The following is a 57,671-nucleotide window of genomic DNA, read 5'->3' as shown; positions in this document are numbered from 1 at the left end:
AAAGCTTGATCTGCTTTTGACAGAATTTCCTCCAGAAAAAACTTCTGCTCGTGATTTTTGGGGCGCTCAATACGACCTTGGGTTGGCTTGGGTTCATTTCCCAATAGGCCTAGGGGGTCTCGGGGTATCTCCAGCCTTAGGAGAGGTGGTCGCATCTACCCTAAGAGCTCGTGGCATCCCTAATAATTTCGCTCGGAATCCCATCGGAATCGGAATGGGAGCTCCGACACTAGCAACTCACGCATCGGTGGAGTTGGCGTCAAAGCTTCTCCGCCCCATGTTTACGTGTGAGCATATTTGGTGTCAACTCTTTTCGGAGCCTAACGCCGGAAGCGACGTAGCATCACTCTCGACAAAAGCTGAGCGAGATGGTGACGAGTGGATTATCTCAGGCCAAAAAGTTTGGACGACTTTGGCTCACGTCGCTCGTTGGGGCATGATTGTGGCCCGCACGGATCCAAGCGTTCCAAAGCATGCAGGAATGACCTATTTTGTGGTAGATATGGAGTCTGACGGGGTTGAAGTCCGACCACTTCGCCAGATGACTGGAGAGGCGGAGTTCAACGAGGTCTACTTTAATAACGTTCGAATCCCGGATTCTCAGCGCCTAGGCGATGTGGGTAGAGGTTGGAATGTCGCTATCACAACCTTGATGAATGAGCGAGTTTCAATTGGCGGAAACGTTATGCCAAGGGGATCAGGTGCAATATCTGAGGCCCTGAAGGTGTGGGGTGATTCAAGCAATAAAACCAGCGGCCATCGAGATGAATTGATAAGGCTTTGGGTGGAGGCTGAGGTCAATCGGCTCACCAATATAAGAGCTGCTCAACTTCGAAGAGCGGGAAATCCAGGGCCAGAGGGTTCGGTGGCTAAGTTGGCTTATGCGGAGCTTAATCAAAGGATCTATTCGTTTACCATGAATCTTTTGGGTGCAGGTGGCCTTGAATATTCGAGTTACGAGATGATTCGTCCAGACTTTTCTGGTGTAAATATGAGAAGCGAAAGGGATCTTCCAAAGATATTTCTGCGTTCGCGCGCCAATTCAATCGAAGGTGGTACTTCTGAGATTATGCGCAATATCTTGGCCGAGAGGGTTCTGGGCCTTCCGGGTGACCCTCGGGTTGACAAGGATATCCCCTGGAGCGAAGTGCCTAAAAACTAACTTATTCCATAGATCTGGCACCTATTTAGAGACGTTAGTCCGAAATTTAACTGCTCCAATCGATACGCTTGAACGGAGCAGCGAGTAGCAACTGATATAAATTAAATAGAAAAAGGCCACGAAATCTTAGATTTCGTGGCCTTTTTCTATTTAGAAATCAATTAATCGTTTTTTGACTTCTTCGAGAAGCCGTCAAAAAACAAGTTCTGATGCTATAGTTAGTTTCTGCTCTTGTTGGAACGTAATCTAGATCGTTCTTGCATTGAAAGAGCAACCTTTCGCAATCGAACCGACTTAGGAGTCACCTCAATGCATTCGTCTTCAATTATGAATTCAAGTGCGGCTTCTAGGGTCACTGGCCGTGCAGGAGTTAGGCGAACTAGTTCTTCCGCAGTGGAGGATCGAACGTTTGTCAACTTCTTTTCCTTGGTGGGGTTGACGTCCATGTCGTCTTGGCGTGAGTTTTCGCCGACGATCATACCTTCGTAGACGTCCTCGGTCGGAGAGACAAAGAGCGATCCGCGCTCTTGTAGATTCAACAGCGCATAGGAAGTGGCGACTCCAGTTCTATCGGCGATCATTGAGCCGCTTAGGCGGCTTCTGATTTCGCCAAACCATGGTTCGTAGCGATCGAATGCATGGTGGATCTGTGCCGTGCCCTTGGTCTGGGTTAGAATCTCCGTTCGAATGCCAATCAATCCACGAGATGGTACTGAATAGATCATCCTTATCCAACCGGTTCCGTGGTTTATCATCTCTGCCAAAGTTGCCTTGCGGGTTGCGAGGATCTGTGTCAGAGGCCCAAGGAAATCTTCAGGTGAATCAATTTCAAGCTGTTCGACCGGCTCGTGAACTTTTCCATCGACGATCTTTGTGATTACTTGTGGCTTTCCAACTGTCAGCTCGAAACCTTCGCGGCGCATTATCTCGATCAAGATGGCGAGAGCCAATTCGCCACGACCTTGGACCTCCCAAGTGTCGGGTCGTTCAGTGTTGAGAACTCGAAGCGAGACGTTTCCGATTAATTCCTGATCTAGTCGGTTCTTTATGAGACGAGCAGTTACCTTGGTGCCTTCGCGTCCAGCAAGTGGCGCCGTATTAACACCTATTGTCATGGATATAGATGGTTCATCCACTAGAAGGAGAGGTAATGCGACTGGGTTTTCAAGATTGGCTAGAGTCTCGCCTATCGTAATATCTGGAATTCCAGCGATTGCTACAATTTCACCAGGTCCGGCTGTTTCAGCGGAGCTACGTTCTAGCGCGTTCGTGATGAAGAGCTCTGAGATCTTTACCCTTTGATTGGTGCCATCGCGGCGACACCAGATCACATTTTCGCCCCTTGACATTCTACCGTTTATGATTCGACAAATTGCAAGGCGACCTAGATATGGACTTGCGTCAATGTTGGTAACTAGAGCTTGGAGGACTTCGTCTGAGTCATACGTTGGAGGAGCAACGCGTGCAACGATAGTCTCAAAGAGGGGTATGAGGTTTTCCCCTAGAGTGTCTGGCTCTGGAGTTGCCCATCCGTTTTTACCGGAGGCATATAAAATTGGAAAGTCGATCTGTTCTTCGGTGGCATCTAGGTCTAAAAAGAGCTCATAGACCTCGTCTAGAACTTCCTTCACGCGTGCATCTGGTCGGTCTACTTTGTTGAGGACCAATATCATCGGCAGATGCTTTGCGAGTGCTTTTCTAAGCACAAATCGAGTCTGAGGAAGGGGCCCTTCGGCGGCATCGACTAAGAGTAAGGCGCCGTCGACCATTGCGAGTGCTCTTTCAACTTCGCCGCCAAAATCGGCGTGACCTGGCGTGTCGACGATGTTTATCTTGGTCTCACGAAAGGTGATGGCTGTTTGCTTTGCGAGAATGGTAATTCCCTTTTCGCGCTCTAAATCCATCGAGTCCATGACGCGGTCGGTCAGCTCAGCGCGCTCGCTAAATGCGCCGCTTTGTCGCAACATTGCATCGACAAGTGTTGTTTTGCCGTGGTCGACGTGGGCAATTATGGCAATGTTACGTAAATCGTTTCTTATAGGCACAAAGAACTCCGGGAAGCTATATTAGGAGAGAATGGGGGAGTCGGTAGACCTTTTGGGTCAATTAACCTAGGTTAGCATAATAGGAAATCTCGCCTTTCCTGTAGATTCCGTGGTCACAGCGGTGGGGCTGCGAGAGGTTTTGGTAGTGACCTTCTATTGATCTATAGGTGCAGTGCGCTGAAATTCTCGTTCTACGTCGTCCCAAGTGAAACTGGGGCCGGAGGATCCAGACTCCTCATCTTTTGCAGCTCTTGCCAGAATTATTGCAGCTATTGACCAGAAAACTATGATCGAAATTATTTTTACTGTTCCCCCTGCTAACTGCTGGTCGGCAAGTGGGCTAATTCCTATCTTTTTGGCTTCATGCGAATATGGATTGTACATCGAATGCCTTGCGAAGATCAAGACAATGGCGGGGAAGGTAGGTAGCAGTGATTGAACGAACAAGAAGGCAACTCTTGCGATCGACCCAAGACCTCTCAGGCCAGGAAGAAGATTGAGAGCCGTAAACCACATCATCGCCGCACCAACACATTCAGCCATGTGGAAGAGATTCCAATATAAAGCCGAAGAGGTCTCCCAGGAGACTACCGATGGGACCATTGAGGCAATTACAACGCTGGAAAATGCGATGGTCGAGATTATGGGGTTGGTGGCAATTGAAGCAAGGCGATCAAGTTGGCGAGATCGCGTAATTTCGGCATAAAACCACTTTGGCAGACCCAATAAGACTAAAGGTAGGGCGGCCAGCAGAAGAATTGAATTTGAGACAAGGTAGACAAAGAGGGAGTAGTGACGCGCTAAATCTCCAATTGGCCAGCTCAGGGCTATAAAGCCAAGTGCGATGCCCGAATAGAAACTAAGTACCTTTCGACGCGATGTATGCGTTAGTGCAATAAGGGTGAGGTTGGAACCTCGTGGGATTTTATTAGTGGAGGCGCGCTTTTGTCGCTTCCAAGTAGCTACTGTAAGCGACACTGGATAGAAGATAGCTAAAAACAGTGTTAGGGCAAATACAAAGAGATGGAATGTGAATGTCAAAGGGTTGTGCTTTATCATCTCGATCCAAGTTCACTCGCTAAGTACGATAGAAGCAGGGCTTGTTCCCATCTATGAACATTAAATAATTACCTTGGAATAAGATGATACATCATATGGTCCGCTAGTAACCCGTAGTTGATTTGGTCTTTAAATCCAGGGGACAAATTAAGGTTTTGTCAACGCCTATCGAAATGACATGGTTAACTCCGGTGGAATTCTCCAGGGCGTGAGCTAGAAGATTATAATCCCGAAAATTCGAATGTTAGACATGGCGCCCTGTTGGCTTTTCCTAAATTGCTAAGTTATGAATTGATGGTTAGCGAATTTCATGAGAAGTTGGAAGTTTAGACTCTGAGAGTTCGGAGATCCTGCAATCGGTAGGTGTGCTTTTGATCTCCCAAGGGGTCAAGTGAGTTGGCATTTTTTTGCCTGTCGATAGTACAGCAAGTTTAGACGTCGTAAAATGAGGCTTTTAGGTTTCATAAAAAGAGCGGTTTATGGGGATTTATTTAAAGGGTAATTGTGGCATCTGTACCCATTTGGAAAATATGTTAATTACTTGATTGCAACTCATCCTGGACCTGGGCCAAAAGGAGTTGTCCTAAGAGCTACCAATCCCTTCTCAAATGGTGTAAAAGTATCGTACCAAGCTTTGAATTGTTTGGTAGCATCAATTGATAATGAGCACTTCAGACCCTTTGAGCAGACTTTTAAATCTATATCTTTTGTTATCCAATGCAAGTCGGCCGCTCTCTCTGGCTGAGATCACCGATCACATAGGTGGCTTTCCCGACTCACCCGAAGCACGACGGCAGGCTTTTGAACGCGCTAAGCGAGACTTAAAAGCGCTAGGACTTCCAATCACTACGGTCGCTCATCCACAAACTAGTGGCGATGCCTACTTGGTAACTAAAAAGGAAGAGGCTCGAATTGCACCGATGCTTAATTTAGATGAGGCTTTCGCGTTGGCCGGTGCCATGGCCTCGGTGCAGTTTGGCAACGAGAGTGGGCTCGATTCAGCGAGAAAACTGGGCTGCGTTTGGGAGGGTGAGCGGATTGAGTTGGCCTATGTCCCTAGAGTTCCTCTCGTTTCACAGTTTTTTGAGGCAATCCAACGTTATCGAGTGGTGAGGGCGAGATATCACAACATCGAGCGGCGTCTTCTTCCATTTGGAGTCTTGTTTCGTTGGGGCACTTGGTACTTGATCGCCAGAGAAGAAGGCCAATTGCTCGTTAAGAGTTTTCGAATTGAGAACTTTGATCCTGATATAGAGATTACCTCCGAGGAATTCGACCCCGGAGATCGCGTAGATGTCTCTACTGTGCTTCCCGAAAGTCCGACGTCGGTTCGATGGGAAGATGAAGAGATCGTCGAGCTGGAGTTTCCTCAAGAGATTTTGAGCATTGTAATCGACAGGTTGCCTCAATTGGTTGTAAATACAATCGACAATAAAACGGTGCACGCCTCGGCTGCGATCTCTGGATTTGGTGCATTTGTCTCGATTTTGATCGAATTTGGTGATCAGGTTGAGTTGGTAGCTCCACCACGTGCTAGAGGGAGAGCCTTCGATCTGCTAAGCCGTTCGCTGGAGTTTCAAACAGTAGTTTTAGAAGAAGAGACTGAATACATAGAGGAATATCAAAGTCTCATCGCCGCCGAATTGTCACCGTCCACCAAGAAGGCTGGACGTGAATCTGGAACTTCAAAGTTCAAAAGGATAATGTCGCTTTTGCCCTGGTTGTATCGAAACCCAAATACTACAACTCAAGAGATCTCCTTATTGTTTGGAATTCCCGAGTCGGCAGTTGGTGGACTTCTAGAGACAGTGGCCTGTTGTGGTCTGCCACCTTTTACGCCAGATCAACTGATAGAGATTATCGTTGATGGCGATGAGATCACTGCCCGCATCTCTGAAGACTTTGCTAGCGGTCTAAGGTTGGGTGCTACCGACCTTTTTGTTGCAGCTTTGAGCGCCAAGTTGGCCTTAGCCCATGGGGATTTTGTTGGTCAAAAGGAACTTACCAGTGCAATAGGCAAGATATTTGATGTCTTTGGGCTCGATAGCGATCTCAGCGACTCCTTGGTCTTAGACGTAGAGGGTACCAGAAATCTCACAGAGATCCGTAGGGCTCAAGGCGATAAGAAGTCGCTTAGATTTGGATACTTTTCTTTGACCAATCAAGCTTTTTCAGAGCGACATGTCGATCCATTGCGCCTCTTTGTGCGTGATGGCCATTGGTATTTACTTGGATGGTGTCACAGCTCTGAGGCTTTGAAGACTTTCCGATTGGATCGTGTGGCGGAGGTGGTCGTTCTTGACGAGGCGATTTCCGTTTTTCCAACCGACGAGGAGTTGAATGCAACAGACTTTAATTTCGGGTCGGATCAAGACGTCGATAGCGTTCTTTTAGTCATAGATTCCAATAGTTCATGGAGGATCGCAAGGATTCCTCATCGAACAATTCAAAGTACGCGTAATCCAAGTTATCTAGTTGCCGAAGTTAACATAGTCTCGAAGATCTGGTTGAGGAATTTCGTAGCTTCTTCCGTGGGTGACGTAAAGGTTATCTTTCCCAATGAGGTTGTCGCTGGTTTACGAGACGCTCTGTTCAAACTGCGCGGTCGCTTTGGTTGATAGCGTGTGGCTTGGTCTTTTATACCAGCGATTCATCCCGTGCATGGGTATTTTTTTGAAACCACGGTCAATTCATGGTAAATGAACTGATTGTATTGATATTAGGATACCTCTAAGGTTCCGAGACGCCTCGGCTACGAGGTCCAAAGTGAAGCATTTGAGTAATTTCGCATTTGTGGAGATCTTGAGGTTGGTGGTATGGATCATCAGTTTTGGATCGGCCTTGAAGTTAACCCGATGGAGATTTTTTAGGAGTTTGAGTTGAGAGATAGAAGCATTTATTGTGAAACCGTCAATTTCCCCGGATTCAATGGTGACATTATTGAAGGATATTTGGCTAAATCCGTAGGTGAAACTTCGACAGGTTCAGTAGTTGTGATTCATCACATGCCTGGTTATGATCGAGAGACGAAGGCGATAGCGCGGCGAATAGCTGATATGGGTTTTAACGCCCTTTGCCCAAATCTACACTACAGAGATGCTCCGAAGGCGCAAAGTGATGACGCAGCAGCAGCCAGTCGTGCCAACGGCGGAGTTCCCGACGATCGCTTGATTGGCGACGTCGCAGGGGCAAGCGAGTATTTGCGATCGCTCGATAATTCCAGTGGCACCATGGGTGTAATAGGTTATTGCTCGGGTGGTCGTCAAGCATTTCTCGCGGCTTGCAACCTTGACTTTGATGCAGTTGTAGATTGTTATGGCGCATTCGTTGTAAATTCGCCTGCTCCAGAGTTTCCAATTCGCGTTCTTCCCGTGGCGGACCAAGCTGCAAATCTTAGCGGTGCGTTGTTGGGTTTATTTGGGATCGAAGACACCTTCCCCTCTCCCGATGAAGTAAAGGAACTTGAGAGAATCTTGACATCTCTTGATAAGGTCCATGAGTTTCACACCTTTGAAAATGCCGGTCATGGATTTTTCGCTGCCGACCGTCCCAGCTATCGTATAGAAGCGGCAAATAAAGGATGGGTTTTGGTTGAAGAGTTCTTCAATCGAATGCTTTAGGAGGTTCGCAGATGTGTACCTATATAGTTGAGACTATACCTGCAAAGGGTAGCGCTAAGAGTACAAAGGGGTGGATCGACGTCGATCGAGCGACGGTCTCGTTTGACCACCCGGTACATGCCATGACGCCGCATACGTTGAATATTGATGTTACGAATTCTAAGATGGATGCATCCTATCGAGTCGCCCTCGAGCTGGATGCAAATAGTGCTCGAAATTTAGCCAATACAATCTTGGCAGTACTTGAGGAAGCCCCGCTCGCGCTACAACAGTAACTTAGATCGATCTGTGTTCGTGGTAGGCACCTCAATTCAAATGAGCCGGAGGCTAACCAACCGCTAGGGCATCTCGCGGTTGGGGCCTTTTGTCTTCTGGTAGGAGTTGTAAGCGAATCGGCTCTGAGTGGGCTTTTGTGGATAATCTCTATTTTAAATTACATATCTCGGGCTTGGCTTAGGGTACGCTTGTGGTTTAGCTTTTCGTGTGCGACGTTGTCAGATTGTGCGTTGGCTCTATTGAAGATCCCATTTGGTTTATTTGTATAGATGTTAAGACTTTGGCTCCTTTGGATTTTCGAGTCGGCTTGTGTTGTATTATCGAGATGGCGGCTTTGATTTAACGGCCATTGAGACTAAAACGCTCCTGGAAAAACCACTAGATATTCATACGCCCTATGGCCTATTGAAGTCCTTATTTGTTAGATAATTGGCAATTGCCCAAGGTAACGATCGTTATTCGTGCGGGGTGGTTTTGATGCCAATTATCGTTTCGGGTCGGGCTGCTTGTGACTTTGGATATTTTGAGAGGGAAAGCCGTGCCCTCTCTACAACAGGCGCTGGATCTATTTGTTTGGAACCTACGGCTATGGTGGGTCACGGTCTATCGAAAGTGCCCAACTCAATTTTTGAAAGTGAAGGCAATTTTTCAATCGGATGGCATGATCCGAAGCTAGATCGAAGAAAATATAAGGCCTTCGAGGTGATAGTTCCGGCCCCAAAGTGGACTTCTGTGGCGCTGGGGATCTCGGATCTTACCACGCAGGGTGCACTCATAAGTGCGCATAGGAGCGCGGTTGCCACTGTCTTCCAGGAGATCACCGCTAACTATCTCTATATAAAGCGGACCGTTCAAGGAGTACAATCCTACGAACAGGTCAAGGGGTGTGGCATTGACTTTGTGCATTTGATCTCAAGGTCGTGCGATCCACACCTGCATTCGCACCTTTTGATTGCAAACTCCGCTCTAGATTCAAGTGGTACCCCTAGAGCTTTGATGGCAGATGGCATTCAATATGCATCCGACTCTCTGGAGGTGCTTTATTTGAGTACCTTTGAGAGTGCTCTGAGCCGAGATCCTAGCCTTGATTTGCAACGAGTGGATTTTGATAGATTGGTTGTCGATTCCAAGCTATTGGCTACGTCGGGGATCTTTTCGGGACGCTCAAATCAAATAGATACTTATTCGACGCAGCGTGGATTTCGTTCGAGATCGGCTCGAAAGGTTGCGGCATTTGCCACAAAGAACGAGAAGCCCCCCGAGATCTCGTTCGATCTGATGGTGGATAACTGGAAGAATGCTGCCACGGCTCAGCTCGGCATAATTCGACAAAAGAACTTTTTCTCCATGGAGATGCCAAAGATTTCTCCACCGAGGGGTTATTTCCAAAGTGATATTGACGATGTCATCTCCCGGATAGACGGTCGAATTACCCGGGACGGTTTGGACATGACGTCGTTGATGGGAAAGTTCTTCTACAGAAAGGGCGAATTGGAGATCCAAAAAGCTTCTGAGCTTAGCTATATCTTCGACTTCCATATCCCAAGGTATTCAGATCAAACCTTTATTGCACGCTCTCGAGATACCTTTTCTTCTTTTACCTTAGATAAGAAGATGGAGATCGGAGATTCCATTTTGGAAGTTGGCCAAAATCATGGTGGCCTACCGGTGAGCGCTCGTATATATGACGCAAAGGCGCTAAATGGTGCCATTTCATCTGGCTTAGATCCTTCTAATGAAGTGCGGAAATGGTCTTTTATTCCACTTCAAGGTGATGCAGCCGGTGTGATAACCCTAGATAACGCGTTACGAGAAGCCAAAGCGTCGTCGATGACAATTTATTCATTTGAGGATGACTTTGGAGTAGGTCCAAAGATCCTCGGTGAGCAAGTCGTCTCCTGTATAAGAAGGATCGGGGTTGATGATCTTGAGGTGATAAAGAGGGGGACTTTATTGCTCTCGACAAGAATTGAGCCGGGACACTTGGAGGCGATCTTCGATGCGATCGATAAGGGATCACAACTAACGATCCTGCAAGTGGACCAGCGTCGCTCGAGTGAGCTCTCGGGACTTAGCATAGGTAGGGGATCGAATTGGCGACGTTTTTTGAGCCAGATGGATGCCAATTCGATGGATGACAACACTTTGGAGCTATCAAAGTCGCACCATCGAATGCTAAATTCGAAAGCGGTCGCTCTCAACTTTGAAATAGGTGGTTCATCGGTCGTCTATTATCCTAGTCTTGGCGCCCTCGTCGAAGAGACTTCGACAAGGGTTGCTGGCTATGTCTACGACAACACTATCGTTGCCTCGGAGAGAGGTAGATCTGCGCCGTTACCAAAGGTCATTGAAGTAGGAAATAGATACAACTTGGATACCTTATCCAAGTTGACCTGGCAAAAGATTCAAGAGATGGGAGACCACGACCACTTGGAGAGCGCATCGCTGGTGCGTCAGATCAAAAATCACTCTGCGAATGAGCCTCTTCTGTCCTACCAAGAGGTCTGCTCGGTTCATTCTTATAGCCAAGAAGCTAAAACAAAAGAATGTGCTATGCCTCCGGGATATGCCACATTGGGGTACTTTACGCACTCAGACTTACAACGGATGTACTCCAGGAACAGTGATCTTAGTCAGACTATCGATAGTCAAGCGGGGCTGGAGCATTCTGATTCTAATTATGAATTGCGAGAAGCCACCGGCGATGGCCAGCGCTATTATCTCACCGATCCCATCTCCAAGTCGATCCCTAGTCGAGATAGTGAGCTGATGTCAAGAAGGATACTTAGTGGCGTTGGAGTCTTTTCTAAAAGCGGCTATCTTCCGCGTGCGAAAGGCTTTAATGAAGGAATTACAACTGTCAATTTGTTGCCAAATGATAGTCAAAATCTTGTGGCCTGGTCGTCAAAGCCGAATCATAAGGAGTTGAGCATCGGAGACCTATTCGAAATTAACCATGCCAGGATCGCTCTGTCTGGTGATACGGATGGCAGCAATGGGTTTATTATTAGAGATGAAATGCTCATCGAAATGAATCATCGTCTTCACGATGTGATCTTATCTAAAGCAGCTATACCACTTATTGACGACGATTTTGATGGCAATAAGATGCTTGATGACCAGAGTCGTACCGGCGTTCGTCTTGATAAGATCCTTAGCTTGGTTGAACATTCGCTCAACGATGAGGGAAAACAAACTCACCAATATTCGCATAGCACACAGAGAATGCTAAAAAATTCACGTCGCTTATTGACGATGCAAATTAGATATAATGAAGAAAAAATGGAGGAGGATTTAGCCGATGATTACATGCATAATAGTTCAAGATTTAAGGTGCGAAATCAGCGTCTTAGCTCCATTGGACGAAGGTCGAATTCAACACTAGGGATTTAGCTCTTATGCCGTCGAAAATATGAAAATGCTTTCCTGTAATGTGTAGCGTCGCCGCGGCCTTGATAAAAAGGATAAAGTTCGATATATTTTAGTTGCTCGATGCTCAGATTAACTTGTGTGATGATCGAGCCTCTAGCGTGTAAATTTGTGCGACCCCGGATGGGTCGCTCGGTTGAGGGGGACCAAAAGTTGCTTATTCAAATGAATGTCTTAGATTATCTCGAGCGTGCCGCTCAGGTCTATCCTGATCGCATAGCGATAGTGGACGAGCCCAATGTTGCAAGTTCGATGGGAAACGTAACTTACGGAAGCCTCTATAAAAGAGCTAGAAATATGGCAAAAGTCCTAGAGGATATGGGCATAACCCAGGGGGAAAGGGTAGCTATATTTTCTCCCAATGCTGGCAAGATGATCACAGCACTTTATGGAGTTAGCGGGTACGGTAGAATTTTAGTACCTATCAACTTTAGGTTGACCGTTGAAGAGGTTTCCTACATAGTGGAACATTCAGGTTCTTCTATTTTGTTGATTGACCCCGAGTATGAGGAGCTTCTAGCGGGAGTTCAGGTGAAGTCTAAGATCATCTTGGACGGAGTTCAAGATGAGCAACTCTTTAGAGAGCTCCCAGATGACGCTGTGGGTCCGACCCCATGGAAAGCAGACGAGTCATTTACATGCTCGATAAACTACACCTCAGGTACAACTGCCCGACCGAAGGGAGTTCAAGTAACCCATAGGAATATGTGGATGAACTCGGCAATCTTTGGTTGGCATGCCATGGTTGATGACAACGATGTATACCTTCACACGTTGCCTCTTTTCCATGTGAATGGTTGGGGGATGCCTTATGCGATCACCGGTATGGGTGGAAAACATATAGTCCTTCGAAAGGTTGACGGCGAGGATATTCTTTCTCGCATTGAAGAATACGGCGTCACTCTAATGTGCGGAGCACCTGCTGTGTGGGCTGCAGTTTTGACGGCTGCCGAGAAGAGGCGCGCAAATGGGGTTGACATTCCTGGACGTGGACTTGTCCGTATTGTTACTGCTGGTGCGCCACCTCCATCTAGGACGATTGAACGAATCGAGGTCGAGCTTGGATGGAAGTTTATGCAAATCTATGGCTTGACAGAGACATCGCCGGTTCTCACTTTCAATAGTCACCGTTTTGAATGGAATGATAAGCCAATCAGTGAGCGGGCAAAGTTGCTCTCTAGAGCAGGTGCGCCTGTCATTGGCACCAGTCTCCATATCGATCAGAACGGCGAGGTTCTTGTAAAGGGTAATCAGGTCTTTGAAGGATATTGGGAAAATCCCCAGGCCACCGGAGATGCCCTGGAAGGTGGTTGGTTCCACACCGGAGACGGCGGCTATATAGAGGATGGCTATCTAACGATCTCTGATCGCAAGAAGGACGTGATTATAACAGGTGGGGAAAACGTGTCGTCAATCGAGGTTGAGGATGCAGTCTTTCAGCATCCCGAGGTTCTAGAGGTTGCGGTCATTGGCGTTCCGGATGAGAAGTGGGGGGAGACCATCAAGGCTCTCGTCGTCTTGAGGCCGGATTCTCAAGTTACCGAGAACGAAATAATTGAGTTTTGTCGAACCAAGATGGCACACTTCAAATGCCCAACGACAGTTGAATTTCGAGGCGAACTTGCTCGGACTGCCACTGGTAAGCTTCAAAAGTTCAAGCTTCGAGCCCCTTATTGGGAAGGCAAGTCTCGTCTTGTGAATTAATACCGAATGAGATCATAAGGTATAGTTTTGTAAGTGGTATGGCCACAAGCAACTAGGCAATTGATTTTAGAGATTCGATAACTATGAATTGATTGGAATGGGCTGATTTGGCTCATTCCAATCAATTTTGATTTTCATTTAGAATTCTGTCACAGTGGTATCGCGATAGCGATCAAGTCTTGATAGAGTCTTGTAAAGCTGCTTTGTAGAATGGGCGGAGTTCTTTTTGGTTGCGGTACACCTCCGCGGTAGCTGTTATCTTCTAAGTCGCGTTTTTGCATCTGCATCATAGGCACGGAATGACTCTACCAACTTTTAATCTCGAATTAGGTGAGGTTGCCTAACGGAATATCGTAATCTTGAAAGGCGCAATGTGCCAATGCCCTCTTCGAACATGAAATCCTCGTTATTTCAAAGCGCTAATTAGCTAATAATCAAGCCTATCGAAACTATGTCATGGCCATAGAGGCTAGGTTTTGATTGAACCGTAAAACTTTTAAACGTCAGATATTGCAGGGGCAAATACCAAAAGATCAAGAGCGAAGTTGCGGCGCACTTTATGCTATTGAACTTTTGGATGTGCTGTTTCCTTAGAGCAGTCGTTGATAGTCATGGATTCGGACTACAGCTTGACCTTTAGATATCGTTGATAATATGGAATTCTTCGCCTAGTGAAACCCCTGCTTTGTCTCCCACTTTTTCGGCCATTGCAAAGACAAGTTTCTCAAATCGAGTAACTTCATCTGTGGATTCGCCAGCTATTTCCATCGATGTTTCGTGTTGGGATTCGTGACACATTAAGGCATCTATCTTTGCTTGAACATACTCGGGAGTGAGTGGCTCGATATAATTGGGTTCGTCTGCCTCAAAGAGCAGTAGATGCGAAGGCCGATGATGGCTTCCTAACTCCTTTAGAAAGTGGGGATCACGAGCTGCCACTACCGCATCGGTAACGATAAAGCCGGTGTTTCTATGGTCAGGGTGAAGACGATAGCGCTTCCATGGATCGTGGGAGATTATGGTCTCTGGTTTATATTTGCGAATTAGGCTCGTCACCTGTGCGATCCGCCGTGCGGTGGGCGTTAGTTCGCCGTCGATGGCATCGAGAAACTCTACTATTCCATTTGATGTGAGTTTATCGATTGCGCGGTGCTGTTCTTTTTGACGACGGACCGCAAGCAAGTGCTGGTTTATCTCTGGGTCCCAGGTTCCTTTTGCTCCATCAGTCATGATTACAAAGATGATTTGGGCACCTTGAGCTGACCACTTGGCCAAGGTGGCACCCGCGCCGAACTCGATGTCGTCAGGGTGTGCGCCAATGGCCATAGTTATAGCTGGTCTTTTTATCACAGTTTCGATCTCAGGCCTATTTCGAAGATACGTTGACGTCAAGGTTTTCTCGCTTTCTGAGTTTTAGAATTAGAACTTAATCATCATTTATGGCCAAGAACTGACAGTATCGTTTGAATGCGCTCGTGCAAATCAGATGGTAGTTTTGGATCGTCGCGTATAAGTTTTCCAAGGGAGACGATATCGTCTTGGGTGTCTATGTCATAACAGGGGTAAATGCGTTGTAAAACTTCGCATTTTGCGCCACTTTCTTCAATAAGTGCCCTGTGGGAAGCCAGTGAAGATCGACCGTATGAGAGCTGAATCGATAGCGGTAGGTCAAAGGCCATTACATTGGTTCCCTCATGATTGCGATCCGTAATGATCGCAAAGTCTCCATGGCCAAGAACGTCTAGAACGTCTTGGTGTCGGAGTAATGGTATATCTCCGAGCACAATTGCACATCGACGATAGCCCTGTTTATATAGCAGATTAGTTGCCCCTCGAAGAGTGGTATTGAGATCTCCATTGTCTTTGAGGGTCGAAACACCCAAAGAAGTCGCCCAAGCTTCAACTCCAAGATCGCTAGAGATCACGAACCTTTCAATGGGAGATGCGGCATCGAGAATGTATTTGGCGATTATACGTATTATTTCGGCTTTAGATTGATAAGGAATAGGGCCAAGTCGAGTTTTGCCGTTCGCGAATGATCTAATAGGGATTATTACTGCGAGGCCACTGAGTTGATTTTCTTCATTTGGATTTGCTAGGGCCATATTTTCTTCACAATCTTCGAGCATATGCTGCTCGAATGCCACCGCGAACCCCGCAATGCCATACCATTAATGTTATCGAAGAGGAGTGCGCCTTGGGCTTGGACGAACTGCCAGTAAGACTCGTGGAGATGTTGCGGGAACGCGGGGTCCGTGACAGCGACATTCTCAATGCCTTAGAAGACGGCTCGATTCACTTTCTTGCTGTAGATCAGTTGTTAGGGCCGCCATCTAGCAGAATCTCTGCGAATCAAATTGCAAAAACAACGGGCGTCGAGGTCTTGGTTTTGCGGAGATTATGGCGGGCACTGGGTTTTAGGGATTTTACAAACGACGAGATGGTCTTTACTGAACTCGATTTGCAGGCTGCTCACTCACTAAAAATTCTTTTAGGTGAAGGTGAGCTGCCTCGTGAAATAGCTCTTCAGCTTGCTCGTGTAATGGGATCTTCGATGGCGCGCTTTGCTGAAGCCGAAATCGTCTCATCCTCTGCCTTTGGAGCGCTGGGGGATGAATTTGGTGAAGTGGACCCGATATCCTTAGCGGATCGCTTTACTCGCTATAGCGCCAATGTAGTGCCAGCTGTGCCTCAATTGCTTGTCTATACCTGGCTGCGCCACCTGCATGCGGCGTCGCGTCGGGCGATGCTTGCCTTTGATAACGGAGCACAGAATGTGGCTGTCGTCGAGCTGGCTATTGGCTTTGTAGATTTGGTGGGTTTTACGGTTATCTCTCAGCAACTTAGCAATGAAGAACTTGCGAAAGTGGTGGGTCGATTTGAGCAGGTTAGTTTTGACAGCGTAACAAATGCCGGTGGTAGAGTAGTCAAGATGATAGGCGACGAGGTTATGTTTGTCGCAGAGGACCCAATGGCGGCATGTGAAATTGGGCTTAGACTTGCGGCTGAATATCGCAGAGATTCGCTGCTCTCTGAGGTGCGTGCTGGAATAGCCTTCGGAGAGATGCTCTCTCAGGACGGAGATTACTATGGCCCTATAGTAAATACCGCTAGTCGGATCGTAAATATAGCGGCGCCAGGTACGGTTTTGATAACCCGAGAGGTTGCTGATCATGTTCGAGATGAAGGCGATTTTGTCTTGCGGGCACTGCAACCTCGATATCTCAAGGATATTGGATCTGTTGAGCTTTACGTCATTAGGGATAGTGGGCCGACTTCCAAGGTTGCCTTGTCGAGTTTGTGAATCAGGTTGACTTCATAGACTCCATCTGATCGGTATTTGGAGGTCGAAAGGGTCGTGTGTGATAGATCTCACTACTGGTAGATATTTGGATGGATTGAATGACTCGGATCTTGTAATTGGGGTCGACGAAGTGGGTCGTGGTTCTTGGGCTGGGCCGCTGAGCGTTGGCGTTGTCGGCATCTCAGCTGGGGAGTTACGGGCTCTTTTGCAGGGTGACCCGCTAATTGGGTTGATTGATGATTCAAAAGTGTTGTCGCCATCGAAACGCGAGATAGCTAATGAGGCGATTTTGGAGGTCTTTTTCGGATCAGTTGGGTCGTGTAGCGCTAATGAATGTGACCTATACGGGATCTCGAGAGCACTATCCCTTGCAACATCGCGTGCATTGGAGTCGTTGGGGAAGAGGCCAAAGCTCATTCTTTTGGATGGCAGGGTGGACTTCGTGGTCTCGCCGGGATGTCGAGTAGTTCCTCTTGTAAAAGGTGATTCCCGATCTCTTTTGATCGGCGCTGCAAGCATTGTGGCCAAAGTCAATCGAGACCGGTACATGGTAGTTATCGACGATCAGTACCCATTTTGGTCTTTTTGGAGAAACAAGGGCTATCCTTCGATACAACATCGTAGGTCATTGAGGGTCTATGGACTGTCGGCGATACATAGAGTTAGCTGGAGTTATGTGGCAACTATGAAACTTCAATGTGATTGGTCGCCGCTTGGTACCTCTCGGGAAGATCACCTACTTGAAGGCTAAGGACCCAAACGATTAATTTTACCTAGGGCATACTTTTCATCTATATGGCTTCAGTGGTGGGCCCTAGATGGACGTCGGTAACGATATTATCTTCTGTCGGATCGCGGATTTGAATTTTAAATTACCAACGTGGCACTGCTGTTGCGCGTTCCAGCCCTAAGGAGATTTTGGGTGATTTTATCTTCGGAAGTCTCAGATGAGAATCGATAAGGGTAATTGCAATTAACGAGTCATTATTTGGTCTGCGACCTTCTTGGATGTGAAATTGACAATAGATTGATATGAGATTGGATCTGTGTCGGTTTGCCAATTGTGGTGTTTTGGGCATAGAGTTGTGAGGTCGGAAGAGTTTTGCTCTTTTGACTTATTTTTGTGGTTTGGGACCACTTACTTAGGAGGTGATTGCGACGTCTAAAAATTTTGACGTCGTCGTGATAGGGGGTGGCCCAGGAGGCTACGCAGCAGCGCTATACGGTGCGAGCGCCGGTTTGAGCGTATGCGTAGTCGAAAAGGAAAAAGTTGGTGGGACATGCCTTCATCGAGGTTGCATACCAGCCAAAGAGTTCCTAGAGAGTGCCGCCGTTTTTCGCGCCGTAGAGTCAGCTAAGGAGTTCGGGGTTCTTACGACACCGCCTTCGATCGACTTCTCAATAACACAGAATCGCAAACAGAGAGTCGTAGATCAGCTCTGGAAAGGTCTTTCCGGCCTTATGAAAGGTCGGAAAATCGAAATCATCGAGGGCTTTGGTGCTTACATTGGTGACGGTAAGGTAGAGATCGACGGTGGCGAGATTGTCACTGGGGATTCTATTATCTTGGCGGCGGGTTCCGTTCCTCGTACGATACCTGGCTTTGAAATAGACGGAGAAGTCATTATTACCTCGGACGAAGTTCTGGCAATGTCTGAGCTGCCCGAGAGCGTGGCGATTATAGGTGGCGGAGCCATCGGTTGCGAATTTGCGTCAATGATGTCAGATCTCGGCGTTAAGGTAACTATTTTGGAGGCCATGCCCACTCTGCTTGCGGGATGTGATAAAGATGTTGCAGATGTCGTTGTTAGATCCTTCAGGAAGCGTGGGATCGCAATGCACACCGGAGTGGCCGTCACTGGACATGCTCCCGGGGAGAAGGGGACCAACCTCTTCTTCGGAGACGGAAGTAGCGTCCATGTCGACAAGGTTATCGTCTCAGTGGGTCGACGTCCATTTAGCGAGAAGCTTCTTGGAGGCAACTCATCTGTAAATCTTGATCAAAGAGGATTTGTCCAAACGGATGAATATATGAGGACCTCTGAGGAAGGTGTTTTTGCAATTGGCGACTTAGTGGCTACTGCACAACTTGCTCACGTGGGCTTTGCTGAGGCCATAGTAGCAATCAAGACCATTCTTGGAGAGCGCACGATACCTGTAGACTACGTCAATGTACCATGGTGTATCTATACACACCCAGAAGTAGCCTTCGCGGGATTGACAGAGGAAGCGGCTAGAAATGCCGGTTACGATGTCATCGTCAAGAAGGACCCATTCGGAGGCAACTCACGTGCTCGGATTATAGGTGAAACCGAGGGCGTTGTGAAAGTTGTTGCGGAAAAGCGCGCCGATGGAAGCGCAGGACGTATCCTTGGGGTTCACATGGCTGGCCCATGGGTAACAGAGCAACTGGGGATGGGTTATTTGGCTGTCAACTGGGAAGCAACAGCTGAAGAAATTGCACACTTTATTCAACCGCACCCAACATTGTCCGAGACATTCGGCGAAACGGTAATAGCTTTAACAGGAAGGGGTCTACACGTTGGCTGAGATCTTAATGCCACAGCTTGGCGAAACAGTTACAGAAGGCACAATTACAAAGTGGCTAAAAAAAGTTGGTGATAAAATTGCCATCGACGAGGTGCTCTTTGAGGTTTCGACAGATAAAGTCGATTCGGAAGTACCATCTACGGCCAGCGGTTATCTAACTTCGATCTTGGCTGAAGAGGGAGACACCGTAGCGGTAGGAACTATTTTGGCAATCGTTGGAGAATCCAGCGAGGCTCCTGCTCCAGCTCCGGCTCCTGCTCCAGCTCCGGCTCCGGCTCCTGCTCCAGCTCCGGCTCCAGCCCCAGCCCAGCCCCAGCCCCAGCTCCTGTGGCCGTGCTAGGAAATGTCGAGGGATTGGTTCTCTCTCCAGTTGTGCGACGCTTGATTGATGAAAATTCATTGGACGTTTCGCTTATCAAGGGATCTGGTGCAGGAGGTCGAATTACTAGATCTGACGTTCTGGACTATTTGGATCAAGTCGCTCGGTCGCAATCAGCTCCGGCTGCACCGGCTGCACCGGCTGCACCGGCTGCACCGGCTGCACCGGCTGCACCGGCTTGGGTAGCTGCACCAGCTCCAGCGCCGCGTCTTCCGGAGACTATTTCTCAGGTACCTCAGATCGTAAATCGCCAGCCAATTCATGCTGACGTTTTCCCGCCTGCTACCGCTGGAGCTCGAGATGAGATTATTCCGTTTAATAATATTCGACGACGCACAGCAGAGCATATGGTTCGATCTAAGGCCACATCTGCTCACACGTTAGTTGCTATCGAGGTTGACTTCGAAGCGGTAGATCGAGTTCGTGCATCGCTCAAGGAGGCCTTCAAGCGAGAAGAGGGATTCTCTCTAACCTATCTTCCTTTTGTCGCAAGGGCGACAGTGGAGGCATTGCGCACCTTTCCTCGGTTGAATGCATCTGTGGGCGATGATGAACTGATCGTCCATCATGATCGGAATCTTTCAATAGCGGTAGATCTTGATCTTGAGGGTCTGATAGCGCCAGTTATTCATGGAGCTGATCAAAAGAGACTTACAGGGCTAGCTAGAGATATCAAAGATTTGGCGACTCGAGCTCGAACTAAGAGATTGAGTGCTGATGATTTGGCTGGTGGTACTTTTACAATCACCAACCCTGGTCCCTATGGTACCTTTATGACGGCTCCGATCATCAATCAGCCACAAGTAGCAATTCTCTCAACCGATGGTGTCAAGCGTAAACCCGTAGTGATTACCCTTCCAGATGGATCTGAGAGCATAGCGATTCACTCGGTTGGCATTCTTGCGCTTACCTTTGACCATAGGGTAATTGATGGAGCCTACGCGGCTGCATATCTAGCGCGAATGAAAGAGATCATTGAGACTTGGAATTGGGCTCAAGAGTTCTAATTTTTTAGAACGCTCCCTATTGGGTATAGAAGGGCAAGTTTCAGTCTGTTGATTCGGGGGTGTGGATCACTGACCTTAGGTCAGTGATCCACACCCTTGCTAAATTTTAAAAGTAAATCTAATTTTGAAGATGGAGTTGTAGATGTTAGAGGTTCGTTGGTTGTCGAAGGTGGCTTATCGGGATGCTTATACCCTTCAACACGGCTTATTTGACTCTGGGAAAGCTCAGCATCTACTACTGTTGGAGCATAATCACGTCTATACCCTGGGCGTTAGGGCTGATATCTCCAATATTCTTGTAGACCCCAAACAAGTTGGGGCTGAAATGGTTAGGGTTGACAGGGGCGGAGACGTCACCTACCATGGCCCGGGTCAGCTCGTTGGCTATACAATTTTAGATGTAGCTACGGAGCAAAATTCAACCCCTAATTTTGTCGCGAAGATTGAAGATTTGATAATCGCAACTCTAGATAAATTTTCAATTGTAGGACAGCGAAACCCTGGCTTTCCGGGTGTATGGACGATCTCTAAGGATGGTAGTCTCAGAAAGATTGCGGCTATCGGGGTTCGAATCTCTAGGGGACGTTCGATGCATGGCTTCGCGTTGAACGTAACTACAGATTTGGAGATGTTTTCTAACATTGTTCCGTGTGGTATCAGCGAATACGGGGTTACCTCGATGCAAGCCGAGGGTAGTGTCTGTCAAGTGGAAGACGTTGTTGGCGTGGTGGCATCTTTGGCGCCTAAAATCTTTGGTTTTTCTGAGGCATCTTTCTACGGAGCTTCTTCGTCTGATGGCTATTCAATGCAAGATCCAAACTTGGTGGATTCAATCATTAAGGTGGCACCCAAGGTTGATGCCATGGCGGAGTCTCGCTCTCTAGATAGAAGACTGGCGAGCGCTGGCGTTGGGACCGCAGAGGGAATTTCGATTTCAAAGACCAAACCTGAATGGATTAAACTTCGGACCAAGATGGGTTCGGAGTATCAGGAACTCAAGGAAACCATGAGGGGCCTAAATCTGGTAACTGTCTGCGAGGAGGCCGGTTGTCCCAATATTTATGAATGTTGGAGTCAAGGGACCGCGACGTTCATGATCAATGGCGAAGACTGTACTCGAGCATGTGGATTTTGCCTCGTCAAGACCGATCGGCCGCTACCGCTCGATCTTGACGAACCCCGAAGGGTTGCTTTGGCCGTTGAAAAGATGGGCCTTGATTTTGCCGTCGTTACTGCCGTGGCTAGGGATGATCTTAGTGACGGGGGAGCAATTGGTTTTGTTGAGACGATAAACCAGATTCGACGACTTGGTCGAGATATCGGGGTCGAGGTTTTGATCTCTGACTGCAAGGGCGACGAAGACGCTCTAAGTGCCATCTATAAGGCAGCTCCCGATGTATTGAATCACAATATTGAGACCGTTCTTCGTCTCCAGCGGGCTGTGCGACCCCAAGCGAGCTACGCGCGCAGTTTGTCGGTTCTCTCAGGTGCCGTAAAGGCTGGTTTGGTTACTAAATCAGGGATTATCGTAGGGATGGGCGAGACGATGGATGAGCTCAAGGCGACCCTTAGGGATTTGGCTAGCGTTGGAGTCTCGATTGTAACTATTGGGCAATATTTGAGACCGACCAGAAAGCACCTTCCAGTTTCGAAGTGGTATACGCCCAAAGAATTCGCCGAGTTGAAATCATATGGGGAAGCATTGGGGATCCGACACGTCGAATCTTCGCCAAATACTAGGTCGTCTTATCACGCCAAGGAGGCGGGACTTGGTATCAAGGTCTAGCTGGATGATGGGACCTACATCTGTTTTTTGCTGACTCTCGTCTATGTAAGACGGGGTCAACACTCTCTTTTTGGCTAGATTTTGCGGATATGTCACATGGGTAGATCTCAAAGATGGACGATCTCACTCGGAATTGCATAGGATTTGAATTTGTGATCTTGACTCTTTGAATCCTTGGGACTTTGAGCGATGTGATTGCATTGGTGAAACAATTTGGTCGATCTTGAACTTCATTTCTGTTCCGTCTCAAAATTTGGAGATTTGTGTCCGTGGAGATCATCTTATGTAGGAGACTTAGTCCCGACGAAACACGGGGGGCTTGGAATCTTCCGTGGATCAAGATCGAAAATTCAAAACAGCGACCTGACGCCTATTTGGTCAGTTTCATTGCTAAGGCGCTGAAGTCATTTCGCTCTAGATCTTTTAGGGCCGAGTTGGCGAAGCTGTTTCAAGGTGGTTTACCAATGGCTATTTGATGTGGCTATTTGATGAATCAGTGGGAAACTATCCTTTTTACGACGCCCATTACCTCAGCGGTCTGTTCGTTAGGGTCGGTCGGTCCTCCACCGTGGCCAATCAAGCAGTGTCTCAGATGCCCTTCTAGTAACCCGAGTTCGACTTTTTTGAGAGCCCCTTGAATTGCCGATATTTGGGTAAGTACGTCAACGCAGTATCGATCCGCTTCGACCATTTTAGCTACGCCCCTGATCTGTCCCTCTATCTTTGCGATCCGCTCAAGTAGATCGCCCTTGGATGAGGTGTAGCCCCTCGAGACTCCGACTAGCTCATTGGGAGAGTTTTCTAAATCTTCTGAGTCCATTCCGATCCTTTGTAGCTTAGCAGTTTGATAAATACTTAATCTAAGTATACACTAGGGGGGGTAGGGTATATATCTTAGGAGGAAAAATGGAGACGAAATCTTACAAGGTTGAGGGAATGACTTGTGGCCATTGTGTGGCAGCGGTCAAAGGTGAAATCGATAAGGTTGCGGGCGTTTCGCAGGTTGACGTCGATCTTGAGACGAAATTGGTTGTAGTTTCGGGCGAGAAGCTCGATGACGCTGAGATCTTTAATGCAGTAGATGAAGCGGGCTACGAAGCTCAGCTGGTTTGATCTTCTAACCCTCAAGAGACGAAGTCTCGATAGGACTTCACTATCGAAAGGCAGACAACTGTGGCGGTTGGCGAAAATTCAACAATAGATGATAAGTCTATGGGCGAGAGTGTGGAGCTATGCTTAACTGGGATGACCTGCTCTTCTTGCGCGGCTCGAATTGAGAAGCGCTTGAATCGCTTAGATGGTGCGAGCGCAAATGTGAACTTCGCCACAGAGAAGGCCTCAGTTTCTTTTGACTCTTCCCTTTTGACGACGCAGGATCTTCTAGATGCAATATCTGGCATTGGCTATGGAGCGTCGTTGATTGAGGGGAATGATAGGAGTAGTGGTGAAATTGATGATGAGTCGAGATATCTAGATCACCTGAATCCACTTAGGAATCGCCTGATCATCTCGGCTATTTTGTCGCTTCCTGTCTTAGCTTTGTCTATGGTTCCATCGTTGGAATTTCAATACTGGCAGTGGGTAGCACTTGCGCTAGCAACTCCAGTATTTATCTATGGCGGACTTCCATTCCATAAAGCCGCCATCGCCAATGCGAGACACTTGACCTCGTCCATGGACACCCTCGTCTCACTTGGTTCATTAGCTGCCTATCTTTGGTCTTTGTACGCGCTGATCTTTACCGATGCGGGAGGCCCGTCTTTTCGGATGATGTTTTCGTTGACGGCCTCGATAAATTCGCATCATCCAGACATCTACTTAGAAACCGCCTCGGTCGTTATCACGGTAATTCTCTTTGGTCGCTACTTAGAAGCCAAGGGAAAGAGACGATCCACCAGTGTGCTTCGCTCTCTTTTATTAGGTAATGGCCAGGTCGTACATAAGATATTGAACAACGACATTGAGGTTGAAATCGATGTTGTAGACCTTCGTCCTGGCGATCGGTTTTCCGTACGTTCAGGGGAGAAGGTTCCAACAGACGGTGAGATCGAATCGGGTGAAGCCCTCTTGGATTTGGCTTTGCTGACCGGGGAATATGAGCCCAAGCGATTCAAGTCAGGGATGGAGGTCGTCGGTGGGTCGCTGAACGTTGATGGCTTTTTAGTCGTTAGGGCTACCAAGGTGGGCTCGGATACGGCGCTCGCAGGTATTGTGTCGATGGTTGAAGAGGCCCAAGCAAAAAAGGCCAAGGTTCAAGCCATCGCCGATAAGGTATCGGGAATCTTTGTGCCGAGCGTTATTGCAATCGCAATAGCTACCTTCTTGTTTCGAGTTATTATCGGTGATTCAATCGCACTCTCATTTTCAAGTGCGATCGCGGTTTTGGTAATCGCATGTCCCTGTGCCCTTGGACTTGCTACCCCTATGGCTATTCTGGTTGGAACGTCGCGTGCCGCGCAGATGGGTATTCTTATCCGTGGTCCAGAGGCTCTAGAGGCTGCAGGAAAGATTGATACGGTCGTTGTTGATAAGACCGGAACTCTCACAACTGGAACGATGACACTTCAGGAGATACTCCTAGAAGTTGGTTTTGATTATGACTTTGTACTTTCGATGGCCGCTAGTGCTGAAGCGGCAACCACCCATCCCATTGGACGTTTTATCGTCTCTCTCTCCGAGGAAAGGGAGCTGGAGGTACAAAAGGCGGATCTCTTCAAGTCATATGTGGGGTCTGGGGTCATGGCCCAAGTCGCCGGCCATTCTGTCGCAATCGGAAAGTTGGATTTCTGTCTAAGTTCAGGCTTCGAAATCTCCACTTCCTTTCAAAGCAAGGTTGACGCCTATATCTCTAACGTCTCCATTACAACTGGGTTGAGCCGTAGCTATATTGGCCTTGATGGTATCGTCGTGGCATTTATGGCCATAGGCGATGAGATAAGGGATGACGCCTTTGAGACCCTTAAAAAGATGCGCCAGTCAAATTTAGATGTTGTTCTTTTGAGCGGTGACAATCAAGAAAGTGCTCGTATTACCGCGTCACAATTAGGGATTGAACGGGTAGTAGCTGGTGCAACACCGAGTGAAAAGGCAGACTACATTCGAGAGTTACAGTCCCAGGGGGCAAGGGTCGCAATGATAGGCGATGGCATTAATGACGCAGCTGCCCTTGCGCAAGCCGATCTGGGAGTGGCGATGGGAAGCGGATCTGCGATAGCACAAGAGTCCGGAGACATCACAGTATTTTTAGGCGGTGTCAGTGGGGCCTATTCGGCAATCTTGGTTGCGCGAGCAACTCTTAGAACCATACACACTAATTTATTTTGGGCTTTTGCTTATAACGTCGCGGCGATTCCAATCGCTATGGCCGGATTGATAAACCCGGTCATAGCTGGAAGTGCAATGGCTTTCTCGTCAGTCTTTGTCGTTGGCAATTCTTTGCGCCTTTTCGGCTTTATGCGACGCTAGAGACGATTTGCATCCTCGATGTCATAGATCTCTTTGGTAGAATCTTTTGGTGGTACCGCCGTCTCGCCAATGTGACTGGCGGTGATGTTGGGGCAATCTGTAAGTCGATATGAATTGATAGGGTGTGTTTTGATTGGTTCAGTCTCATTTTTTGATTGACAAATTATCTGACGAGGTATTTGTGAAGGATGCTCTGAGGGCCGTCGGTGATGATGGCTTTCATGCCTCAAGGTTGAACCGTCTTGAATCAACCCAATCTGCCCTTGAGGAGGCTGGTGTTGACGCATTGATTCTTTCACTTGGAGCTGATTTGCCATGGCTCAGTGGATATGAAGCAATGCCCCTAGAGAGGTTAACTGCACTTGTGGTTAGACGTGGTGTTGCTCCAGTTTTGTTCGTTCCAGAGTTGGAGGCGCCACGAGTTCGCCACTACGCGGAACTTTTTGAATTACGGCCATGGAAAGAGGGCTCAAATCCATACGAGATGATTGGATCCCTTCTTTCAAAGGCGGACCTTGTAGGGGTCTCCGATCGGATGTGGGCCTCAGCACTGTTGGAGCTTCAAAATACCTGTCCAAATTCACGCTTTATTTCTGCCTCTGGTCTTCTGAAGGGTTTGAGAGGTCAAAAGGACAGCCTTGAGCTTCTTATGCTTGCTCGGGCTGCACATATAACAGATCGAGTCGCTGATCAGTTGTTGGCTGGAGAAATTGCAGTTTTGGGTCGTTCTGAGGCAGAGGTCTCCGATGAACTCTCTAGCCGACTTGTAGCGGAAGGACTGGCCAAGGTCAACTTTGCGATCGTTGGTTCTGGCCCTAATTCGGCAAGTCCCCATCATGAGGCAGGCGATAGGATAATTTCTATTGGTGATGCGGTCGTATGTGATTTTGGTGGAGTCTTTCGATTGGGCGAAGAACCCGGCTACTGCTCCGATATCACTCGAACTATAGGAGTTGGAGACCTCGGGGGAGAATTTGTTGAACTCTATGGCGTTTTGAGTCGAGCTCAGACCAAGGCGCGAGATGAGATGTCTAGCGCGCTTTCAGGAGCAGAACTAGATGCGATTGCACGAAATGTCATAGAGGCAAGCGGATATGGCGAGTTCTTTGTCCATCGGACTGGCCACGGCATTGGCATAGAGGAACATGAAGACCCCTATATTGCCTCTACGAACTCGACTTTATTAGGGGCTTATGCTGCTTTTTCCATTGAACCGGGTATCTATATTCCTGGGAAGTTCGGGGCGCGAATCGAGGACATATGCGTCGTGGGTGAGCATATGGGTGTCTCTTTGAACCGAGCATCGCGTGAATTGAGCATCCTCTCTTAGTCATTTGTGGGCTTTTTAGAGGTTGACTTGGAGCTACTAAATTTCAAAGCAATGATCGTTACATCTTTTGGTGGGGTTCGCTTTTGTCGCTAAACCCATGGCAAAGTTCAAGGGAGCTTGGGACTAACAGTTTTAAGCTCTCTGTTGCTTTTACTTCGTGGCTTTTACTCCTTCCTTCGTCTTTACGTTTTGGTTTTTACTTTGGATGGGGCCACGATGTTAAATTGGATTTTGGCTTTTGAACAAGAGATTGCATATTGCACGGCCCGCAAGACAACCAATCTCACAAGACGAAGTAGCTAAACTTTCTACCCTCGTTGAAGGTGAACCCAAATTTGTCGTAAGCTTTTGGACAAGGCTGGCGATCTGAGTTGGGGTTTAGAGGTAGCCATTCAATGCCAAGGTTTAAGTGTGCCAAGGTTTAAATTGTCGAGAGCTAGCTTGACTTGGACTTGATCGTTGAGTTTTTGAACTTGCCTGTTCCACTAAGGTTTCATTTGAGAAATTGAGATCTATGACCCAATTCGCCAGCCATAAGGTCGGTTGAGCAGATAGCATATTTTCACCTAAGAGGGCAAGGCGGAGACGAATTTGTGCTCGATGAGGTGGTTGGCAAAGTTGGCCGCAATCTCTGCTTGAACTCCATCTTCGTCCCGGGAGGTAATATGCCATTGTTTTACAATTGGCAATGGAGGGACGTTAATTTCCTTCAAAATACCCATTTCAAGTTGAGTACTGACCGTATCTGAGGACAATAAAGTCACACCTATATCAAGGGCTACAGCTTCTCGCAGTGCCACGTTGGATCCGATCGTCAGCATACGAGGCGATATTGCCAGGAGGTCAAGCAACTCTTCGAGACTTTTGCGTGTGCCCGACTTTTCCTCTCTCATGAGCCAGGTAGATCGAGCTAAGAGGGAGGTGACGTCACCTCCAGCTTCATAGATTTTGGCAATCTCGGAATTTGCAGATGCCACAAGCATCAGCTTATGCGGGCGAACGGCTAGGGTTTTGAAGGCCATTCCAAGCGGTGGACGTCCCGCAATAACGAGGTCTACCGAGTGAGATTCGAGCAATTCGAATACTCGGGAACGGTTTTCAACATGACTGCGAATTTCAACGTCGCTTTGTGAATCTATATATGACCGTATCCACCGAGGTAGCAACGCCTCGCCTGCAGTGGTGACTGAGGCCATTCTAAGTATCCTTTTCTTAGTGTCTGACGTGGCGATAGCCTCAATCTTTGCCTTCTCCGCCATGCCTAAGATCACCTTGGCTTGCTTGTATAGAACTAAACATGCGGGTGTAGGTTCGATGTTTCGTCCAGATTTAGAGAAAAGTTCAATTCCAAGTTCGTCGCGCAAGGCATAAATAGAAGAAGAGACTGCAGATTGAGAGAGGTAGAGTTCGTCTGCGGCGCCGGTAATCGACCCGTTTTGAACGACTGCTACAAGGGTTCGAAGTTGATTGAAGGTCATAGCGCTGATTTTACCGTCTTGTTTGAGTCAAAAACCGTGCTTTTTTCAGATGTATGACTTATTGAAGAGTCTAGAGTGGGTATGTAGAGGGTGCGTGGCTCGCTAATGGCTTTCATAGTTTTCTTATAAGGCGTCCGGTTATTTCTCCCTGAAAATTCTGTAGGGATTGAGGACCGTGCGATCTATTGGAGCGGCTCTAGCGGTAACTGCGCATTGACAATCGAAGGAGGCTATCCATCAAATGGATAAAACATCAGCCGGTGGCGAAGCAAACGAACGTTATAAGTCTGGCGTAATACCCTACAAGCAGATGGGTTATTGGGAACCCGATTACATCCCCAAGGATACAGATGTTCTGGCACTTTTTAGAATTACACCACAGCCAGGGGTTGATCCAGAGGAAGCAGCAGCTGCTGTAGCTGGGGAATCTTCTACTGCGACCTGGACGGTCGTGTGGACAGATCGATTGACCGCTTGCGAGCTCTATCGCGCGAAAGCCTATCGTGTTGATCCGGTTCCAAATACCGGCGTCGGTACCAATACCGAAGCTCAGTATTTTGCTTACATTGCCTACGACTTGGATCTTTTTGAAGAGGGTTCGATTGCCAATTTGACTGCTTCAATCATTGGCAACGTCTTTGGTTTCAAGGCGGTAAAAGCTTTGAGACTTGAGGACATGAGGCTTCCGGTCGCCTACCTTAAAACTTTTCAGGGTCCAGCGACGGGAATCATCGTTGAGCGCGAAAGGCTCGATAAGTTTGGACGTCCACTTCTTGGAGCTACCACCAAGCCGAAGCTGGGGCTTTCAGGTCGCAACTACGGCCGAGTTGTCTACGAAGCGCTCAAAGGTGGCCTCGACTTTGTGAAAGACGATGAGAATATCAATTCGCAGCCTTTCATGCACTGGCGCGATCGTTTTCTTTACGTAATGGAGGCGGTAAATCGGGCTTCAGCCGCAACTGGAGAGGTGAAAGGCCACTATCTAAACGTTACCGCAGGGACGATGGAACAGATGTATGAGCGTGCTGAATTCGCCAAATCGCTGGGATCCATTGTTGTCATGATCGACCTAGTAGTTGGCTATACAGCGATTCAATCGATGGCCAATTGGGCTAGGAAAAACGATATGATTCTTCACCTGCATCGTGCTGGTAATTCGACATATTCCAGACAGAAGAATCACGGGATGAACTTTCGTGTCATTTGCAAATGGATGAGGATGGCAGGCGTTGATCATATCCACGCAGGGACAGTAGTTGGCAAATTGGAAGGCGATCCTTTGATGATCAAGGGATTCTATGACACCCTTCGAGAGGTGCGTACTCCGATGTCGCTCGAGAACGGGATATTCTTTGATCAGGATTGGGCATCTTTAAATAAGGTAATGCCAGTCGCTTCCGGTGGAATTCACGCTGGTCAAATGCATCAGTTGATTCACTACCTAGGCGAAGATGTAATTCTTCAATTTGGCGGTGGCACCATTGGCCATCCAATGGGTATCCAAGCGGGAGCAACTGCAAATCGTGTGGCCTTAGAGGCTATGATCATGGCTCGAAATGAAGGTAGGGATTATCTCAACGAAGGGCCAGAGATCTTGGCGCAGGCGGCAAAGTGGTGTACTCCTCTAAGAGCAGCATTGGATACCTGGAAGGACGTTACCTTCAACTATGAATCTACCGACACTGCAGATTTTGTTCCCACACCTACGGCAAGCTTTTAGATCTAGGGAGACGATTAGATTATGATGACCAATCCAGCAAATCGAGTGACTCAGGGTCAATTCTCGTTTCTTCCAGAACTTAGCGACGAGCAGATAATGCTACAGATAAAGTGGGCTATTGACCACGGTTGGGCGCTTAGCGTGGAGTATACCGACGACCCCCATCCCCGTAATACCTACTGGGAGATGTATGGTATGCCAATGTTTGACCTAAAGGACCCAGCTGGCATTATGGGGGAGATCAATCAGTGCCGGGCGACCTTTCCTAACTATTACATCCGTGTTATGGCATTTGGTTCAGATCGAGGCACGGAGAGCCCAACTATGTCATTTATGGTGAATCGCCCACCCAACGAGCCAGGGTTCAGACTGCAGCGACAAGAGGTCGATGGTCGATCGATTAGATACTCGATCACCCCTTATGCCACGGATCAACCAGAGGGTGAAAGGTATCCATAGAGATACCCCTCGCCTTTATTGAAAATACTATTTATGACTGACGGTGGAGTGGCTGAGGTGGCTTTTATGAGCTGTTTTCTCAAAAACTCCACTATTTTTCTCTGTCACATCTAATAGATTCAAGGTGATTGGCTCAGTCGAATGAGTATTTATGAACTTAGATGGTCAGCTTGTTTGCCTCTTTGCTTGAGTGTTTGCGGTGAGGACCTCTTATTGGTGGCTTAGTGAGAAGAAAGAATTTAGATGGATGACCTTGGCGCTAATGTAAGTGACGACGAAGACAACCTCTCTCTGGGCACGGCAGATGATTTCGTTGATTTGGATGTGGTATACAAAGAGTCGAATATCGCAAGTATCTTGGAGAAGCTCGATAAAGAACTCGTTGGTTTGAAACCGGTTAAGACGCGAATTGGCGAGGTAGCTTCACTTTTGCTGGTCGATCGAGTGCGTCGTCAGTTGGATCTTTCCTCTGGCGCACCCTCGATGCATATGAGCTTTACGGGAAATCCTGGCACCGGTAAGACGACTGTGGCTTTGCGCATGGCAGAGATACTGCATCGTCTTGGATATGTACGACAAGGTCATTTGGTCTCGGTTACTCGCGACGACTTAGTGGGTCAATATATCGGCCATACGGCGCCTAAGACCAAGGAGATTCTCAAGAAGGCGATGGGGGGAGTGCTCTTTATCGATGAGGCCTACTATCTCTACAAGCCGGAGAACGAGCGCGACTATGGTGGCGAAGCGATCGAGATTCTTCTACAGGTTATGGAGAACCAAAGGGACGATCTTGTCGTGATCTTGGCTGGTTATAAAGATCGCATGGACAAGTTTTTCACTAGTAATCCTGGGATGTCATCTCGGATTGCACACCATATCGACTTCCCTGATTACACCAAGACGGAGCTTGTGACAATCGCTAAGTTGATGTTAGCTGAGCAGAACTACGTAATGAGCGGGAAAGCCGAAGCCGTCTTTGAACAATATGTACAACGGCGGATGGAGCAGCCATTCTTTGCAAATGCACGATCGATCCGGAACGCTCTGGATAGAGCCCGACTTCGACAGGCGAATAGGTTGTTTGAACGTCGAGGAGATCGCCTTACCCGGTTAGACCTAATGACTATCGAAGATGTTGACTTCTTGGCCAGTAGAATATTTTTGGAGCCTGGACCTAAAGATTGATTCGCGAAACCCCTTGGTGTTTGGAGGTTTTAGGGTTGGCTAGAGATATAGCTTCTGCGATGAGAGCTTGGAATCTAATTTACCCAAACCTGATTCTATTGATTTAGGGAGAATGGTACTTTGAGGTGGATCTTTGTACCATGGTTTGCGCGTGAAAATACCTCGAGGCTTGCTCCGATCAGCTCAACTCTTTCCCTCATACCTTGAATTCCGTGGCCGTTATTGACATCGTCGACATCGAACCCCGCTCCATCGTCGGAGATAATCGCATGCAGAATCCGAAGTTCGTAGTCGAGCCAAATCTTCAGCGATGCCCAAGTTGCTCCGGAGTGTTTGATGATGTTTGCCAGCGCTTCTTGGGTAATTCGGTAGATGGTGATCTCGGCTGCGCTAGAGAGGATCGCATCGAATACCTCGGGAAGTTCGACGTCAACTTCGGGGTTTTTTATCGAATTGCAAAGACTTGCTAAGCCCGCCATAAGACCAAGGTCATCTAGGATTCCTGGTCGAAGTCGCGATATTGTCTCTTTTACCTCTGAGATGGCCGAGACGACGAGATCTTTGGCCGCAGTTATCTCTATACGTGAGGCGTTCATCGATTCTGGATACATTGCAGCATCTAGATGGTAGAGTGCCGAGTGTAGGAGTTGTCCAAGGCCATCATGAATATCTCTTGCGATTCGCTTTCGCTCTAACTCCGCTGCATCGATAGTGTCGGCTGCGAATTTTTCAAGTTGACTCTCGCGTCGGGCAAGTTTTTCAACGAGGGCGGCCATTTCGACGTTGCCGGCAAATAGGTTGGCGACATATTGCAGGTCCACCAAGATCGATTCGCTCTCGCTTGGCAATTCGCGCCAATGGACATTTAGGACGCCAACTACTACCTCACCAGGTCTCATCATCGGCACCGAGATCAGGAAATTGAAGTTTTCCCCCTCCAGTTCAGGCATATAACGGTATCTACTGTCCGCCCATTTGTCCGGAACAATTAAAGGTATCTTGGATTGAGCGACCCATCCCGAGATACCATCTCCAACGGCTAGGCGAATCTTGCCCCTATGGATCGAATAAGGAGGTGTCGCGCCAATCAGACTGATATGTCTTTGGTCCTCGTCTAGGAGATAGACGAAGCATACGTCTGCACCGAAAGCCCCTATCACAAGTTCAGCAACGTGATCTGCTAGCTCTTCTAGATCTGTGACGTGTGGCATTGCGTCAATAATTTGACGAAGCAAGTGATCTTTCAATGTGAACTCCAAAGACTCATCATTTTGGGATTTCCCTTATCCCTTTCAAAAGGGGCTTTTGCATTATTGTTATCTAAAGATTGCTTCGCGCATTGCAAGTGCTACAGCTGCAGTCCTATCTTTGACGCCGAGTTTGCGATAGACCGCGCTCAGGTGGGTCTTGACTGTCTCTTCTCCAACGAAGAGCTTCGCTGCGATTGCCTTGTTTGAGTTTCCCTTGGTCACAAGGTCAAGGACCTCTGACTCCCTTTGCGTTAACCCTAGGTGTGCTCCTGGCCAGAATTCACCCGAGTGAAGACGTGCCGCAGATAGTGCAACCCTGCCCGCTAGCTGAGGATCGACGACGATATCACCGTTTTGTACCCGTAGGAGTTGCTCTAGCAGTTCAGCAGCGGTGATCTGTTTGAGAAGAAACCCTTTTGCTCCAGATCGTAGGGCTTGAAATAGATACTGCTCGTCATCGTAGACAGTTAGCATGACGACCGAAACATCAGGAAATGACTTGGAGATTTCCCTGCAGAGATCGATGCCGCTGTCGTTTTTGAGACGTACGTCGGTGATTACGATGTCTAATTGGTTTGTAGTGACAAAGGCGATAGCGCTTTGTGCATCCTTAACCTTGCCCACAATTTTGATCTGATTCTCGAATCGCTTCATCATTGAACTGATTCCATCCAGAATGATGTCTTGATCGTCGACTAAAAGGACCGAGATCATCTCTGTCATTGCATCTTTAGTGTCGTTATCTTGTTCCACGTCTGTTGGTCCCATGCGAAAATAGCTAGAAAGCTACAGTTAGAAAAAATTTAAGGGCGAGATAGCCGTTACTTGCGACTTTTTCAATAATGAACACCTTATTTGATGGTACTCCTCAATGTGACATTGGTCGATCTCAGTTTGGTAAATCCCTCTTATGTGGGAAGAGTATAGGTGTTTAGGTCGCCTAGATTCTTTTCTAAATTGTAATGATCAATTCGGATTATTCACTATGCAGCGGACCGCTTTAGGCTGTGAGTTGATTAACTGTTTTTAGGAAAGATCTAAAGGTACGCAGTTTTTCCAAATAGGGGGTTGACGATGGGTGTAAAGCAGAATATTTTGGTAATCCCTTCGGTGCTACCTGCTGACTTTTCACAACTAGGTAATGCGGTTGTGGAGTTGGAAAAAGCGGGTGTGGATCGAATTCAATGGGACGTTATGGATGGTGTCTTTGTACCAAATCTTACATTTGGTCCAGATACCATAGCGTCGGCGCGAAAAGTTACGACTCTTGGTTTTGAGGCTCATCTTATGATTGTTGATCCAGATCAATATATCGAAAAATATGTAGCGGCAGGCTGTGAGCTGCTTATCATTCATGCTGAGTCAACTCGACATCTTCATCGGACTCTGGGTCGCGTGAGACAAGCTGGGGCTAAGGTCGGCGTGGCACTGAACCCGGCAACCCCTATCTGTGCCATAGAGAATGTCGTGGATTTGTTAGATCTAATCCTGATTATGACGGTTAATCCTGGCTTTGGTGGCCAGGCCTACATTTCGACGATGGAGTCAAAGATTAGCTCAGCCTATGAATTGGCAAACTCGTTTAGTCATGAAATTGAAATTGAGGTTGATGGGGGAATCTCCTCCTCTACCGTTGAGGGTGCTGTGAGTGCGGGCGCAAGAACATTGGTTGCTGGCTCTTCTCTCTTTAAACATCCCGACGGCCTTGAGGCCGCAGTGACTGAAATTCGCAATTTAGCAGGTCAAGCCAAACGAAAAGCCTAAAGACCCTCTTGCGACATAAAGCCGTTAACTAAGAGGTATGAACGTTAAACGATCGGAAAGATTTTATGACAAACGACAATGATCAACTTTGCGTAACCGCGCTAAGGATGCTTTCGATAGATCAGGTGGAGCACGCTAATTCGGGCCATCCGGGCCTTCCTCTGGGACTTGCACCTGCCGCATATACTTTGTTTTCTCGGGTGCTAAAGCATGCACCATCTGATCCAACCTGGGCCGATCGCGATCGATTCGTACTCTCGGCTGGCCATGGATCGGCACTCGTCTACTCGCTCTTGCACCTTTTTGGCTATGGACTTGAGGTCCAAGACCTCCAGGGCTTTCGTCAATTGGGTTCAAAGACACCAGGACACCCCGAATACCATCACACAACTGGCGTTGAAATGACGACCGGTCCGCTGGGTCAAGGGATCTCTAGCGCCGTTGGTATGGCCCTTGCCGAAGCTATGATGGCGAGCCGAGTTGATGCCGCAGGAGCTAAAGGAGTAATAGACCATCACACTTACGTCTTTGCTTCAGACGGCGACCTCATGGAGGGCATCTCTCACGAAGCAGGCTCTTTGGCTGGTCATCTAGGTTTGAATAAGCTGATTGTATTGTTTGACTCCAACAATATAACGATTACAGGCGATGCCACACTGTCCTGCACAGATAATATTCGAGGTCGTTTCGAAAGCTATGGTTGGAATACCATTTTGGTAGAAGATCATGAGGATCTCGATCTTATCGAATCAGCGTTCAATAAGGCTCGCGAAAACACGGGCGGACCGACACTGATTGAACTGCGGACGGTAATTGGATATGGCGCTCCTACCAAGGCGGGTAAGAGCTCGGTACATGGATCGGCCTTAGGCGCTAAGGAGATCGCGGGCACTAAAGAGTTTTACAAGTGGACCTATCCTCCCTTTGAAGTGCCGCAAGCGATCTATGACCACGCCCGCTCTAGCGTGCAAAAGGGCGAAAAGCTTGCGGCTGCATGGAGAGAACGTTATAAAGAGCTATCTAATGAGGTGCGTCAAATAATCTCTCCAGTAGTGCCTTCTCCAGGTGAGATCGCTGGGTCAATCAAACCATTTAGTCCAGATAAGGCATTGGCTACGAGAATATCCTCCAAAGAGGTCTTGATCCAGTTGAGCGAAGCTCTACCTTTCCTTATTGGCGGCTCTGCTGACTTGGCCGAGTCGACTGGTACAAACCTTGGTCTGGACTTTGTCTCATCGTCTAATTATCTAGGCAGAGAGATTAACTTTGGAATTCGTGAGCATGGGATGGCTGCACTCCTAAACGGGATTGCACTTCATGGTGGCTTTGTGGCTTATGGATCAACTTTTCTGGTCTTTTCCGACTATTGTCGTCCGTCTGTGCGCCTAGCAGCCATTATGGGCTTGGGCGTCAATTTCGTATTCACCCATGATTCCATTGCAGTCGGAGAAGACGGCCCAACACATGAGCCGGTTGAACATCTAGCAGCTCTAAGGGCTATCCCAAACCTTCGTGTAATGCGTCCAGCGGATGCAAATGAGACAGCTGCAGCCTGGGCAACCTCCATTGGGGACCCTTCGATGCCATCTGTATTAGTGCTTTCTCGACAAGGTCTTCCAACCGTTACTACACATGGTGATCCAGCTTGGGTCAAGGACTCTGGAATGCAGATAATCTCCGACCCTCAAGATGCCAGAGGGGTAATCATCTCGAGCGGATCTGAAGTGGTAATTGCCCTAGAGGCCGCAGAGATCTTGAAGCAAAATGACGGTATCTCGGTGCGCGTGGTCTCGGTAATGTGGCGCGAGCGATTCTTGGACGTCTATCGAGGGAGAATCGAGGCTCTAACTTCGGGACTTCCCACGCTTGTCGTAGAGGCAGGCATTCCTCTTGGCTGGGAGCCAGTTGTGGCTAGCGAAGCAGACATAATCGCTATGCATTCATACGGCGCCTCCGGTAAAGGCTCAGAAGTCCAAGCCCACTTTGGTTTTTCGGGCGAAAAGGTTGCGCAATCGTTCCGTGAAACTTTGTCAAGAATTGAGTCGACCAAAAAAGATAGCCACGACCTAGAGTACCTAAATGCAAATCTAGTCCTAGAGCGCAATATTGTTCTAGCCTGCGTCGACGCCGCCAAGGCTAGTTTCTCAAAAGTTGGCAGGGGCGATCGCAACTCTGCTGATTCATTGGCAGTGGGGGCTATGCGAAGAGCTCTTAACAAGGCTCCAATTGCACTTGAAGTCGTAATTGGTGAAGGAGAAAAGGACGAGGCTCCAATGCTCTATCGCGGAGAGCGCTTAGGAAGTGGAGCTGGACCTACCTTTGACATTGCGGTAGACCCGCTTGAGGGTACAAATTACGTGGCAAAAGGCCAGCCAGGTGCGGTCTCTGTAATTGCTGCAGCTCCGAGGGGCACCTTCAAGTATCTACCTGGATATTACATGGACAAGATGGTCGTTGGCTCTCGAGCCAAGGGTGCTCTTACTCTTTCGAATTCGATTGAATCTAACGTTGAAGCTCTGGCAAAGGTCTTGGATAAGTCGATCGGTGAGATTGAGATAGTTGTACTTGACAAGCCTCGCCATAAGGAGCTTATCTCGCGTATTCGTAAAATTGGAGCCAGGGTTCGTGAAATCCCAGATGGCGATGTGATGGGAGCGTTCGAGGTTCTTGTCGGTCATATCGATGCACTCTTTGGGATTGGTGGAGCACCAGAGGGCATCATTATGGCAGCTATGACCAAGGCCCTAGGCGGTGAATTCCAAGGTCAATTGACCCCCCAGAGTGACGCTGAGCGAGCTCAGATAATTTCTTTTGACGCTTCAATTATCGACAATGTCTTTGATCAAGATGCCTTGATTTTAGCAGAGCCAGTTGTGGCCATAACCTCTGTAACTGGAGCTGGCGTATTGGAACCCGTCACCTATCGAGACGGATCCCTCTACATATCTAGCGCTTTGATTCGAAATGGGAGCTATTCCGTCGTATCGCAATTTGCCTAGGTTGTAAATTCCCAGATTTGAAGTTAGGACTCTATATTTCAGGGCCCTAGGAAGATTTTAGAATCTTTTTTAGGGCCCTTTAGATTTTTGTATCCAAAATGAACTAGTACAATAACGAAAGGGCACCAATGCCGCATCGACTTGCGATGATTGAACGGGCTAACCGAAATCGTTTACGCCGACACGTACCCATGTTGGCAATCGCTGGAGATTCGGCGGTCGGCAAGACAACCCTGACTCGGGGCCTTGTCGAGGCGCTCGGCCCGGCTAACATATCTTCATTTTGTACCGATGACTATCATCGTTACGACCGAAATGAACGGAAGAATCTTCCCTTTACTCCGCTGCACCCTAATTGCAACTATTTGGAGATCATGGAGCAGCATCTGCAACTGCTCGCAACGGGTCAACCAATCCTAAAGCCACTCTATAGCCACCATCACGGGACTCTGGATCGTCCAGTTTTGTTTGAACCTAAGGACTTTGTCGTTGTAGAGGGCCTATTTCCCCTTTGGTCTAAGTTGTCGAGGGCTTGCTTTGATGTAACGGTCTTCTTGGACCCCCCAGAGAGCGTTCGACGTGAGTGGAAGGTACAACGCGACGTATCTCAACGTGGTTATACAAAAGAGCAGGTTCTAGCAGATCTTGATAAGCGTGAGCCGGAGTCTGGCGCATATATCCGCCCGCAACGAGCCAATGCAGATATCGTCATGAGCTTCGCCAAGGCTTCACCTGGCGAAGGCGAGGAGATTCCGTTGTCGGTGTCAATCCTTCTTAGGCCAACGATTGACCACCCAGCTATCTCTGACCTACTCTCATCCGATACGAGAGAGGCTATACATCTAAAGCTGATGCGCGACGATGACAATAAGCCAGTTGACGTGCTTCACATACATGGTCATGCATCCAAAGAAGTAGCGAGCGAAATAAAAGAGGCGATCTGGTCGAGGCTAGGGATCGACCAGCCTCTTCCAAGTTCGCTGGGACGAATTACAGATGAGAAGCGTAGCGAACCATTAGCGATCGCACAGCTGTACCTGCTTTATCACCTTTTGCAGGCCGCCAAAGGCTGATTGGCGTCACATGTCTTATCGGGATTTATCCCGGTTCAAATGGTTAGTCGAAGTCTTGGTAACGGTTATTTTAGAGTACTTCTAACTGTCATTTTAGAGATTGTGATGATCTTAATTTAAGCGTGGTTCTGACGGGATCATCGTTTCAGCCAAATAATTAGTCGGGTCTATCTTCGGTGAGGATGGAGAGACATCACTCTAACGGAATGATTTCTTATTGAGTAGTGGATTTGCGATCGAACCAATTAGCTCTAGATGTAAAGTGCCAGATTAAGGCGGTTTTCACCGGGAGATCTAAAAGTTGTTTCATAGGTGATTTTGCAAATCGATGGTTCGTCATGTCAATGGCTTTTCTTGCATCTCCTACCAGCTGAACGTACATAGTGGCTTTTATGTCGATTACCAAAGATTGATCGAAAGATATTCTTTTCAGGCTTTGAAGCCAAAAGTCCACTCCCCGACCAATACCAGATGGGCAATGTCATCCTGGTTTGGCGGCAGGAAGCCAACGCCATAAGCAAGAAGGCGACCATTTTGATTGTCTATTTCTTGTAATAGCCTTCAAAGGTCGTTTTGTCTTGTGAATTACCGTGGCCGCTGAAAACTAAATCTATATGGTTGGTTTTCAGCGGTATTGCCTATCTTTGAATGCCTGGTCCGTGAGCACATAGGTCCTGTTTGTAAAGAAAAGAAGGTGAGTTCACGGTGAAACCCTTCAGCGGATGTTGCCGCCTACGAGGGGATCAAAGTTTTTCGATCACCGCTAATAGAGAGGGTGCCGAATGACCGTGGTCTGCGATATCCGTGATCTTTTCAAGTCGCACGATCTTCTGATCCACAAAGGCCTCTGTGACTTCGGAGTCGTCCATCAGTAGATCTGGATCTGATGGCCCGACTATTCCGAGCGATTCGATATGGTGTCCAATTAGAAATAGGTGTCCGCCCAAACTTATTCTCTTAATGGCCTTTTTATACAGCTCTAATCGCAAGGTTCTTGAAGGGTGAATGTTAGCAATAACGATTAGGTCATAGCTGTCATCTTGATCTAGAAAGTCAAAGATGTCGCTACAGATCGTATCTACTTTCACTCCCGCTTCATTTGCCGCTCTGGCTAATCTTTCAAGGGCAACGCTGGAAAAATCTACCGCTGTCACCTCCCAGTTGGTTTTAGCTAAGTACATTGCATTGCGGCCTTCGCCGCATCCTAGGTCTAACGCCTTGCCAGGGGAAAAGTTTGATATAACATCAGCGAGCTTGGGATCTGGTTCTGGAATCCAAAGTCGATCGATCCCTGCATAGCGCTCGTTCCACATTTGTGCATTACTCACGATTAACCTGCTTTCCAAGTTGTAGAGGTCATATGCTATTTACGCCTTTAACTGTAGTATATACTACAGATTGACCTATAGGTGCGGTGATGCCAAAAGAACGGTATATCGAGATTTTTTTCGTCACCTTCAAATCACCAAAACGCGCCATCTCTGATAATTGTGCCTGCGCCTGTTACTCATGGGTTTATCTTCTTTTACGTCTCCCATAGGATGCGGAGATGTAAAAGAAGATGTCGATAGCAGCTATTTTGGTAATGAGTGGCTCCGTGGGGAGTTTCTAGGCGACAAAGTATTTAGCTCGGGGGTGGTGGCAGATTATCGCAGTAGTTGTCTGTTCGGGGTGAAGTTGAAAGCCCTCTGAGACTTCAATGCCGATCCGTGTCGCGCCTAAGAGCGATACGAGCTTTTCATTGTCTTCTAGCTTGGGACAAGCTGGATAGCCAAAGGAGTATCGACCACCTCGGTAACGTTGGCGAAATAGCCCGAGGACTGAATTGTCGTCCTCATCTCCAAAGCCCATTTCGACCCTGATGCGTAGGTGCCAAAGTTCCGCAAGTGCCTCTGCCATCTCAACGCCAAGACCATGAAGGCGAAGATATGCATTGAAGTCACCGCCTTCAAAGAGTTTTGCTGTACGGGCCGAGACCTCAGATCCCATGGTTACCGCGTGCATTGCGATGTAGTCGACCTCGGGCGAATCATAAGGTCTAAAAAAGTCAGCTATGCAAAGGTGGGGTTCAACCTTTTGACGGGGGAAATCAAAGGTTTCAATCACCTTAGATCGGCTTTCGTCTTCATATATCAGGAGTTGGTTTCCCGCTGAAGCAGCCACAAAGTAGCCATAGGCCACTTTGGGGATTAGGCAGTTGCTCGCTTTGGCCTCTTCGAGCTCCAATCGAAAGATTGATCGAATTCTCTCTTTGAATTCTCCGTCGCTTTCACCATTTTCGGGCCTAAATCCCCATTGATTGCGAAAGAGTGCAGTTTCATTTATAAAACCTGCGATTTCGTCGATTGAAATTCCAGAGACTATTCGGGTTCCAAGAAATGGAGGCTTGTAGATCTTGTTGTCTATCGCAACTTCAGAGGACCGTATGGCTGCAACTTCTGGGAGAGATGACATCGTCTCTGAGCGCTTTGGCCCCAGTTTTCGCTCGGAGAGTTTGCGTCCAAAATCGTCATCTTGTATTGAACCCTCTCTTATTTCTGCCAACTTGTTCATGACGTCCAATCCCTCGAATGCATCTTTGCCGTAAAAGAGACGACCTTGGTAGATTTTTCTGAGGTCTTGTTCGACGTAAGTCCTTGTCAGTGCGGCTCCACCGAGTATGACGGGAATCGATGAGAGCTCTCTGGAATTCAATTCCTCTAGGTTTTCTCGCATGATAAGCGTAGATTTGACCAAAAGACCACTCATGCCAATTGCATCTGCTTTTATCTCAATTGCCTTGGCGATCATCTCAGAGATTGAAACTTTGATGCCGAGGTTGTGTACTTCATAGCCGTTATTGGAGAAGATGATATCTACTAGGTTTTTGCCAATGTCGTGGACGTCACCCTTGACTGTGGCCAAGACGATCCTTCCCTTTTTATTGGCTTGTCCTTTTTCAAGATATGGCTCCAGATACGAGATAGCACGTTTCATCGCTTCGGCCGAGGAGAGGACGAATGGAAGCTGCATTTGGCCCGCTCCAAAGAGTTCACCCACTACCTTCATGCCAGATAGGAGATATTCATTGATAATTTCCAGTGCTGGAATTCCACTCTCTAGCGCGTCATGGAGATCGGCGACGATATTATTTTTGTCCCCATCGATGATTCTTCTTTGGAGACGTTCGGAGATGGGAAGAGACGCTAAATCCTCCTTCACCGCCGCCTTTTCATTGACACCTTCGAAGAGGTCGATAAGGGCCGAGAGGGGATCGTAGTCGGCGGTGCGACGATCGTAGATGAGGTCGAGGCAAACCTGCTTTTGTTCTGGTGGAATCTTTGAAAGGGGAACGATCTTTGATGGATGCACGATTGCGGCATCCAATCCTGCAGCAGTGCACTCTGCAAGAAAGACCGAGTTGAGGACCGTTCTTGCGGCCGGCTTCAATCCGAAGGAGATGTTTGAGAGGCCAACTATGGTAAAGACCCCCGGTAGTGACTCCTTGATCTTTCGGATGCCCTCTATTGTCTCGATTCCATCTTTACGAGATTCTTCCATGCCAGTTGAGATTGGAAGCACCAATGGGTCAAAAAAGATATCTGCCGCGCTAAGTCCATATCGATTAGTCGCTATCTCATAGATGGCTTTAGCTGCCGCTACCTTCCATTCTTTAGTTCGTGCCTGGCCTTCTTCGTCGATACAGGTTGCAACTACAGCTGCTCCATATTTTTTGGCAAGGCGACAAAATAGATCAAATCGAGTTCCGGGAGCATCTCCGTCTTCCAAGTTCACCGAGTTTAAAAGCGCTCGCCCGCCAAGGTGCTTGAGACCAGTCTCGATCACAAGGGGCTCAGTTGAATCTAAAACGATCGGTAGTGTTGAAGCCGTCGCCAATCGACTGGCGAGTTCCTCCATGTCTGCAACGCCATCTGCGCCTGTGTAATCGACGCAGAGGTCAATTGCATCAGCACCCTCTTTTACTTGATCTTTGGCGATCTCGATGCAGGTATCCCAATCACCCTGGAGCATGGCCTCGCGAAAACGTTTGGATCCGTTGGCGTTGGTTCGCTCTCCCACTGAAAAATATGACAGTTCTTGTGTGATTGGTGCGGAACTATAGAGAGAGGCGAGTGCTGGTGGTGCATCTAGGGTCACAAATTTCGGCACCTGGTCGGTGATTATCTCTCTTACTGCTGCGATATGTTCGGGTGTTGTCCCGCAACATCCACCTACGATTCGAACTCCGAGTTCGTTGATGAAGCGGTGGTGATGTCTAGCGAGTCCTTCTGGCGTTAGGTCGTAGTGCATCTTTCCGTCCACTACCGAAGGAAGACCTGCGTTGGGTTGCGCGGAGATCGGGAGTGTGGTGTTTTGATGGAGATATCGAAGGTGCTCACCCATCTCTTCGGGTCCAGTGGCGCAATTCATTCCAATTACGTCGATCCCCATCGAGCGAAGTGCGATTAGCGCGGCAGATATCTCTGTTCCTGGCAGCATCCTCCCGGTCAGTTCGACTGTCACCTGGAGTTGAATCGGAACTTTCTTGTCGAGCTTTTCCATGGCGAGCCGAGCCCCAGTTATTGCAGCTTTAGCCCCTAGAAGGTCATAGACGGTCTCTATTATAAAAAGATCGACACCGCCAACTAAAAGCCCTTCTGCTTGTAGTTGATATCCATCCCTAAGAGTATCGAAGGTCGATTGCCCGAGCGAGGGAAGTTTGGTGCCGGGACCCATAGATCCTGCCACGAAGCGACGATGGGATTTACTGGAGTAGGAGTCTGCGACCTCTCGAGCCAACAATGCACCTATGCGATTTAATTCAAAGGCTCGATCCTGCACTCCATATTCGCTAAGAACGATTGGAAATGACCCAAAGGTATTGGTCTCAATTACGTCGCTTCCAACTTCTAAGAAGCTAGCGTGGAGCTCTCTTACCACGTCAGGACGGGTTAAGACAAGATTTTCATTCAGTCCTTCCAAGTTCGCTCCGCCAAAGTCGTCGGCGTTTAGGTTCCTCAATTGAAGGTTGGTACCAGTTGCGCCATCGAAAAGTAATACTCTGGTTTTAATTGCCTCTAGATAATCGCTCATATTATTAACCTAGCCAAGATATTTGGATTACATAGTTATTTGGTAATCGTAGGAGACAACGTAAAATCGTGAAAATATATACCCGAAAAGGCGATGACGGAACTACAGGCCTACTCTATGGTGCAAGGGTCGCAAAGGATTCGATTCATATAGAGCTAAATGGCGCCGTGGATGAGGCACAAGCAGCACTCGGTCTTGCCAGATCTTTCTGTGGTAACAATAGCAAATTGAATGAGATTTTGATTGGTCTCGAACGAGATCTATGGGTGCTGATGGCTGAGGTAGCAACGCTTGAGGCATCGCGATCTAAATTGAAAGAGGGAAGTTCCAGGGTTTCAACCAAGATGGTGGAACGAATTGAGGAATTGATCGACGAAATCGCAGATTTGTTCGAGATGCCAAAAGAGTTTGTGGTTCCTGGCTCTAACCAACTTTCAGCGGCCTTGGATCTTGCTCGGACCGTGATTCGACGCTCTGAACGTCTTAGTTTGGGGTTTTGTTCAGAGATCCCTGATTCGGTCGTTGGGGTCTATCTCAATAGATTATCCGACCTTGCTTGGATCTTGGCTCGTTGGTGTGAAGCTGAACACCTATTGGCAAGGGGTTAGTAGGCGCCAATCTTTGAGGGCGAGAGGTGCGCGAATATCTTTTTGTAACTCTTGGTTAGCGGCCAAAGCTACAAAAGGTAGGTTTTGGCTCCGCCTGACCATGCCACATCAAGGCTCCCAGGGAATCAAAACCTCTCAAAATGGTTCTCACTAGCCAAGAGTTCGCAATTTTGGCTAATAAGATTCGCATAGCTTTAATTCGCATACGGTTGAGTCGTTATTGGCGAATTTATGAAAAGGAGTTGAAAACACTTGGGACAAGTTACCTATAGAGTTAGTTCGTTTAACGAAAATGGCGATTTGCCAAATTTCATCTTTGTCTCTCCGGACTCTATTAGCAGTCCACTAGAGGCTCTAGCAGGAGCCACTTTGGCCGACTACGGAGTTGATGCTCTGGGCTTTAGCGCTGGGGCAAATGAGGTTCTGATCCTGCCAAGGCTGAACAATGGGCCCATGGGGCTAATTGGTCTCGCCAACAAGGATTTAAAGGCTGATGAGATTCGTGAAGTTGGAGCTTTGATTGGGCGCGCTAGTTATGGCTTTAGCGAGGTTGTAGTTTCGACCATAGACTTTATTGCCCGGTATGGAGTTGATGCTTTAGGTTATTTGGTTGAGGGAATAGCCATGTCTAGCTATCGCTTTGACAAATATAAGAGCGATCCAAAGGAACTCAAAAAAGCATCGCTTCTAAGCAACGTAACCTTTTTGATTGGCGAAGATGTAGAGAGCTCAGATTGTGATAGAGCGATAGCTCAAGGTGAAGCAATCTCGGATGCAACCAAACTGGCGCGCACTCTAGTAAATGAGCCAGCCGGGTTTCTAACACCCACAGTGTTCGCGAAGGTGGCCGAAGAACTATTTGCCCGCGATCCTTCTATCTCGATTGAGGTTTGGGATGGTGAAAGAATTCAAAGCGAGCGACTGGGAGCGCTTTTGGGAGTAGCGGCCGGATCTTCTCAAGAACCTCGGGTGGTCAAGTTGACCTATGCCCCAGCAAATGCGACCCAAAGCATTGCATTGGTCGGCAAGGGCATAACCTTTGACTCTGGTGGTCTGAACATTAAAAGCTTCGATGGAATGAAGACGATGAAGACCGATATGGGCGGTGCGGCTGCGGTAATTTCGGCTATGTCGGTCCTTGGCCGACTAAATGTCACCAAGAAGGTGATCGGCTTTGCGATGTTGACGGAGAATATGCCAAGTGGTAGCGCAACTAAGCCAGGTGACGTTCTTACCACTAGAAGCGGTAAGACTATTGAAGTTCTCAACACCGACGCTGAGGGCCGATTAGTGCTATCTGACGGACTAACTTTGGCCTCGGAGGAGTCCCCAGACTATATCGTTGATTTGGCAACTTTGACTGGGGCGTGTGTAGTTGCCCTTGGGACCGAGATCGCTGGTGTTCTTGGAAATAGTGACGAGCTAATCTCACGCTTGATAGATGCGGGAGAAGTGTCCGGCGAGGCACTTTGGGAACTTCCTATTCCGCAACGTTACAAAAAGCACATCCGTTCGGAGATCGCTGACATGCGCAATATTGGCGAGGCTGGTCAAGCAGGAGCAACTGCTGGGGCAATGCTTCTAAGTGAGTTTGTAGAAGGTCAGAAATGGGCTCATCTTGACATTGCGGGTCCATCGCGATCGGACTCTGACCGAGGTTACATCTCCCGTGGCGGAACTGGATTCGGTGCCAGGCTCCTGTGTTATCTGCTGCTGGGATCACTGTAGTTGGTTATGACCTAGGTGATGTGACCTAGGTTGATCTTTGAACGACATCGAAAGATTGAGGCGACGACTAGTTTCTTGAGCGCTCGCATCGGCTTCAAATGCGCTAGTCAACTTTGGCACTTTCAGCTTTGATGATTTATTATCTGGCCTGAAAGTGCCAAATCGACTTTATCGATCAGTCGAGATTGACAGAACTAAGTATCTGCTTGGTCTGATCCAAAGCACGGAAAAATGCACACTTCATTGCTTATTATTTTCTAGATCGTCTCGTGGAAACAAAGCTTCTAGAGCCCGCTTTGCTACCGTAGGTTCGATCTTCCACCTGGCTAGATCCTCGATGGCCCTCTCCTCTGACTCATGAGACTCAAGAAGCGAGACGGCAATCGCTACGCTCTGATCCTTAGCCTCTTGTGTTACAGGCGTGCCGTATCCTAGAATTAGAGCTTCGTGGACTTCTTGAAGTCTGATCGGCAGTCTATTTAGTTGACGCTGACTCAACGGCGGCAGTGACCTCCTGAAGGCAAGCTGACCATTAGGAAGTAGCTTTGCCATGTCGAACTGGATGCATCGATTCACCGTTCGGGTGATACTACTGCTAAATCCCTTTGGTGATCCAAGTCCAATTTCGTAAGAAATTGTGTGTAGTGACATCTCTCGGAAGTCACCACTCAGGTCGAAAGCATACGCCATACGTCGCAGAAGAAAGATGCAGCTGGGCCCTAAAATTGGGAGCCAGAAATATTCGACGTAGTTTGTCCTAGGGTCAAAGCCAAGTGATTCCACTAATGGATCTACCCAGGTGCCTACCATGATTCTGCCGTCTTCTTCTTCAATTCCATTATTTGAAATCGCTGTAGATTCGATTTCCGATTGATTGTTGGTGTGGTCACTTGAGTCATTAGGGATGGGATTTCTATTAGAGCGGTCGACAGTCACAGGAGAACCTTTCGAATATAGGGATTGGAGGCAATAATTGCGATTGACCTATATTACATAAATAAAATCGAAATATCTTGAAATATCTTGAAATTTTGGAAATCTATTTTCCGGATATGACTCTGAAATCCAATTGAGTTACTTTTTTATCGGTGAATATCAATTTTGATTTACAGTATTTAGCCTGATTTACTTGTAAGGCATCGTTTTTTTCATCTTGTCTAATGTTTTGAACTAAAAAAATCAAATTATGCTGCGTGGTCATTTTTGAAGATGCGCGAGGGTCGGAAGCCTCCGATACTATTATTTTGGATGCTCAGTTTTTTACCTAATGGATGACGACTTAGTTAACGTTATGGCCAATCCTAAGGATTCGGATTTACTTGAATATTTTTTGATTAGGTTAAATAAATGTTATCTAGATCTACAACGATAGGTTCCCTATTTGATATGAAGATGCAGCTAGTTATATGGATAGATAGCCAGGTCAGGGTCTTGAATGTTTGTGGAATTTCGCAAATGGACCACTGTTTGCCTTTGGGCGTTTCCGACGTAACGGCAATCATAAGTCCAAATCACCAGGTTGAGATAATTGAAAATTCATATAAAATTATAAAGAGCCTCGTTAACGCTTGAAATCATTCATCCAGATAAGGTCATCTTGATGAAGCCGCACTTGGACCTTTGATGAAGCCGATGGATCATTGTTGGCTGGATGCCCAAGGGCAATGACTCCAATAGGTTCATAGATTGACGGTATGTTGAACGCTTCAAGAAGTAGCGAACGATCCACGGGGAGGCCGAAGAAGAGATATGCGAGACCTGCATCTACGATGGCTAGCTGGACCAACATTGCCGCGAATGCTGTATCGATAGTCCAATATGGTGATGGAAAATCGCTCTCTATCTTTTTTTGCGCATATCGTTTGTCGTCCCTTTGATAGCGATCGATGTAGGCGGACTGATTCGAGAAGGGAATTATCAATACGGGAGCATTGTCAAGCCCTGCGTGGCTTTTGGATTTTTCGCGCCACTGGGGTGTAGCGACGATGGACCAGAATTTTTCCCGTGCCTCTGGGTTGGTTAGGACTAGGAACCGACTTGCTTGGGTGAATCCGGCTGATGGCGCCCGTGTCGCCGCGTGTAATATTGCCTCTAGGACTTCTTTTTCAACAGGGTCTTCCAGGAAGTGGCGATGCGTGCGTCTTTTCTTCAAAACTTCGGAAAATTCCACTGGTCTCCTTATGATAAATCGGACAAATCTCCAGGCTATTGGTCCTTATGATCTGTCACCAAGACGTCCTTTGTCAACGCTTCAAAATCCTTTGTCACCGTTTTAGAGTAGCCTTCGTTTGGGAATGTCGACTTAAATAGTAGAGTTTTATCTCGTAAGGTATTTTAGGAAGCTCAGCCAAGGAGACGACAGTGGCCGGATTTAGAGATTTGCTTGGAAGTATAAAGGGTCAGATTAGGGAGGTTTCTACCCAAGAGGCCCAGGAACTGTTTGAGTTAGGGTGGCTTGGGGTTGATGTGCGCGAAGCGGATGAAGTCGAACAGGGTGCAATCGCGGATTCTTTGTTTATTCCACGTGGAAATCTAGAGTTGCAAATCGAAGGTCGAGTCTCTGACAAGTCTCAGCCTATGGTTGTCTATTGTGCGGGCGGTGTTCGATCTGCGCTAGCTGTCCATTCGTTGACTTTGATCGGCTATGAAAATGTCGTATCGATGGCGGGTGGATTTAATCGCTGGAAGGATGAGGGACGCAATTGGCAAGTTCCAAAGGTTCTAAATGAGCAACAGCGGAATCGTTATCAGCGACATCTTCTACTTCCAGAGGTCGGAACTAAAGGGCAAATGAAGTTGCTTGAATCAAAGGTGCTTCTGCTGGGCGCCGGTGGACTCGGTTCGCCAGCCGCCCTGTATCTAGCTGCGGCAGGCGTTGGTACTTTGGGGATTTTAGATATGGATGTCGTCGATGCTTCTAACCTACAAAGGCAAATTCTCCACAATATGGATCGAATTGGAGAGAGGAAGGTCGATTCGGCCAAGAAGACCCTTTCTTCCTTGAACCCCGATGTGACGGTGGTTACCTATGATCTACGTTTGAATTCTGAAAATATCCTTTCTGTTATTGATGGTTATGACGTCATCGTGGATGGCACCGATAACTTCCCAACTCGATATTTGGTAAATGACGCGTCGTTGATCAAAAAGATCCCAGTCGTGCATGGTTCGATTTTTAGATTTGAGGGTCAAGCGACAGTCTTTCAACCCTACGTAGGCCCTTGTTATCGATGCTTCGTTCCGGAACCACCTCCGCCAGAGTTGGCGCCAAGTTGTGCAGAAGCAGGCGTGTTAGGCGTTTTGCCGGGGATTATCGGCTCGATTCAAGCCATGGAGACAATCAAGATCTTATTGAACATAGGAGAGACATTGGCAGGAAGAATATTGTCATATGATGCGCTTGAAGAGAGTTTTAGGAACTTCAGGATTCGACGAGACCCCAATTGCCCCGCTTGCTCCATAGATCCCACCGAGATCGTGATTTCGGAATACGACGAACTTTGCATGCCCCATCCATCGGCCACTACGGTTTTGAGTCTGCACTAGATTCACGGATATTACCTAATCGCAGTCCTGTTATTGCAGACTGCTTTTTTGGTCTAATTATGAATTTTTCACCAAAGCTATTTATGCCATTATCGGTTGATTCAGGCCAAAGGATACAGGCGGCCTTTGGCTAGAATCTGACAATTCACAGGGCCAGTAACTACGGCGCCAGTGGTAGAGCCTGTTTTGGCATAAAGCTGCCATTGGGCATTGGCGAAAACCAAGGTTTTGTCTTCAGCTGTGGTATCACTCTTGTGATGGCCTGGTTTTATTAGCTTTTTGACATTTATGTCTGAAGAAGTCCCTTGTATCTCTATGGGCAGATCGCTAAGACGGATCATCGCTCTTGGTTATACGATTCAAAAGACACTAATCCCTCAGACAATCTCTTTGGCGTCTGGCTGGTCATATGCCAACATACTAGGGACAATGCAATGAAGCAGGATTTGGTCCGAGAGGTTGCTCTTTAAATATTTGTCTTTTTTACACATCGGTGTTCGTTTGTATGTACAATTGTACATATGACTCCTCTTGACTTTGTCATTTCTCTGGGGTTGATCTCAGTTGCCGCTGGGATGCTCGGCTCGCTCGTGGGTCTTGGCGGCGGTGTGGTCATCGTTCCGGTGTTGACTTTACTATTTCACGTTGATATAAGACTTGCCATTGGTGCGAGTATTGTATCGGTTATTGCCACCTCAAGTGGTGCAGCAGCAGCCTATGTCCGGGAGAAGATGACGAACTTACGGGCCGGTATGTTTTTGGAGGTTGCGACGACTACTGGTGCAGTAACGGGTGCTTACCTCACGACGCTGTTGCCTACTCGGTTCTTGTTTCTGCTTTTCGGGGTGGTTCTTGCCTATTCAGCGGTCGCTACCTTCCAGCGTCGTCGTGCTGCGGCACCTCTTAGCGTCTCGAGCGATCGAATCGCTAACGTTCTAGAGCTTCATGGTGAGTACTTTGATGAAGCGGAACAAAAGGAGATTTCATATAAAGTTACCGGCACCAAACTTGGCTTGTTCATGATGTATGTAGCCGGCTTGGTGAGTGCTCTGCTGGGCATTGGATCGGGTGCTCTAAAAGTGCCGGCAATGGATTTGGCTATGCATCTTCCAATGAAAGTTTCGACAGCCACTAGTAATTTTATGATCGGTGTAACTGCTGCAGCTAGTGCGGGGGTTTATTTTGCTCGAGGTCAGATTGACCCCATCATCTCTGCCCCCGTTGCCATCGGAGTTCTAATTGGAGCTACGGTCGGTTCGAAGGTTTTGGGAAAGCTAAAGAGTCACGTAATTCGTTTGATCTTTGTAGTTGTGTTGATCGTCATTTCGCTTGAGATGTTGCAGAAGGGGGTGTTTTAGTTGAGGCTTACCAGGCGTCCTCCTGAGACAGAAGAACAAGCCAAGGTAATGAACGAAAAGATTCGAATGACCGAAATCACCATTTCGCTCGTGCTTCGAATCGGAGTCGCTCTAAGTGTGGCAATCTTCATCGTTGGTTTGGTGGTGATGTTTGCTCATCACCCCGCATATGCAAAGCTGTCGGGTTCGCTCTCTTTTCACTCTTTGACATCGCCGTCATCACAATTTCCGCATTCATTTAGCGGCTTGTGGAATTCGCTCGCCAAAGGACAGGGTAGGGGAATAATTGTACTCGGTACGATGGTGTTGATTATTACTCCAGTTTTACGAGTCGCGGTCGCCATAGTCTCTTTTTCAATCGAGAAGGACCCAGCTATGACTATCGTTACCATCTACGTCTTTGCTGTGCTCATTCTTTCGTTTTTTTTGGCAGGAGCTTGAGCTTGAGCGCGATAGATCGCTCAAGCCCACTTCCGCTTTGGGCGCAAATCTGTGAGGATTTGCGAGATCGAGCTGGCACGGGTGAATTTGATGGACGCTTTCCTACCGAAGAAGAGCTAGCTCGTCTCTATGGAGTAAGTCGCCAGACCGTACGTGAGGCGATCCGACGACTCGAGTCCGAGGGCTTGGTGGTTCGTCAAAGGGGACGAGGGACCAGATTGGTTTCTCGCACGGTTTTGGAGCAGCCACTCCACTCTCTCTATAGCATGGCCACGACGGTGAGCTCGCAAGGTTTTGCAGAGCGTAGCGAAGTCGTGGCCCGCAAGCGTGAAACTCCACCTTTTGAGGCGGGAGAATTTCTAGGAAGTTCAGTTGTGGATGCCATTTATATCGAGAGAATTCGCTTTGCTGGTGACGATCCAATTGGGTGGGATCGGTCCTGGTTGCCCTGGGATCGAGCGGCAAATCTTCTAGAGGCCGATCTCTCCAAAGGGGGCCTCTACGAGGCACTTGATCGCTTTTGTGGTATCAAGATAACCGGTGGTTGGGAGAAGATTCAACCAATCGTTCCATCGAGTTATGAGAGAATGCGCCTTGGCATATCAAAAGATGTGGGGGCCTTTTCGATCAACCGACTTGCCATATCTGGAAACGAGGCTATCGAATGGCGGAGAAGTCTAATTCGTGGAGATCGCTATGCCCTCGTTGCAAATTGGCCCGGTGGAGAGTCGCCAACTCTTTAGGTAGCGTTGTGGAATAATCAGGTATAATAGATTCACTACCTAAGTGTCAAGAGCGAGAAGGAGGTGCACCAATGAAACTCGAACCTCCTAGTACCTGGCGTTCTCCAGCTTCTGCTCAGGTATTGATACACATCGGCTAACTACACAGTTGTTGCCTACGTCCACCGGTGGTCTCGTCGGATTCTGCATTGATCGACCAACCTGGACGCCAAGATCCATATCGGTTACTGAGCTTGGAGAACGCCTGCCAACAGTTTGCTCGTGCACGCCCAAGACTGCACTCGTTCCCAGCCCCAGAAGCGTCATTTGGCGCGTGCATTCTCAGATTCCAGGATACCACCATGACCGAGATCATTTTTTTCGTTGCTGCTGAAGCGTTGAACACGCTTCACGGAGATAGCTATAGGAACCAGTTCCAAGCTCACCTGTTCGACTGCTCGCCTCGACACGTGTTGGAGGGTTGCCGTCGATGATAAAGATCGCCACTACCGAAGCTCTCGAGGGCACCGCCGTTCTCGATGACGCTCACCTCGGCGACATCCAGGGTGCGCTCGGCACGATCGCCCTTGGCGACGTTGCCCCTCGCCGTAACCTGTCGGCGAAGCTCAAGACACTCCTTGCTATCGTTGGACCAGGACTCATAGTTATGGTTGGCGACAACGATGCCGGTGCGTTTGGCACCTACACGCAGGCTGGACAGAACTACGGAACGCACCTCCTCTGGACCCTCCTCCTCCTCGTTCCCGTCTTGTACGTGAGCCAGGAGATGGTGCTGAGACTTGGTGCCGTGTCCGGCGTCGGACACGCTCGCCTCATACTGGAAAGGTTCGGGAAGTTTTGGGGAGCGTTCAGTGTCATCGACCTGTTCATCCTCAACGCCCTCACGATCGTAACGGAGTTCATCGGGGTCACGCTTGCGACGGGATACCTCGGGCTACCCAAGGTCCCGTCCGTGATCCTGGCAGGCGCCGTCGTTGTTGGAGCAGCGAGCACGGGGAGCTTCCGTCGCTTCGAGCGGGTGTGCCTCATTCTCGTTGCTGGGTCGCTTGTCCTCATTCCGATCTACTTGATGGTCCACCCACCTGTCGGGCAGATGGTGCACAACTTCGTCATCCCTGGTTTTCCGCACGGAGCCCAGGTCTCGACGGTCATGCTCCTCATCATCGGGATCGTTGGAACGACGGTCGCCCCATGGCAGCTCTTCTTCCAGCAGTCGTACGTCATCGATAAGAGGATTACTCCTCGGTTCATCAACTACGAGCGGGCCGATCTCTGGATTGGGATTGGGCTAGTCGTCATTGGTGCGGCTGCCATGTTTGGGTTTTCCTCTGCCGTGTTTGCAGGGCACCCGGAGTTCGGCAACTTCACGAACGCAGCAGGTGTCTCTGCGGGGCTTGCGAAGTATGTCTCTCCGCTTGCTGGGGACCTCTTTGCCATCGCCCTCCTGGATGCGAGCATCATTGGAGCCGCTGCTGTCGGCCTTGCGACGGCGTACGCAAGCTCGGACGTGCTTGGTTTCAATCACTCCCTTCACCGTCCCGTGAGTAAGGCGAAGGGCTTCTACCTCTCCTACGCTGGATTGATAGCGCTCTCAGCAGCGCTCGTCATCATTCCGGGTGTGCCGCTCGGCTTGTTGACCGAAGGTGTCCAGACGCTCGCAGGCGTGCTCCTACCAAGTGCTGTCGTCTTCCTCATGCTGCTTTGCAATGACAAAGAAGTGCTGGGCCCGTGGGTCAACGGCAGGAAGCTCAACATCCTCACGTCGGCGATCATTTGGGTGCTTGTCCTGCTGTCTATCATCCTCACGGCAAGTGTGCTCTTTCCGAGCATCACGACGATGCAGATCGTGGCCGTGATGGGTGGCGGAGTGGCAGTCGGCCTCGTTCTTGGCCTTTACGTGCTCGTGCAATCCCGTCGGACGACGATCGCTCTAGCTGTTGCCAGCGTCGAGCCAATGGATCGTCGGACCTGGAGGATGCCAGCACTCGCAACGCTGAAGACACCGGTCATGTCCACCCAGCGCAAGATTGGGCTCTTGACGCTCCGTGGTTACCTCATCATTGCTTTTGCCCTCGTCGTCGTGAAGATCGTCGAGGTCGCAGTTCGCTGAGATGTCGACTGTTGTCGGCCCAGCACCACGGGGTGATTCCGTGATGCTGGGCCGGTGGCGGAAGGTCCCTTTCGTGGTTCTTGTGGTTTTTTCTCTCCCCGACTCACTCGTGAGTCGCTTCTCTGTGCGCGGCCGTTGGCGAATATTCAACTCTTTGAAGTCACGTGGAACATCCTCGAACGCTATAGAAGAGCCAGAGTTTCTCCAGCTTCAGAGGGCTGCCCTTTAGCACTACCCTCAGTTTAGGGTTGGCCATAATCCTTATGGAGAGACGAAGATGACTTTCAAATCCAGGAATGGGAGGTTGACGCACAAGTAACTCTCAAAAAAACGAGGCATCTAATACCGAATTTTAGGTACATTAATGGTGGTCGCAAGGTTCAATATTGAGTGGTTGCCAGTTGTGGAATAGTCACATTGTGATCCAAATCGATCTATTGGTCTTTGGGCATCTTATTTAGAGTTGAGCTAAATGTGATGTTGACTTAATTTAATCCATTACCTTTTTAGGAAATGTAAAATTGTTCTTGGTTTTAATGCGGATTTGATGTCAACTCGACTCCAGTGCGCTCATTAGAGTATCATCTATGCCATGACTTTTGGTGATCATCGAACCGATTCTGGTATTGAAATTGACGCACTTTATGATGGCTCTAATTTGGATGGATTTGATTCAGCCTCAAAATTAGGTGCTCCCGGGCAGTATCCCTATACTCGTGGGGTCTATCCAAATATGTATAGAGGCAAACTGTGGACCATGCGCCAGTATGCAGGTTTTGGAAGCGCTAAGGCAACCAACGAGCGCTTTAAGTTTCTGCTCAAGGCAGGACAAACAGGCTTGTCGTGTGCTTTTGACCTTCCGACTCAGATGGGCTATGACTCGGATCATCCTCGCGCCTTTGGGGAGGTGGGCAAGGTCGGTGTAGCTATAGATTCCATTGAAGATATGCGAGATCTACTTGATGGTCTTCCCCTCGATAGGGTGACAACCTCGATGACTATCAACTCCACCGCTTCAATCCTTTTGCTCCTATATCAGTTGGTTGCTGAAGAGGCTGGAGTAGAGTCATCCAAGCTAGGCGGCACGATCCAAAACGATATCCTCAAAGAGTATGTGGCGAGAGGCACTTACATCTTCCCGCCGAGGCCTTCGATGAGGATAATCACTGATATCTTTGCCTACTGTAATGAACACATGCCTGCTTGGAATACTATTTCAATCTCGGGATATCACATTCGTGAAGCTGGATCAACTGCGGTTCAAGAGATTGCATTTACAATTGCCAACGCGATTGCATATGTAGAGGCGGCAATAACGGCTGGCTTAGAGGTTGACGAATTCGCCCCGAGGCTCTCGTTTTTCTGGAATGCGCATAACAATCTCTTTGAAGAGGTGGCCAAGTTTCGCGCATCACGGCGGATTTGGGCAGACATTATGCGGAATCAATTTGAAGCAAAGGATCCAAAGAGCCAATTGCTTAGGTTTCACACTCAAACCGGCGGTTCCACTCTGACTGCGCAGCAGCCTCAGGTGAATCTGGTGAGAGTAGCCATCCAAGCCCTTTCTGCAGTTTTAGGGGGAACTCAATCTTTGCACACCAATGGGTTTGACGAGGCCCTGGGTCTTCCAACTCAGCAGGCTGCTAAGTTGGCTCTGCGCACCCAGCAGGTGATTGGATATGAATCAGGCGTAACCGACACAGTTGATCCTCTTGCCGGTTCTTACTTTGTTGAAAGTTTGACCAACGAAGTTGAGTCGATGGCACTTGAATATCTCGCCAAGATAGCGGAAATGGGTGGAGCGATAGCGGCTATCGAAAATGGATACATGCAGGATGAAATTGAGCAAGCGGCTTATGATTACGCGCGATCTATCGACTCTAAGGCAAAGATAATTGTAGGTGTAAACGAGTTTGTCGAAGAGGAAGAGGTAGCAACAGAGGTCTTTCCGATTGATCCAGCGCTCCAAGAGGAGCAATGTGAACGTGTGGCTAAGCTACGTGCCGATCGTGACAACTCGGCCGTGAAAGAGCGACTTTCAGAGGTCTATAGCGCAGCCAAAGGTGATGCAAATCTAATGTATCCAATGAAGGCTGCGCTGCGCGCAAATGCAACATTAGGCGAAGTTTCCGATACGCTAAGAAGTGTATTTGGGATATATATTCCAAGAGGGTAACCTAGAGGCGTGAAATTTGTAATTATTGGCGGAGGACCCGCAGGAGTTGAGGCCGCGACCCACGCAGCCCGTATGGGAGCCGAAGTCGTTTTGATTGAGCGCGATATCGTGGGTGGTGCTGCCAATCTATGGGATTGCATCCCCTCGAAGGCTATGATCTCCACTGGAGCCGTTCTGGCTCTTACAAAACGGGCCGAAAAGATGGGCCTAATGCCAATTACGGCACAGATCGATCTGGACTCGCTAAAGAGTCGGGTCTCATCGATAACGGGGCGTCTCGCCGCGTCCAAGATGGCACTTTTGAAGAGTCAAGGCGTGACTATCATCAACGGCGTAGGAAGAATGGTCTCTCCAACTCGAATCCAGGTAGAGGCTGAAGACGGCATTCGTGAGATAGAGTCCGATGCAGTACTTTTGTCAACAGGCTCTCGTCCACGTATTCCAGATTGGGCTGTAGTAGATGGTCAAAGGATTCTATCGACGAGGGATGCATATCCACCGCCTGTCATTCCTGAGCATTTGATCGTCGTTGGTTCTGGTGTTACGGGCGTGGAATTTGTTCATATGTTTAGATCCTTTGGCTCTAAGGTCTCTTTGATCGTCTCACGTCAGCAAGTATTGCCCGCTAAAGACCCTGAAGTGGCTGCAGCCCTTGAGGCAGACTTTTTAGAGTCGGGGGTAAAGCTATATAAGGGGGCAAGGGCTATTGGCCTCAAACAGGATGTGGATGGCGTCTCTATTGAATGTGACGATCAGAGGGTTATCAGTGGTTCACACGTGCTCTTTGCCATTGGCTCTATCCCAAATTCAGATTCGCTAGGGCTAGACGCTGCTGGTGTTTATG

Annotated in this window: 42 protein-coding genes (2 of these 42 cut by a window edge); 30 read left to right on the top strand and 12 right to left on the bottom strand. The window is 48.2% G+C overall.

Annotation, left to right across the window (positions count from 1 at the left end; all coding sequences use genetic code 11):
- Positions 1-1,162: the 3' portion of an acyl-CoA dehydrogenase family protein gene (locus tag AXFE_RS03775; RefSeq protein ID WP_235347562.1), read on the top strand. The gene continues 17 nt to the left of window position 1, outside the view; 1,162 of the gene's 1,179 nt are visible here — the last part of the coding sequence; the start codon falls outside the window, past its left edge; its stop codon occupies positions 1,160-1,162.
- 218 nt (positions 1,163-1,380) lie between these two features.
- Here the strand turns inward: AXFE_RS03775 and typA are convergent, their stop codons facing one another.
- Together typA and AXFE_RS03765 are read right to left on the bottom strand one after the other, a co-directional pair.
- On the bottom strand, positions 1,381-3,207 hold the full coding sequence (gene typA / locus AXFE_RS03770; protein WP_052604550.1) for a translational GTPase TypA: 1,827 nt from the start codon (positions 3,205-3,207) through the stop codon (positions 1,381-1,383).
- Between the two features lie 153 nt (positions 3,208-3,360).
- Positions 3,361-4,266 (bottom strand): cytochrome c oxidase assembly protein, encoded by a 906-nt coding sequence (locus AXFE_RS03765; RefSeq protein WP_052604549.1) that lies wholly within the window; start codon positions 4,264-4,266, stop codon positions 3,361-3,363.
- A 662-nt stretch (positions 4,267-4,928) separates the two neighbouring features.
- On the opposite strand from AXFE_RS03765, the gene AXFE_RS03760 reads away from it, so the two are divergent.
- The 5 genes from AXFE_RS03760 to AXFE_RS03740 all read left to right on the top strand — a co-directional run bounded on the left by AXFE_RS03760 (position 4,929) and on the right by AXFE_RS03740 (position 13,295).
- The gene (locus AXFE_RS03760; protein ID WP_052604548.1) at positions 4,929-6,884 is read left to right on the top strand and encodes a helix-turn-helix transcriptional regulator; all 1,956 of its coding nucleotides are present in this window, start codon (positions 4,929-4,931) and stop codon (positions 6,882-6,884) included.
- A gap of 261 nt (positions 6,885-7,145) precedes the next feature.
- The gene (locus tag AXFE_RS03755; protein ID WP_082058460.1) at positions 7,146-7,886 is read left to right on the top strand and encodes a dienelactone hydrolase family protein; all 741 of its coding nucleotides are present in this window, start codon (positions 7,146-7,148) and stop codon (positions 7,884-7,886) included.
- Between the two features lie 11 nt (positions 7,887-7,897).
- The gene (locus tag AXFE_RS03750; RefSeq protein WP_052604547.1) at positions 7,898-8,161 is read left to right on the top strand and encodes a DUF6295 family protein; all 264 of its coding nucleotides are present in this window, start codon (positions 7,898-7,900) and stop codon (positions 8,159-8,161) included.
- 478 nt (positions 8,162-8,639) lie between these two features.
- Complete coding sequence (locus AXFE_RS03745; RefSeq protein ID WP_152625843.1) at positions 8,640-11,555, top strand: relaxase domain-containing protein; 2,916 nt, start codon at positions 8,640-8,642, stop codon at positions 11,553-11,555.
- 201 nt (positions 11,556-11,756) lie between these two features.
- On the top strand, positions 11,757-13,295 hold the full coding sequence (locus AXFE_RS03740; protein WP_235347561.1) for an AMP-binding protein: 1,539 nt from the start codon (positions 11,757-11,759) through the stop codon (positions 13,293-13,295).
- 636 nt (positions 13,296-13,931) lie between these two features.
- Here AXFE_RS03740 and AXFE_RS03735 read toward each other — a convergent pair.
- Together AXFE_RS03735 and AXFE_RS03730 are read right to left on the bottom strand one after the other, a co-directional pair.
- Entirely contained in the window at positions 13,932-14,687 is a 756-nt protein-coding gene (locus tag AXFE_RS03735; RefSeq protein WP_152625842.1) for a PIG-L deacetylase family protein, read from the bottom strand.
- A gap of 41 nt (positions 14,688-14,728) precedes the next feature.
- Positions 14,729-15,442: a glycosyltransferase family protein gene (locus tag AXFE_RS03730; protein ID WP_152625841.1), complete on the bottom strand. Its 714-nt coding sequence runs from the start codon at positions 15,440-15,442 to the stop codon at positions 14,729-14,731.
- A 50-nt stretch (positions 15,443-15,492) separates the two neighbouring features.
- Between AXFE_RS03730 and AXFE_RS03725 the strand changes: the two genes are divergently transcribed.
- The 6 genes from AXFE_RS03725 to lipA all read left to right on the top strand — a co-directional run bounded on the left by AXFE_RS03725 (position 15,493) and on the right by lipA (position 22,321).
- A complete protein-coding gene (locus tag AXFE_RS03725; protein WP_052604543.1) occupies positions 15,493-16,599 on the top strand; it encodes an adenylate/guanylate cyclase domain-containing protein in 1,107 nt (368 codons plus the stop codon).
- A 58-nt stretch (positions 16,600-16,657) separates the two neighbouring features.
- Positions 16,658-17,350, top strand: a complete 693-nt coding sequence (locus AXFE_RS03720) for a ribonuclease HII (RefSeq protein WP_052604542.1) — start codon at positions 16,658-16,660, stop codon at positions 17,348-17,350.
- A 398-nt stretch (positions 17,351-17,748) separates the two neighbouring features.
- Positions 17,749-19,149, top strand: coding sequence for a dihydrolipoyl dehydrogenase (gene lpdA / locus AXFE_RS03715; RefSeq protein ID WP_235347560.1), 1,401 nt, complete (start codon positions 17,749-17,751; stop codon positions 19,147-19,149).
- The gene (locus AXFE_RS20685) at positions 19,142-19,489 is read left to right on the top strand and encodes a biotin/lipoyl-containing protein (protein ID WP_052604541.1); all 348 of its coding nucleotides are present in this window, start codon (positions 19,142-19,144) and stop codon (positions 19,487-19,489) included. Before lpdA ends, AXFE_RS20685 begins: the two co-directional genes overlap by 8 nt.
- Before the next feature lie 14 nt (positions 19,490-19,503).
- Positions 19,504-20,535 (top strand): dihydrolipoamide acetyltransferase family protein, encoded by a 1,032-nt coding sequence (locus tag AXFE_RS03705; protein WP_052604540.1) that lies wholly within the window; start codon positions 19,504-19,506, stop codon positions 20,533-20,535.
- 142 nt (positions 20,536-20,677) lie between these two features.
- Positions 20,678-22,321 (top strand): lipoyl synthase, encoded by a 1,644-nt coding sequence (gene lipA, locus AXFE_RS03700; protein WP_052604539.1) that lies wholly within the window; start codon positions 20,678-20,680, stop codon positions 22,319-22,321.
- A gap of 493 nt (positions 22,322-22,814) precedes the next feature.
- Here lipA and AXFE_RS21015 read toward each other — a convergent pair whose 3' ends face one another.
- Positions 22,815-23,141, bottom strand: coding sequence for a metal-sensitive transcriptional regulator (locus AXFE_RS21015; RefSeq protein ID WP_052604537.1), 327 nt, complete (start codon positions 23,139-23,141; stop codon positions 22,815-22,817).
- 86 nt (positions 23,142-23,227) lie between these two features.
- Between AXFE_RS21015 and AXFE_RS03685 the strand changes: the two genes are divergently transcribed.
- The 3 genes from AXFE_RS03685 (at position 23,228) to AXFE_RS03675 (ending at position 27,116) form a co-directional block, all read left to right on the top strand.
- On the top strand, positions 23,228-23,434 hold the full coding sequence (locus tag AXFE_RS03685; protein ID WP_052604536.1) for a heavy-metal-associated domain-containing protein: 207 nt from the start codon (positions 23,228-23,230) through the stop codon (positions 23,432-23,434).
- Between the two features lie 99 nt (positions 23,435-23,533).
- Positions 23,534-25,786, top strand: coding sequence for a heavy metal translocating P-type ATPase (locus tag AXFE_RS03680; protein ID WP_082058464.1), 2,253 nt, complete (start codon positions 23,534-23,536; stop codon positions 25,784-25,786).
- 133 nt (positions 25,787-25,919) lie between these two features.
- Positions 25,920-27,116, top strand: coding sequence for an aminopeptidase P family protein (locus AXFE_RS03675; protein ID WP_052604534.1), 1,197 nt, complete (start codon positions 25,920-25,922; stop codon positions 27,114-27,116).
- A 566-nt stretch (positions 27,117-27,682) separates the two neighbouring features.
- Here AXFE_RS03675 and AXFE_RS03670 read toward each other — a convergent pair.
- Entirely contained in the window at positions 27,683-28,594 is a 912-nt protein-coding gene (locus AXFE_RS03670; RefSeq protein WP_052604533.1) for a LysR family transcriptional regulator, read from the bottom strand.
- A gap of 241 nt (positions 28,595-28,835) precedes the next feature.
- Between AXFE_RS03670 and AXFE_RS03665 the strand changes: the two genes are divergently transcribed.
- From AXFE_RS03665 to cbbX, 3 genes are all read left to right on the top strand, one after another.
- The gene (locus tag AXFE_RS03665; RefSeq protein WP_052604532.1) at positions 28,836-30,314 is read left to right on the top strand and encodes a ribulose-bisphosphate carboxylase large subunit; all 1,479 of its coding nucleotides are present in this window, start codon (positions 28,836-28,838) and stop codon (positions 30,312-30,314) included.
- A gap of 21 nt (positions 30,315-30,335) precedes the next feature.
- A complete protein-coding gene (locus tag AXFE_RS03660; RefSeq protein WP_052604531.1) occupies positions 30,336-30,773 on the top strand; it encodes a ribulose bisphosphate carboxylase small subunit in 438 nt (145 codons plus the stop codon).
- Between the two features lie 243 nt (positions 30,774-31,016).
- Complete coding sequence (gene cbbX, locus AXFE_RS03655; RefSeq protein ID WP_052604530.1) at positions 31,017-31,958, top strand: CbbX protein; 942 nt, start codon at positions 31,017-31,019, stop codon at positions 31,956-31,958.
- Between the two features lie 95 nt (positions 31,959-32,053).
- Here cbbX and AXFE_RS03650 read toward each other — a convergent pair whose 3' ends face one another.
- Positions 32,054-33,205 (bottom strand): GAF domain-containing sensor histidine kinase, encoded by a 1,152-nt coding sequence (locus AXFE_RS03650; RefSeq protein WP_052604529.1) that lies wholly within the window; start codon positions 33,203-33,205, stop codon positions 32,054-32,056.
- A 69-nt stretch (positions 33,206-33,274) separates the two neighbouring features.
- On the bottom strand, positions 33,275-33,961 hold the full coding sequence (locus AXFE_RS03645) for a response regulator (RefSeq protein WP_235347556.1): 687 nt from the start codon (positions 33,959-33,961) through the stop codon (positions 33,275-33,277).
- 321 nt (positions 33,962-34,282) lie between these two features.
- Here AXFE_RS03645 and rpe point away from each other — a divergent pair, with 321 nt between their 5' ends.
- The 3 genes from rpe to AXFE_RS03630 all read left to right on the top strand — a co-directional run bounded on the left by rpe (position 34,283) and on the right by AXFE_RS03630 (position 39,044).
- A complete protein-coding gene (rpe, locus tag AXFE_RS03640) occupies positions 34,283-34,972 on the top strand; it encodes a ribulose-phosphate 3-epimerase (RefSeq protein ID WP_082058457.1) in 690 nt (229 codons plus the stop codon).
- 65 nt (positions 34,973-35,037) lie between these two features.
- The gene (gene tkt, locus AXFE_RS03635) at positions 35,038-37,971 is read left to right on the top strand and encodes a transketolase (protein ID WP_082058456.1); all 2,934 of its coding nucleotides are present in this window, start codon (positions 35,038-35,040) and stop codon (positions 37,969-37,971) included.
- A 128-nt stretch (positions 37,972-38,099) separates the two neighbouring features.
- Entirely contained in the window at positions 38,100-39,044 is a 945-nt protein-coding gene (locus AXFE_RS03630) for a phosphoribulokinase (RefSeq protein ID WP_052604528.1), read from the top strand.
- Positions 39,045-39,787: 743 nt separating this feature from the next.
- Here the strand turns inward: AXFE_RS03630 and AXFE_RS03620 are convergent.
- Together AXFE_RS03620 and metH are read right to left on the bottom strand one after the other, a co-directional pair.
- The gene (locus AXFE_RS03620; RefSeq protein WP_152625840.1) at positions 39,788-40,372 is read right to left on the bottom strand and encodes a class I SAM-dependent methyltransferase; all 585 of its coding nucleotides are present in this window, start codon (positions 40,370-40,372) and stop codon (positions 39,788-39,790) included.
- Positions 40,373-40,652: 280 nt separating this feature from the next.
- Entirely contained in the window at positions 40,653-44,117 is a 3,465-nt protein-coding gene (metH, locus tag AXFE_RS03615; protein WP_052604525.1) for a methionine synthase, read from the bottom strand.
- Between the two features lie 68 nt (positions 44,118-44,185).
- Between metH and AXFE_RS03610 the strand changes: the two genes are divergently transcribed.
- On the top strand, positions 44,186-44,725 hold the full coding sequence (locus AXFE_RS03610) for a cob(I)yrinic acid a,c-diamide adenosyltransferase (protein ID WP_052604524.1): 540 nt from the start codon (positions 44,186-44,188) through the stop codon (positions 44,723-44,725).
- 252 nt (positions 44,726-44,977) lie between these two features.
- Complete coding sequence (locus AXFE_RS03605) at positions 44,978-46,453, top strand: leucyl aminopeptidase (protein ID WP_052604523.1); 1,476 nt, start codon at positions 44,978-44,980, stop codon at positions 46,451-46,453.
- 240 nt (positions 46,454-46,693) lie between these two features.
- Here AXFE_RS03605 and AXFE_RS03600 read toward each other — a convergent pair whose 3' ends face one another.
- Positions 46,694-47,389, bottom strand: a complete 696-nt coding sequence (locus AXFE_RS03600) for a hypothetical protein (protein WP_052604522.1) — start codon at positions 47,387-47,389, stop codon at positions 46,694-46,696.
- Between the two features lie 625 nt (positions 47,390-48,014).
- Complete coding sequence (locus AXFE_RS03590; RefSeq protein ID WP_052604520.1) at positions 48,015-48,623, bottom strand: nitroreductase family protein; 609 nt, start codon at positions 48,621-48,623, stop codon at positions 48,015-48,017.
- Positions 48,624-48,814: 191 nt separating this feature from the next.
- Between AXFE_RS03590 and moeB the strand changes: the two genes are divergently transcribed.
- The 7 genes from moeB to AXFE_RS03550 all read left to right on the top strand — a co-directional run.
- Positions 48,815-49,999, top strand: a complete 1,185-nt coding sequence (gene moeB, locus AXFE_RS03585) for a molybdopterin-synthase adenylyltransferase MoeB (RefSeq protein ID WP_052604519.1) — start codon at positions 48,815-48,817, stop codon at positions 49,997-49,999.
- A gap of 521 nt (positions 50,000-50,520) precedes the next feature.
- Positions 50,521-51,357, top strand: coding sequence for a sulfite exporter TauE/SafE family protein (locus AXFE_RS03575; protein WP_052604517.1), 837 nt, complete (start codon positions 50,521-50,523; stop codon positions 51,355-51,357).
- Complete coding sequence (locus AXFE_RS03570; protein WP_052604516.1) at positions 51,358-51,798, top strand: DUF1634 domain-containing protein; 441 nt, start codon at positions 51,358-51,360, stop codon at positions 51,796-51,798.
- A 2-nt stretch (positions 51,799-51,800) separates the two neighbouring features.
- Complete coding sequence (locus tag AXFE_RS03565; RefSeq protein WP_052604515.1) at positions 51,801-52,541, top strand: GntR family transcriptional regulator; 741 nt, start codon at positions 51,801-51,803, stop codon at positions 52,539-52,541.
- A 469-nt stretch (positions 52,542-53,010) separates the two neighbouring features.
- Entirely contained in the window at positions 53,011-54,651 is a 1,641-nt protein-coding gene (locus tag AXFE_RS03560) for an NRAMP family divalent metal transporter (RefSeq protein ID WP_052604514.1), read from the top strand.
- Positions 54,652-55,243: 592 nt separating this feature from the next.
- A complete protein-coding gene (locus AXFE_RS03555; protein WP_052604513.1) occupies positions 55,244-56,827 on the top strand; it encodes an acyl-CoA mutase large subunit family protein in 1,584 nt (527 codons plus the stop codon).
- A 9-nt stretch (positions 56,828-56,836) separates the two neighbouring features.
- On the top strand, positions 56,837-57,671 hold the 5' portion of the coding sequence (locus AXFE_RS03550; RefSeq protein ID WP_052604512.1) for a dihydrolipoyl dehydrogenase family protein. Its footprint extends 521 nt past the window's final position; the window shows 835 of its 1,356 coding nt (coding positions 1-835); the start codon lies at positions 56,837-56,839; its stop codon lies beyond the right edge, outside the window.

This window comes from Acidithrix ferrooxidans (assembly GCF_000949295.1).
GTDB lineage: Bacteria > Actinomycetota > Acidimicrobiia > Acidimicrobiales > Acidimicrobiaceae > Acidithrix > Acidithrix ferrooxidans.
Note: the sequence above shows the minus strand (reverse complement) of the source record. Positions and strands in the feature narration are given on the sequence as shown.

What these genes read in the sequence shown, in the direction of transcription:
- AXFE_RS03765 (WP_052604549.1), bottom strand. Translation starts at nt 4,266, where the DNA reads ATGATAAAGCACAACCCTTTGACATTCACATTCCATCTCTTTGTATTT.
- AXFE_RS03760 (WP_052604548.1), top strand. Translation starts at nt 4,929, where the DNA reads ATGAGCACTTCAGACCCTTTGAGCAGACTTTTAAATCTATATCTTTTG.
- AXFE_RS03750 (WP_052604547.1), top strand. Translation starts at nt 7,898, where the DNA reads ATGTGTACCTATATAGTTGAGACTATACCTGCAAAGGGTAGCGCTAAG.
- AXFE_RS03745 (WP_152625843.1), top strand. Translation starts at nt 8,640, where the DNA reads ATGCCAATTATCGTTTCGGGTCGGGCTGCTTGTGACTTTGGATATTTT.
- AXFE_RS03740 (WP_235347561.1), top strand. Translation starts at nt 11,757, where the DNA reads ATGAATGTCTTAGATTATCTCGAGCGTGCCGCTCAGGTCTATCCTGAT.
- lipA (WP_052604539.1), top strand. Translation starts at nt 20,678, where the DNA reads ATGTTAGAGGTTCGTTGGTTGTCGAAGGTGGCTTATCGGGATGCTTAT.
- AXFE_RS21015 (WP_052604537.1), bottom strand. Translation starts at nt 23,141, where the DNA reads ATGGACTCAGAAGATTTAGAAAACTCTCCCAATGAGCTAGTCGGAGTC.
- AXFE_RS03685 (WP_052604536.1), top strand. Translation starts at nt 23,228, where the DNA reads ATGGAGACGAAATCTTACAAGGTTGAGGGAATGACTTGTGGCCATTGT.
- AXFE_RS03680 (WP_082058464.1), top strand. Translation starts at nt 23,534, where the DNA reads ATGGGCGAGAGTGTGGAGCTATGCTTAACTGGGATGACCTGCTCTTCT.
- AXFE_RS03670 (WP_052604533.1), bottom strand. Translation starts at nt 28,594, where the DNA reads ATGACCTTCAATCAACTTCGAACCCTTGTAGCAGTCGTTCAAAACGGG.
- AXFE_RS03665 (WP_052604532.1), top strand. Translation starts at nt 28,836, where the DNA reads ATGGATAAAACATCAGCCGGTGGCGAAGCAAACGAACGTTATAAGTCT.
- AXFE_RS03660 (WP_052604531.1), top strand. Translation starts at nt 30,336, where the DNA reads ATGATGACCAATCCAGCAAATCGAGTGACTCAGGGTCAATTCTCGTTT.
- cbbX (WP_052604530.1), top strand. Translation starts at nt 31,017, where the DNA reads ATGGATGACCTTGGCGCTAATGTAAGTGACGACGAAGACAACCTCTCT.
- rpe (WP_082058457.1), top strand. Translation starts at nt 34,283, where the DNA reads ATGGGTGTAAAGCAGAATATTTTGGTAATCCCTTCGGTGCTACCTGCT.
- tkt (WP_082058456.1), top strand. Translation starts at nt 35,038, where the DNA reads ATGACAAACGACAATGATCAACTTTGCGTAACCGCGCTAAGGATGCTT.
- AXFE_RS03630 (WP_052604528.1), top strand. Translation starts at nt 38,100, where the DNA reads ATGCCGCATCGACTTGCGATGATTGAACGGGCTAACCGAAATCGTTTA.
- metH (WP_052604525.1), bottom strand. Translation starts at nt 44,117, where the DNA reads ATGAGCGATTATCTAGAGGCAATTAAAACCAGAGTATTACTTTTCGAT.
- AXFE_RS03575 (WP_052604517.1), top strand. Translation starts at nt 50,521, where the DNA reads ATGACTCCTCTTGACTTTGTCATTTCTCTGGGGTTGATCTCAGTTGCC.
- AXFE_RS03560 (WP_052604514.1), top strand. Translation starts at nt 53,011, where the DNA reads ATGATAAAGATCGCCACTACCGAAGCTCTCGAGGGCACCGCCGTTCTC.
- AXFE_RS03555 (WP_052604513.1), top strand. Translation starts at nt 55,244, where the DNA reads ATGACTTTTGGTGATCATCGAACCGATTCTGGTATTGAAATTGACGCA.